This window comes from Virgibacillus salarius (assembly GCF_039521925.1).
GTDB lineage: Bacteria > Bacillota > Bacilli > Bacillales > Amphibacillaceae > Virgibacillus > Virgibacillus salarius.
Map to the genome: position 1 here is coordinate 1 of NZ_BAAACY010000022.1, position 57671 is coordinate 57671.

58 protein-coding genes (1 of these 58 running past the window's edge) are annotated in these 57671 nt (G+C 37.1%); 21 read left to right on the plus strand and 37 right to left on the minus strand.

Annotation, left to right across the window (positions count from 1 at the left end):
• Positions 1-371 precede the first annotated feature (371 nt).
• Genes ABDZ84_RS03905 through ABDZ84_RS03915 form a run of 3 tightly spaced genes read right to left on the minus strand, consistent with a single transcriptional unit; the run spans position 372 to position 2059 of the window.
• The gene (locus ABDZ84_RS03905) at positions 372-926 is read right to left on the minus strand and encodes a cysteine hydrolase family protein (RefSeq protein WP_211911297.1); all 555 of its coding nucleotides are present in this window, start codon (positions 924-926) and stop codon (positions 372-374) included.
• A gap of 8 nt (positions 927-934) precedes the next feature.
• Positions 935-1420 carry a DUF456 domain-containing protein gene (locus tag ABDZ84_RS03910; RefSeq protein WP_026683121.1) on the minus strand — a complete coding sequence of 162 codons (486 nt, stop codon included), beginning with the start codon at positions 1418-1420 and terminating at the stop codon, positions 935-937.
• Positions 1421-1441: 21 nt separating this feature from the next.
• On the minus strand, positions 1442-2059 hold the full coding sequence (locus ABDZ84_RS03915) for a glycerol-3-phosphate acyltransferase (protein WP_026683120.1): 618 nt from the start codon (positions 2057-2059) through the stop codon (positions 1442-1444).
• Between the two features lie 141 nt (positions 2060-2200).
• Between ABDZ84_RS03915 and ABDZ84_RS03920 the strand changes: the two genes are divergently transcribed.
• Positions 2201-2755, plus strand: coding sequence for a M15 family metallopeptidase (locus ABDZ84_RS03920; RefSeq protein WP_166530850.1), 555 nt, complete (start codon positions 2201-2203; stop codon positions 2753-2755).
• A gap of 297 nt (positions 2756-3052) precedes the next feature.
• Here the strand turns inward: ABDZ84_RS03920 and ABDZ84_RS03925 are convergent, their stop codons facing one another.
• The 3 genes from ABDZ84_RS03925 to ABDZ84_RS03935 are packed head-to-tail and all read right to left on the minus strand — an operon-like array spanning position 3053 to position 5139.
• Complete coding sequence (locus ABDZ84_RS03925; protein ID WP_026683118.1) at positions 3053-4030, minus strand: Gfo/Idh/MocA family protein; 978 nt, start codon at positions 4028-4030, stop codon at positions 3053-3055.
• Between the two features lie 7 nt (positions 4031-4037).
• On the minus strand, positions 4038-4205 hold the full coding sequence (gene ytzI, locus ABDZ84_RS03930; protein ID WP_121604502.1) for a YtzI protein: 168 nt from the start codon (positions 4203-4205) through the stop codon (positions 4038-4040).
• Between the two features lie 16 nt (positions 4206-4221).
• Positions 4222-5139 carry a ketopantoate reductase family protein gene (locus tag ABDZ84_RS03935; RefSeq protein WP_026683117.1) on the minus strand — a complete coding sequence of 306 codons (918 nt, stop codon included), beginning with the start codon at positions 5137-5139 and terminating at the stop codon, positions 4222-4224.
• Positions 5140-5751: 612 nt separating this feature from the next.
• On the opposite strand from ABDZ84_RS03935, the gene ehuB reads away from it, so the two are divergent.
• From ehuB to ehuA, 4 genes are all read left to right on the plus strand, one after another.
• Positions 5752-6660, plus strand: coding sequence for an ectoine/hydroxyectoine ABC transporter substrate-binding protein EhuB (ehuB, locus tag ABDZ84_RS03940; protein WP_343780209.1), 909 nt, complete (start codon positions 5752-5754; stop codon positions 6658-6660).
• A 161-nt stretch (positions 6661-6821) separates the two neighbouring features.
• Complete coding sequence (locus ABDZ84_RS03945; RefSeq protein WP_026683115.1) at positions 6822-7457, plus strand: amino acid ABC transporter permease; 636 nt, start codon at positions 6822-6824, stop codon at positions 7455-7457.
• On the plus strand, positions 7454-8164 hold the full coding sequence (gene ehuD, locus ABDZ84_RS03950) for an ectoine/hydroxyectoine ABC transporter permease subunit EhuD (protein ID WP_343780212.1): 711 nt from the start codon (positions 7454-7456) through the stop codon (positions 8162-8164). Before ABDZ84_RS03945 ends, ehuD begins: the two co-directional genes overlap by 4 nt.
• Complete coding sequence (gene ehuA, locus ABDZ84_RS03955; RefSeq protein ID WP_026683113.1) at positions 8164-8934, plus strand: ectoine/hydroxyectoine ABC transporter ATP-binding protein EhuA; 771 nt, start codon at positions 8164-8166, stop codon at positions 8932-8934. The genes ehuD and ehuA overlap by 1 nt, the downstream gene beginning before the upstream one ends.
• 362 nt (positions 8935-9296) lie before the next feature.
• Here the strand turns inward: ehuA and murB are convergent, their stop codons facing one another.
• The 3 genes from murB to ABDZ84_RS03970 all read right to left on the minus strand — a co-directional run bounded on the left by murB (position 9297) and on the right by ABDZ84_RS03970 (position 12039).
• Positions 9297-10220, minus strand: coding sequence for a UDP-N-acetylmuramate dehydrogenase (murB, locus tag ABDZ84_RS03960; protein ID WP_026683112.1), 924 nt, complete (start codon positions 10218-10220; stop codon positions 9297-9299).
• Positions 10221-10280: 60 nt separating this feature from the next.
• Positions 10281-11093, minus strand: a complete 813-nt coding sequence (locus ABDZ84_RS03965; RefSeq protein ID WP_121604499.1) for an alpha/beta fold hydrolase — start codon at positions 11091-11093, stop codon at positions 10281-10283.
• Positions 11094-11250: 157 nt separating this feature from the next.
• Positions 11251-12039: a histidinol-phosphatase HisJ family protein gene (locus tag ABDZ84_RS03970; RefSeq protein ID WP_026683110.1), complete on the minus strand. Its 789-nt coding sequence runs from the start codon at positions 12037-12039 to the stop codon at positions 11251-11253.
• Between the two features lie 110 nt (positions 12040-12149).
• On the opposite strand from ABDZ84_RS03970, the gene hisZ reads away from it, so the two are divergent.
• The 9 genes from hisZ to hisC all read left to right on the plus strand — a co-directional run bounded on the left by hisZ (position 12150) and on the right by hisC (position 19753).
• Positions 12150-13388 carry an ATP phosphoribosyltransferase regulatory subunit gene (gene hisZ, locus ABDZ84_RS03975; protein WP_051388472.1) on the plus strand — a complete coding sequence of 413 codons (1239 nt, stop codon included), beginning with the start codon at positions 12150-12152 and terminating at the stop codon, positions 13386-13388.
• The gene (hisG, locus tag ABDZ84_RS03980) at positions 13389-14018 is read left to right on the plus strand and encodes an ATP phosphoribosyltransferase (protein WP_026683108.1); all 630 of its coding nucleotides are present in this window, start codon (positions 13389-13391) and stop codon (positions 14016-14018) included.
• Positions 14019-14021: 3 nt separating this feature from the next.
• Entirely contained in the window at positions 14022-15320 is a 1299-nt protein-coding gene (gene hisD / locus ABDZ84_RS03985; RefSeq protein WP_343780220.1) for a histidinol dehydrogenase, read from the plus strand.
• The gene (gene hisB, locus ABDZ84_RS03990) at positions 15301-15885 is read left to right on the plus strand and encodes an imidazoleglycerol-phosphate dehydratase HisB (RefSeq protein ID WP_121604497.1); all 585 of its coding nucleotides are present in this window, start codon (positions 15301-15303) and stop codon (positions 15883-15885) included. The genes hisD and hisB overlap by 20 nt, the downstream gene beginning before the upstream one ends.
• 61 nt (positions 15886-15946) lie before the next feature.
• Complete coding sequence (gene hisH / locus ABDZ84_RS03995) at positions 15947-16552, plus strand: imidazole glycerol phosphate synthase subunit HisH (protein ID WP_026683105.1); 606 nt, start codon at positions 15947-15949, stop codon at positions 16550-16552.
• A complete protein-coding gene (gene hisA, locus ABDZ84_RS04000; RefSeq protein WP_026683104.1) occupies positions 16549-17271 on the plus strand; it encodes a 1-(5-phosphoribosyl)-5-[(5-phosphoribosylamino)methylideneamino]imidazole-4-carboxamide isomerase in 723 nt (240 codons plus the stop codon). The genes hisH and hisA overlap by 4 nt, the downstream gene beginning before the upstream one ends.
• Positions 17261-18028 (plus strand): imidazole glycerol phosphate synthase subunit HisF, encoded by a 768-nt coding sequence (hisF, locus tag ABDZ84_RS04005; RefSeq protein WP_026683103.1) that lies wholly within the window; start codon positions 17261-17263, stop codon positions 18026-18028. Before hisA ends, hisF begins: the two co-directional genes overlap by 11 nt.
• Positions 18025-18666, plus strand: a complete 642-nt coding sequence (hisIE, locus tag ABDZ84_RS04010) for a bifunctional phosphoribosyl-AMP cyclohydrolase/phosphoribosyl-ATP diphosphatase HisIE (RefSeq protein ID WP_026683102.1) — start codon at positions 18025-18027, stop codon at positions 18664-18666. The genes hisF and hisIE overlap by 4 nt, the downstream gene beginning before the upstream one ends.
• On the plus strand, positions 18659-19753 hold the full coding sequence (gene hisC / locus ABDZ84_RS04015) for a histidinol-phosphate transaminase (RefSeq protein ID WP_026683101.1): 1095 nt from the start codon (positions 18659-18661) through the stop codon (positions 19751-19753). The genes hisIE and hisC overlap by 8 nt, the downstream gene beginning before the upstream one ends.
• Before the next feature lie 268 nt (positions 19754-20021).
• Here hisC and ABDZ84_RS04020 read toward each other — a convergent pair whose 3' ends face one another.
• From ABDZ84_RS04020 to fni, 10 genes are all read right to left on the minus strand, one after another.
• The gene (locus tag ABDZ84_RS04020) at positions 20022-20747 is read right to left on the minus strand and encodes a SurA N-terminal domain-containing protein (RefSeq protein WP_026683100.1); all 726 of its coding nucleotides are present in this window, start codon (positions 20745-20747) and stop codon (positions 20022-20024) included.
• Positions 20748-21408: 661 nt separating this feature from the next.
• Complete coding sequence (locus ABDZ84_RS04025; RefSeq protein WP_343780229.1) at positions 21409-21852, minus strand: helix-turn-helix domain-containing protein; 444 nt, start codon at positions 21850-21852, stop codon at positions 21409-21411.
• 129 nt (positions 21853-21981) lie between these two features.
• Entirely contained in the window at positions 21982-22950 is a 969-nt protein-coding gene (locus tag ABDZ84_RS04030) for a siderophore ABC transporter substrate-binding protein (protein ID WP_121604489.1), read from the minus strand.
• Between the two features lie 291 nt (positions 22951-23241).
• The gene (locus ABDZ84_RS04035; protein ID WP_026683098.1) at positions 23242-23997 is read right to left on the minus strand and encodes an iron ABC transporter ATP-binding protein; all 756 of its coding nucleotides are present in this window, start codon (positions 23995-23997) and stop codon (positions 23242-23244) included.
• Positions 23991-24941: an iron chelate uptake ABC transporter family permease subunit gene (locus tag ABDZ84_RS04040; RefSeq protein ID WP_121604488.1), complete on the minus strand. Its 951-nt coding sequence runs from the start codon at positions 24939-24941 to the stop codon at positions 23991-23993. The genes ABDZ84_RS04035 and ABDZ84_RS04040 overlap by 7 nt, the downstream gene beginning before the upstream one ends.
• Positions 24931-25884, minus strand: coding sequence for an ABC transporter permease (locus ABDZ84_RS04045; RefSeq protein ID WP_026683096.1), 954 nt, complete (start codon positions 25882-25884; stop codon positions 24931-24933). The genes ABDZ84_RS04040 and ABDZ84_RS04045 overlap by 11 nt, the downstream gene beginning before the upstream one ends.
• Before the next feature lie 303 nt (positions 25885-26187).
• Entirely contained in the window at positions 26188-26904 is a 717-nt protein-coding gene (locus ABDZ84_RS04050; protein ID WP_026683095.1) for a DsbA family oxidoreductase, read from the minus strand.
• Between the two features lie 83 nt (positions 26905-26987).
• Positions 26988-27857, minus strand: coding sequence for an MBL fold metallo-hydrolase (locus tag ABDZ84_RS04055; RefSeq protein ID WP_343780235.1), 870 nt, complete (start codon positions 27855-27857; stop codon positions 26988-26990).
• Positions 27858-28033: 176 nt separating this feature from the next.
• Positions 28034-28231 carry a hypothetical protein gene (locus ABDZ84_RS04060; RefSeq protein WP_121604744.1) on the minus strand — a complete coding sequence of 66 codons (198 nt, stop codon included), beginning with the start codon at positions 28229-28231 and terminating at the stop codon, positions 28034-28036.
• Positions 28232-28735: 504 nt separating this feature from the next.
• Entirely contained in the window at positions 28736-29791 is a 1056-nt protein-coding gene (gene fni, locus ABDZ84_RS04065; RefSeq protein WP_026680701.1) for a type 2 isopentenyl-diphosphate Delta-isomerase, read from the minus strand.
• A gap of 652 nt (positions 29792-30443) precedes the next feature.
• Between fni and glpT the strand changes: the two genes are divergently transcribed.
• Entirely contained in the window at positions 30444-31805 is a 1362-nt protein-coding gene (glpT, locus tag ABDZ84_RS04070) for a glycerol-3-phosphate transporter (protein WP_026680700.1), read from the plus strand.
• Between the two features lie 202 nt (positions 31806-32007).
• Here the strand turns inward: glpT and ABDZ84_RS04075 are convergent, their stop codons facing one another.
• Positions 32008-32550, minus strand: a complete 543-nt coding sequence (locus ABDZ84_RS04075; RefSeq protein WP_026680699.1) for a hypothetical protein — start codon at positions 32548-32550, stop codon at positions 32008-32010.
• 84 nt (positions 32551-32634) lie between these two features.
• Between ABDZ84_RS04075 and ABDZ84_RS04080 the strand changes: the two genes are divergently transcribed.
• Entirely contained in the window at positions 32635-33243 is a 609-nt protein-coding gene (locus ABDZ84_RS04080) for a TetR/AcrR family transcriptional regulator (RefSeq protein WP_321134377.1), read from the plus strand.
• On the plus strand, positions 33240-33785 hold the full coding sequence (locus ABDZ84_RS04085; protein WP_026680697.1) for an HD domain-containing protein: 546 nt from the start codon (positions 33240-33242) through the stop codon (positions 33783-33785). Before ABDZ84_RS04080 ends, ABDZ84_RS04085 begins: the two co-directional genes overlap by 4 nt.
• Before the next feature lie 240 nt (positions 33786-34025).
• On the opposite strand, the gene rsgA is transcribed toward ABDZ84_RS04085, so the two are convergent.
• The 5 genes from rsgA to ABDZ84_RS04110 all read right to left on the minus strand — a co-directional run bounded on the left by rsgA (position 34026) and on the right by ABDZ84_RS04110 (position 40399).
• Complete coding sequence (gene rsgA, locus ABDZ84_RS04090; RefSeq protein WP_121604483.1) at positions 34026-35093, minus strand: ribosome small subunit-dependent GTPase A; 1068 nt, start codon at positions 35091-35093, stop codon at positions 34026-34028.
• Between the two features lie 241 nt (positions 35094-35334).
• The gene (locus ABDZ84_RS04095; RefSeq protein ID WP_026680695.1) at positions 35335-36159 is read right to left on the minus strand and encodes an aldo/keto reductase; all 825 of its coding nucleotides are present in this window, start codon (positions 36157-36159) and stop codon (positions 35335-35337) included.
• Between the two features lie 90 nt (positions 36160-36249).
• The gene (abc-f, locus tag ABDZ84_RS04100; RefSeq protein WP_205389531.1) at positions 36250-37875 is read right to left on the minus strand and encodes a ribosomal protection-like ABC-F family protein; all 1626 of its coding nucleotides are present in this window, start codon (positions 37873-37875) and stop codon (positions 36250-36252) included.
• A 426-nt stretch (positions 37876-38301) separates the two neighbouring features.
• The gene (locus ABDZ84_RS04105; protein WP_343780250.1) at positions 38302-39720 is read right to left on the minus strand and encodes a glycoside hydrolase family 18 protein; all 1419 of its coding nucleotides are present in this window, start codon (positions 39718-39720) and stop codon (positions 38302-38304) included.
• Between the two features lie 166 nt (positions 39721-39886).
• Positions 39887-40399 carry a GNAT family N-acetyltransferase gene (locus ABDZ84_RS04110; RefSeq protein WP_121604480.1) on the minus strand — a complete coding sequence of 171 codons (513 nt, stop codon included), beginning with the start codon at positions 40397-40399 and terminating at the stop codon, positions 39887-39889.
• 170 nt (positions 40400-40569) lie between these two features.
• Between ABDZ84_RS04110 and ABDZ84_RS04115 the strand changes: the two genes are divergently transcribed.
• On the plus strand, positions 40570-42351 hold the full coding sequence (locus ABDZ84_RS04115; protein WP_121604479.1) for a methyl-accepting chemotaxis protein: 1782 nt from the start codon (positions 40570-40572) through the stop codon (positions 42349-42351).
• Between the two features lie 573 nt (positions 42352-42924).
• Here ABDZ84_RS04115 and ABDZ84_RS04120 read toward each other — a convergent pair.
• Both ABDZ84_RS04120 and ABDZ84_RS04125 read right to left on the minus strand, forming a co-directional pair.
• Complete coding sequence (locus tag ABDZ84_RS04120) at positions 42925-43488, minus strand: DNA-3-methyladenine glycosylase I (RefSeq protein ID WP_026682410.1); 564 nt, start codon at positions 43486-43488, stop codon at positions 42925-42927.
• Positions 43485-44330, minus strand: coding sequence for a sulfurtransferase (locus ABDZ84_RS04125; RefSeq protein ID WP_026682409.1), 846 nt, complete (start codon positions 44328-44330; stop codon positions 43485-43487). The genes ABDZ84_RS04120 and ABDZ84_RS04125 overlap by 4 nt, the downstream gene beginning before the upstream one ends.
• Positions 44331-44830: 500 nt before the next feature.
• Between ABDZ84_RS04125 and pepT the strand changes: the two genes are divergently transcribed.
• Positions 44831-46060: a peptidase T gene (pepT, locus tag ABDZ84_RS04130; protein ID WP_343780255.1), complete on the plus strand. Its 1230-nt coding sequence runs from the start codon at positions 44831-44833 to the stop codon at positions 46058-46060.
• Positions 46061-46185: 125 nt separating this feature from the next.
• On the opposite strand, the gene ABDZ84_RS04135 is transcribed toward pepT, so the two are convergent.
• Positions 46186-47376 carry an MFS transporter gene (locus ABDZ84_RS04135; RefSeq protein ID WP_205389529.1) on the minus strand — a complete coding sequence of 397 codons (1191 nt, stop codon included), beginning with the start codon at positions 47374-47376 and terminating at the stop codon, positions 46186-46188.
• 304 nt (positions 47377-47680) lie between these two features.
• On the opposite strand from ABDZ84_RS04135, the gene ABDZ84_RS04140 reads away from it, so the two are divergent.
• Complete coding sequence (locus tag ABDZ84_RS04140) at positions 47681-48703, plus strand: D-alanyl-D-alanine carboxypeptidase family protein (protein ID WP_121604474.1); 1023 nt, start codon at positions 47681-47683, stop codon at positions 48701-48703.
• 74 nt (positions 48704-48777) lie between these two features.
• Here ABDZ84_RS04140 and ABDZ84_RS04145 read toward each other — a convergent pair whose 3' ends face one another.
• The 5 genes from ABDZ84_RS04145 to ABDZ84_RS04165 all read right to left on the minus strand — a co-directional run bounded on the left by ABDZ84_RS04145 (position 48778) and on the right by ABDZ84_RS04165 (position 53024).
• On the minus strand, positions 48778-49314 hold the full coding sequence (locus ABDZ84_RS04145; protein ID WP_026682405.1) for an HD domain-containing protein: 537 nt from the start codon (positions 49312-49314) through the stop codon (positions 48778-48780).
• 436 nt (positions 49315-49750) lie between these two features.
• Complete coding sequence (locus ABDZ84_RS04150; RefSeq protein WP_321134405.1) at positions 49751-50131, minus strand: DUF2269 family protein; 381 nt, start codon at positions 50129-50131, stop codon at positions 49751-49753.
• 71 nt (positions 50132-50202) lie between these two features.
• Positions 50203-50418 (minus strand): hypothetical protein, encoded by a 216-nt coding sequence (locus tag ABDZ84_RS04155; RefSeq protein ID WP_343780264.1) that lies wholly within the window; start codon positions 50416-50418, stop codon positions 50203-50205.
• Positions 50419-50792: 374 nt separating this feature from the next.
• A complete protein-coding gene (locus ABDZ84_RS04160) occupies positions 50793-51656 on the minus strand; it encodes a fructosamine kinase family protein (protein WP_321134490.1) in 864 nt (287 codons plus the stop codon).
• A 330-nt stretch (positions 51657-51986) separates the two neighbouring features.
• Positions 51987-53024, minus strand: coding sequence for a PTS sugar transporter subunit IIC (locus ABDZ84_RS04165; protein ID WP_026682403.1), 1038 nt, complete (start codon positions 53022-53024; stop codon positions 51987-51989).
• Between the two features lie 445 nt (positions 53025-53469).
• Between ABDZ84_RS04165 and ABDZ84_RS04170 the strand changes: the two genes are divergently transcribed.
• The gene (locus ABDZ84_RS04170; protein WP_343780269.1) at positions 53470-54024 is read left to right on the plus strand and encodes a nitroreductase family protein; all 555 of its coding nucleotides are present in this window, start codon (positions 53470-53472) and stop codon (positions 54022-54024) included.
• Between the two features lie 180 nt (positions 54025-54204).
• On the opposite strand, the gene ddlA is transcribed toward ABDZ84_RS04170, so the two are convergent.
• From ddlA to ABDZ84_RS04190, 4 genes are all read right to left on the minus strand, one after another.
• Positions 54205-55305 carry a D-alanine--D-alanine ligase gene (gene ddlA / locus ABDZ84_RS04175; RefSeq protein WP_343780271.1) on the minus strand — a complete coding sequence of 367 codons (1101 nt, stop codon included), beginning with the start codon at positions 55303-55305 and terminating at the stop codon, positions 54205-54207.
• A 798-nt stretch (positions 55306-56103) separates the two neighbouring features.
• Positions 56104-56415: a hypothetical protein gene (locus tag ABDZ84_RS04180; protein WP_152525446.1), complete on the minus strand. Its 312-nt coding sequence runs from the start codon at positions 56413-56415 to the stop codon at positions 56104-56106.
• The gene (locus tag ABDZ84_RS04185; protein WP_051388411.1) at positions 56408-56977 is read right to left on the minus strand and encodes a hypothetical protein; all 570 of its coding nucleotides are present in this window, start codon (positions 56975-56977) and stop codon (positions 56408-56410) included. Before ABDZ84_RS04185 ends, ABDZ84_RS04180 begins: the two co-directional genes overlap by 8 nt.
• A gap of 71 nt (positions 56978-57048) precedes the next feature.
• Positions 57049-57671, minus strand: partial view of a BMQ_0737 family morphogenetic spore coat protein gene (locus tag ABDZ84_RS04190; RefSeq protein ID WP_026682398.1) — the 3' portion only. It continues 46 nt past the right edge of the window; the window shows 623 of its 669 coding nt (coding positions 47-669); its start codon lies off the right edge, out of view — the gene reads right to left on this strand; the stop codon is at positions 57049-57051.

Sequence of the window (57671 nt, forward strand, 5' to 3'; positions counted from 1 at the left end):
CATCAAACATTTCAAAATAACTACTTGGCTTAACGCAGTCATTGCACTGATTTTATACTTTCTTAACTTTCAAGCAAAAAATCATTCTTCTTTTTAAGGAGTCTATGGATATTTTCAAAGCTAGAGTAGTTTATTGTTTGGAATGTTAATTGGCATCAGCTATACCCAGCAAGTTTTTGTTCATAACCTGCTAAGCTAGAAACAGATATTATCTTTAATCAATATTCCCCCCCTAAACACTGGTTCTATAGCTACTAAACTACATGTGTTAATAGGAGGACCTCTTGCTCGTATATTTTGCTTTTATATATGGGGCTCTGGGATCTCACAACTCTCTCTTTCCCCCTCTGTCTATTAAGTTATTTCCGTTCTTATATGACCGTACTTCCCAACGTGTGTTCAAAATGCCCTAAAGCCCACTCATGGCCTGTTGAATTAAAGCTAGCTACTGCATCCTGATGAATAACCATCTTAAATCCTTTATTATAAGCATCAACAGCTGTATGTAATACGCATATATCTGTACATACCCCAATAATATGGAGTTCATCAATAGCTCGTTCACGTAACTTTATCTCTAGATCTGTGCCAGCAAAGGCACTATACCTTGTCTTATCAATAAAATAAACATTGTGCTTTTCCTTATTTTTTTGATATACCTCTGCCAACCTACCATAAAGCTCTCTTCCAGAGGTCCCTATGATATTATGGGTAGGAAATAAGGAAAATTCCGGGTGATTACTGTCTGCAGCTTCATGCGCATCGATAGCGAATACAACATAATCCCCTGCTTCAATAAATTCATTGGTAAGTGATACGACTTTTGATTCTATCGCTTGACCTGGCTCACCACACGTTAGTTTTCCATCATTGGCAACAAAATCATTCGTGTAATCAATGTTAATTAATGCTTTCTTCACATACATCTACCTCTCTAAAATAAAATAACAACGAAGAACCAAATAATCATTACAAATTGTATAACTACTTTAGCAAAAGCCCCGCCAAGGAATCCCATAAGTGAACCAAACGAAGCACGGAAGGCTTCTTGCGTAGTCCTTTGTTGAAGCGATTCAATAATAAACACGGTTAGAAATGGAACGATTAAAACACCAAATGGCGGAATAATAAATGAACCAACAATAACTGCTATGGCTGCCCCACGCTCTCCCCATTTACTTCCTCCATATTTTTTTACAAAGTAACTATTTGCAATGATGTCTGCAGCGATCAGTACAATGGTGATCAAGGCCATTCCTATCCAAAAGGACATGGTTAATTCATTTGGGTCTATGACAAACTGGTATAAAAGAAACCCACCCCATAGTACAAGTACAGAAGGAATGATAGGAAATATCACTCCTACAAAACTTAGAAAAAATAATGCACTAATTAAAATCCAAATAATTATATCTAGCATCCCATCATCCTCCAACGTCATTTACTTTTTTGAAAACATACTTGATAGTCTTGTTTCTTCCTTATTAATTATACGTCGGTAATTATCCAAATGTTTCGCTATACTTAAAACAGATAAAAAAACGACGATAGATGTTGGTTCTGGACCAAAAAATACATATGTTGTAATTAAAAAGGAAACATACATACATAATACACCAACCACTAAATAATCTGTTGCAATTGTAAATATGAGCAAAATTCCAATGCCTATAATAGCTATTTTCCAATCAATGGCGAGTAGGATTCCAACTAACGATGCCGTTCCCTTACCACCACTAAATTTCATTGTTAGTGGGTAATTATGACCTAGAATAATAAATAAAGCCGATATATATATGAGCAACGTCTGTTCTTTACCAGTAATGCCATTTTCATTTAAAATGTATAATACAAGCACTATGGCAAATGTAGCTTTAAAAATATCAATAAGTGCAACTAAAACACCATACTTCCAGCCAAGTAAAATGGTTGTGTTAGAGGCTCCAGCATTTTTCACACCGGCATTCTTTATATCTACCTTTTTATACATGCTTACAAGCTGCGAACCATGTAGACAGCCTGCTAGATAGCCAATAATAGAAACAAGAGCGGTAATCATGAAATCCACCTTTCTGGTTTTTACTCATTATAACGTAAAAAATGGATAAAAAAATATTCATAATCTAAAATTAAAATCTGGTGTCCTTCGTTCATAGCGATTAAGATTTGTGTGCATTAAAACATGAGGAGTACAGTCAGCATGAAAAAATTACAACAAATATTACTTCCTTGGATAATTATCATTCTATGCCTAGTTATATTATTTCACGTCTATCATCATAACAATGGAAAATATTCTGAATCAGATAAAGGTGATCCTTTACCATCTAACTTACATCCAACAGTAGAAGCGAATAAAAACAGGCTGATTGAAAGAGCTGCGAAAAAAAATATTGATGTCGTCATTACGGAGGAAGTACGCTCCTTTAAGGAACAGAATCGACTATATGAACAGGGGCGAACACGCAAAGGGAATATTGTTACCTATGCAAAGGGTGGTGAATCCTATCACAATTATGGACTAGCCATTGATTTTGCTCTTGAAAATGATACAGGAAAAATAATATGGAATATTCAATACGATGGGAATGGTAACAATCAATCGGATTGGTATGAAGTAGCAGCAATCGCTAAAGAATTGGGATTTGAATGGGGTGGTGACTGGAATAATTTCAAAGACTATCCACACTTGCAAATGACTTTTGGTTTAAGTATAAATCAGCTTCAACAAGGAGTTCGACCAAAGGTTGATTAGGAACAAGAACAAATCGTTGCCACAAACGAAATAAATGGAATAGTTACAGCCAACTCAAATAAGTAGTCAACTGCTTTTTTTACTTTCAAAAATAAGAGACAAAAGAACAGCATGGGCTACAATCAGTGGGAGTTTTTGTTATCTCTCACTGATTGTTAGCAATGGGTATGACCTAATAGTCTTTGAACCAATTAAACATTTACTGGCAGTTGATCACCCACTTATTCATATTGATTTCGCTTTATTGCTTGAAATGTGGGGGGCTTACTGCCAGTTATATACGGGACACAATGTGTTTTATTCACCAGGAAAGTGAATGCCGGAATCTCTCCTTAGTTTTTCTGTTATTTCGGCAATATAGCGACTTCTTTCTAAACACTTCTCATATAATGCCGTGTTATTATCACTAACCATCTTAATAAATGCTTGGATTTCATATATCATGTCAGCAGTCATTTGCTCTACAGCAAGCTCGTTTGTTTCTGAATTCGTTCTATTGTAAAACTGTAGTTTTTCAATAGGTGCAATTTGATTCATTGTTAATGTTCCCTCTTCCCCATGAATTTCAGAGGGGATAGTGGCATCTGCAATCTTAGAGCATAAAATGGTTACATTAAAATCTTCATATGTTAGCACGATCGTACCACTTCCATCGATTCCATTAGCTAATAAAACTGGAAAATAAGCGGCATCATTCGGCTGCCCAAATAAATCAACAGCCATACTTAAAGGATATACACCTAAATCCATCAAAGCCCCACCTGCAAACTCTTTTGCAAACACATTAGGAATCGTACCTTCTTTAAAAACATCATAACGTGATGAATACTTAACATATTGCAGCATTGCACTGCGTATTTTACCTACGTGTGAGAGTTTATTCTTTAAAATATCATAGTTGGGGGAAAATAAGTGGCGAAATCCTTCAAATATAAACACATCATGTTCCTTAGCTAATCGTTGCAGTTCTTCTAACTGCTTAACCGTATATACCATTGGTTTTTCACAAAATACATGCTTCCTCTTTTTTATACACAGCTTTATATGTTCTGGATGCATACGATTTGGGGATGCAACATAAACAAAGTCTGCATCTGAATTTAACATTTCCTCCATAGATGAATAGCTACATTCAATCCCATGCTTATGAGCAAACGCTTTGGCTGCTGAAGCAGTCCTCGAATAAACAGAAGCTAGCTGAGCAGATTTCGATTGATCAGCTGCTTCAATAAACGCGTCTGTAATCCAACTTGTGCCGATGGTTGCATACTTCATTTTATTATTACTCTCCCTTTTGCTTCTCTAATTCTTGCTTGCTCTCTCTCTCATTTGGTAACGGATCAACCTTATGCTTATACGCATACCCTTTTGAAATGGTTACCAATGATAGAACTAAAACAATCGCGACTACGATAACGCAAGCGATGATTACAATAGTCAATGTAGACAATTTGATTCCTCCACTTTTATGTTAGATTTTCAAATGGTTGTAGCATACCATAAACAGCCCTTGTATAGGGAAGGTCAATGCCTTTAGCTCCTGCCAACCGAAGTGCTCCACCATGGAGGTGATCCAATTCTAGTGTCAGTCCTTTTCTACGATCCTGATGCATCGAAGATGTAGCCTGATCATGTAAGTTATTTAATTTATCCCAAGCTTCTTTAACATCTTGTTCAGTAATTGGAACGTCATAGATATTAGCTAAGGTCTTCATTTCACTTAACAAGTGTAGCATAATATGAAAGGTCTCATTATGTTGCCTAATCATACCAATAGGTAAATCTACTGCAGCTGTAACACCTGAAAAAGCATTTATAAACATATATTTCTTCCATAGCTCAAGCAATATGTTATTACTGTTCTTCCCAGTCATGTTAGCAGAATTACTAAGCTTATCCAATTTAGAACAAATTGCCTCTTGTTCAGGCTCAAGTGCTCCATATATGAGCTCGTGGAAATCGCTTGAATGCTCCACATGCCCCTTGTCATTTAATGTTGCAATGATAAATGAAAGTCCCCCAAGTATGGATGCTTTTCCAAGTTCATTTTGTAATTTAGCCAGATGCTCTATTCCATTTAATACTGGAAGAATATACGCTCCTTTATTTACTAGGACACGTAATTGCTTCATAGCACCTTGTAAGTGATAGCCCTTCACACTTATCAAAACTACTTCTGGATCTTCTATCTGCTGTGGATCTGTAACAATCGTTGCATCATGGGTTTCATAATCCCCATGTATACTATGAATCACTGCACCTTGTTCTTTCAGTTGTATCGCCCTCTGTTCTCGCACAAGAAAAGTTACCTTAGCTCCTGCCTCTTGAAAACGTAATCCAAAATAACCTCCTAACGCACCAGCACCTAAAACAACGATATGCATATTTTCGCCTCCCCTTTGAATAATATCCTTAATAAAGTGAAACTTCAATCAGTGGGAGTTTTTGTTTAGACCCCACGGATGGTTAGTACCACAAGGGGATGACCTAAAGGCCTGCGTGCGAACCAATCGGACATTTACTGGCAGTTACCCCAACTTATCCACATTGGTTTCACTTTATTGCTTGAAGTGGAGATCTTACTGCCAGTTATATGTGGGATAAAGTAGATCATCCAATGATTAAATACTATTCGCTAATCCTATGGTACTTTTTTAATAGAATGATGTCTATTCGGTTTATCATTAGCTGGGATTTATTTGCAAATTTAGATAATACGGAAGCTTAGCAGATGATAAGATAGTATATTTATGTATACATGCTTTATTCTTCATTCATTCAGTTAAATCATAATAAATTCCAAATTATCTAAATTTACTGCGTTTGAGTCACTTAACTAGAACCTGTAACATTTTAATATAAGTGCTTCAACTTGAGTTCCTCTAATTCTTTTAATCTATTTTTCAAGATTATTCCAGTGATTTTCACCTATGAATAAAGTCATCTGGCTACTTACTTATTCACTTTTACAAATAAAAAGGGAGGAAATTATTTACATGAAGAAATTTTTACTTATGTTTGTTTTAGGTTTCTTGCTAATTGCACTTGCAGCGTGTGGTTCATCTGACAATAATGAGAGCAAGGAAGGCGGAAACGGAGATTCTGAAGGTAGCGGTGGTAAACTAGAAGAATTAAAAGAAGCTGGCACTGTCACAATAGGCTTTGCTAATGAAGAGCCGTACGCTTACCAAGATGATAATGGGGAGTTAAAAGGTGCTGCTGTGGATATTGCTGCTGCTGTCTTTAAAGAACTTGGAGTAAATGAAATGGATGCCAAGCTTGCTGATTTTGGACAGCTAATCCCAGGCTTAAAGGCTGGTCAGTTCGATGTTATCACTGCCGGCATGGCAATTAACTCTGATCGCTGTAAGAATGCAGCTTTTGGTGAGCCGGAAATGAAATATGGGGAAGGATTAATTGTTCAAAAAGGAAACCCGTTAAATTTAAAGAGCTATACAGACATTGCAGATAATCCAGATGTAAAAGTTTCCGTGATGGCAGGAGCAACCGAAAATGAATTCCTTAAAACAGAAGGTGTAAGCGAAGACCAAATTCAATCTGCAGATGATATCCCGGCAACCTTTTCTGCAGTAGAGTCAGGAAGAGCTGATGCAACTACTGGTACAGAAATGACTATTAAAATGGCACTAGAGTCCTCTAACTCTGATAAGCTGGAATTTGTTGAAGGATTTGAACAACCAGATGTGGAAGGTGTTCCAAGCTATGGAGCAGCAGCATTCCATTTGGATAATACAGATCTACGCGATGCCTATAATGAAAAGCTAGCTGAGTTAAAAGAAGATGGTACAGTAGCTGAACTTCTTGAAAAGAATGGATTTAGCGAAGCAAATAACATGGTAGAGCCCGGAATTACTACAGAAAAAATCTGTAACGGTGAACTATAAGAATTAAAATAACACGTACACTATAGTAAACCAATGACTCCATAGGGTCCGACTTCCCTTACCTTAGGGGGAGTCAGACCCTATAATTTTTTTGAGAAACCATACATCTAACTGAAAAATAAGGAGTGATCACTATTAAAGCAATTATAGATATTTTTCCCATGTTAGCGCAGGGGCTAACCATTACCATCTCTGTACTAATTGCCTCTGCATTTTTTGGTTATTTATTTGCGTTTATTGCAGGGCTTTGTCGCCTTTCCAAAAATGTTATCCTTCGAAAATTCACCGGATTCTATGTAGAAATATTCCGTGGAACCTCTCTAATTGTTCAATTATTCTGGTTATACTATGCAGTTCCTATGCTTTTTGGAATTGAACTTGGAAGTAATTGGTGGGTTGGCGTCATCGCAATCGCTTTAAACTATGGGGCTTATATGTCAGAAATTGTACGAGGATCTATACTCGCTGTAGCAAAAGGACAGACTGAGGCTGCCACTGCGTTAAATATGTCACGTTTCCAACGTATGCGCCTGGTTATTTTCCCGCAAGCGGTACGAATGATGCTTCCCGAATTTGGGAATTATTTAATTCAAATGCTCAAGGCTACATCACTTGTATCCTTAATTGGTATGCATGATATTTTATACTACGGAGATATATTACGAAGCTCCAATCTTTCACAAGCACCGACAGTCTATTTATTAGTATTAGTCTTCTACTTTATTCTTGCACTTCCATTAATTTTCTTGACTCGTAAAATGGAAGACATCTCGAAGAAAGGGGTGGCTAGTCAATGAATATTTGGAGCTGGGATGTATTTGCTGACGCGTTTTTAGTTATTGTACAGGGGCTTGGAATAACATTAGGTCTTACAATAGCCTGTTATTTATTTGCTTTGATATTTGGATTTTTCTGGACCTTCCTTAGAAGAATTCCTTTCAAGCCGCTTCATTGGGTCATAACTTGGATTATGGAATTTATTCGTTCTACACCACCTCTCGTTCAGCTATTCTTTATCTTTTATGCATGGCCGATGGTACCTGTGGTAGGAATGACATTAGACCCATTCACAAGTGCAATCCTTGGACTCGGCATCCACTTTAGCACGTATATTGGCGAAGTATACCGATCGGGCATTGATGGTGTGGATAAAGGACAATGGGAGGCTGCAAGGGCGTTAAACTTTTCCACTAGACAAAAATGGACTAAAATTATATTACCACAGGCTATTCCTCCGACCATTCCAATGTTAGGTAACTATTTAATTATTATGTTTAAAGAAGTTCCACTAGCATCCACCATTGGTGTGGCGGGTATTCTCCACATGGCAAATAGCTATGGTGCTCAATACTGGACTTATCTTGAGCCATTAACCATTGTAGCTATCCTATTCTTATTAATGAGTTACCCTTCCGCTTTACTCATTAATAAGCTGGAAAAGAGAATGAATCGCCGCTTTGATAAGAAAGAAGCATTAAATAGTAGTAAAGGAGCGACAGCATAATGATAGAGCCGATTGTTACCTTTAATGATGTTCATAAATCATTTGGAGATGTCAAAGTATTAAAAGGGATTGATCTAGATATTAAGCCTGCAGAAAAAGTTGCAATCATAGGCCCAAGTGGTTCTGGTAAAACAACCATTATACGAATGCTAATGACATTAGAGCAACCAACTTCAGGAGATATTATTGTTGATGGTAAAAACCTTTGGAAGATGGAGAAAAAGGGGAGTATGGTTGACGCAAATGAAAAACATTTGCGTAATGTCCGGGGAGATATAGGTATGGTATTCCAACATTTTAATTTATTCCCACATATGACCATTTTGGAAAACTGTATGACGGCACCGATCCACGTCAAAAATGAAGATAAATCTACAGCCAAGCAGCGCTCTATTGAGATGCTTGAAAAAGTTGGACTTGGTGACAAATTGGACAATTATCCTAGCCAACTTTCTGGAGGACAAAAACAGCGTGTTGCTATGGCAAGAGCGCTCGTGATGCGACCAAAAGTTATGCTATTTGATGAAGTAACATCTGCACTTGACCCAGAATTAGTTGGTGAAGTACTAGAAGTTATTCGTGACATTGCCAAAGAGGGGGAAATGGCAATGATTCTCGTTACGCATGAAATGGACTTTGCTCTTGACGTAGCTGACAAAGTATTATTCCTTGATGAAGGTGTCATTGCTGAGCAGGGAACAGCTAGCGAGGTTATTGAGCATTCTACAAACGAACGATTGCAAAGCTTCCTGCATCGTTTTAGAAGCTAATGAAAAACATAATATCTTCCTCAACGGAGATGAATTAGCAGTAGCATTGAAATCTCTAACCATTTTCTTTACTCAAAATACGAATAATCATGTTATCAATAGGAGTATCATCGCCGCACCGTGGAACTATACTCGCTTTCTGCGGGCACGGCCTCAGCTAACTTGGTAAAGAAAAAACGTTACCAAGTGGATCTTCGGACGCGTGTTGTTCTCGCCGGAGTCTCGCTTATTTCAGGTGCTAAATGAATAATCCTAACCAAAAAACGAACGATAATTAATTTTTGACTAATTATCGTTCGTTTTTTATTGTTTCTTCATTCTTTTGTCTCAGCCTCTTTTGTCAGATATACAATTGCCATAACCTAGCGAACTGGATCTTCACCAATTATCTTAACTTCTCTCTCTAATCGCACTCCAAACTTTTCATTTACTGTATCTTGAACATAGCGAATGAGATTAATATATTCTGTAGCTGTTGCATGATCCTTATTAACAATAAAGCCAGCATGCTTTAAAGAAACCTGTGCTCCGCCAATTTGCTTTCCTTGCAATTCACTGTCTTGAATCAATTTTCCAGCAAAATAACCTGGTGGTCGTTTAAATACACTTCCACATGAAGGATACTCTAATGGTTGCTTCGATTCTCTTTTATACGTCAAATCATCCATTATAGCTTTTATTTCTGCATATTTACCTTTTTCCAACGAAAAAGTTGCTTCAAGAACAATATATCCCTTTTCTGGAATGTTACTTGTACGGTATGCTAGATCCAGATCAGATGCTGTTAATACTTGGAGATTTCCATCCTTATCTACTACCTTGGTGCTTACTAACACATCTTTTATTTCGCCACCGTAGGCTCCAGCGTTCATATACAATGCACCACCTACTGACCCTGGTATACCACAGGCAAATTCCAACCCGGATAACGTTTTAGTTAGTGCTTCTCGGGAAACATCAATAATTCGCGCACCACTTTGAGCAACAATTGTAGAGCCGTTAGTGGAAATATCCGTTAATCGATGAAGATTCATAACAATTCCGCGTATTCCCCCATCTTTTACGATCAAATTAGAACCATTCCCCAGTAATGTAAATGCAATCTTTTCTTCGTTCGCCAACCTTACAATTTCCTGTACTTCATGATATGTTTCAGGTGTTACTAAAAAATCAGCCTTCCCGCCAAGACGGGTATACGTATGATTCTTTAATTCTTCGTCCACCATCACATTACTCTCGGATGTAATTTCTATTAATTTATTGTATATATGATGACTCAATCCCACACGTATCATTCCTTTAATAGTTATTCCAAAATACTTGATGATACTCTTCTACATTGTAAGCTATTCAATCTGATCTTGCCACAAAAACTCATAAATGTATTGGTCCACTAGCTTACTCTCGTGTAACCCACTGTGACTTAAATGCAGATCGTCAATAATAACCTCTTCTAATTGATCCTTTGGTATAATCGTTCGTAACGACTTAATACTTTCTGGCACAGCAATTGCATCCCCCGTACTTCCAATACTTAATACTTGTGTATATTCTGGAAATGATCGCTCTCTCAAAAATTGTAAAGCAGGAGAATCGGGATGCAAATCAGTAGCAGCAGGATCACGATTTAGTTGGAAATATTCTTCACTATAGATCCCATCAAACGGGCTACCGATCGCTATAAATTTACGAACAGTAGGAAACTTCACCCCTTGGTATTGCTTCATATACTCCAAGGAGACGATTCCTCCCATCGAATGTCCAACAAGATTGACATTTTCAATAGAATAAACAGCTTTCATATCTGCTAAGACAGCAGCTAGCCAACCTGCTGTCTCTTCAAAACTTGCTCGGTTATTTTCAAAAATAACCTGAACAAATACAGGCTCTTTTTTACCTTTACTAAGGTTATATTTTTCAATTGCTCCGTTATTTTTCACAAAATAGACAAGTGCTTTGTTACCCCAGTTATAATCACTCTCAAATCGTTTTAGCATATGGCCAAATGAATTCACAGTTCCCTTATAACCATGTACAAACAACGTTGGTCGTATTTTGTCAAAATCTGACTTTGTTTTATTGGGCATATATACAAGGGCTATCAATCCTAGGATCACTATACATATGGACGCAATACTCATTAGATGTTTTTTCTTCAAAAATACTCCCTCATTTATCTGGCAGTGATCTAAACCATTACCATATCACCGGTTGATCTGGATTGGTAATGATACAGAAGGTTTCCCCTATTGCCCTTCATTATAGCATGTCTCATCGGTATTTTCCTTTTAGAAATAGTGACATTTGTTGAAGCAATTATATATGATGGAAAACTGGCTGTTTTCCCTTAAAAGTTGTAATATACGAAAAACCTAGTGATCGCAATAATTCTATCGCCTCTGCTAGTCCATAACCTACAGTAGACGCTTGATGGGAATCAGAACCAATTGTAATGATTTCCCCACCACACTCCTTGTATAACTTAAGGATATCTTTACTAGGCATGGCACTATTAAGACCATAACGGAACCCAGAGGTATTTATTTCTATTCCCTTCCCTGCTGGTATGATTTCTTGAAATATCTCCTCAATCAGATTCAGAAAGCTATGTTCATTTTTTCTTGTCTGTGTATATCTTTTTATCAAATCAATATGTCCTAAAACTTGAAAGTCTTTAAAATGAGTAATGCAATCTAGTAATTCTTGATAATACGCTTGATATGCCTCATCCACTGTTTTACCTTGAAAGAAAGCTCCAGAATGTAAATCCATTCCAGAAGTGGTATGCATAGAACAGATGATAAAATCAAATGTTTCCTCCTGTATCATTTGCTTGCAATTGTCTAACAAATGGGGCTGTACCCCTATTTCTAAACCCTTTTTTATGTTGATACGCTCCTTATATAAACACTGCATTTCTTTGATTTTTTTTTCATAGGCAGGTAAATCTAACTCAAAATGAATCGTAGGATCTGGATAATCCTCATCAATATGCTCAGTGAAGCAAACTTCCTTTAGTCCCTTCTTCAAGGCGGCTTCTATTGTCTCCTCCATTGGCGTATCACAATCTGCTGAAAAATTACTATGTATATGATAATCGAACATAAAAATATCCCTCCCTTTGGTTGACAATTCCTTTTATAATTATTAGAATACTATATAACTTTAATTAAATAAAGCGATAAAGTAATAAAGTGAAAAGGAGTAAACTTACAATGCAGCCTTTTTTAATAAATAGCTCCTATAGCAACGTTATAGACGATTTTCAGCAGCAAGAAGTATTAATAAACAAATTAAAACACCGTTTTAAAACCTATGGGTATCGTCAAATTAAGATTCCAGCATTTGAGTATTATGATATGTATGCTTCCATTAATGGAATTGTAAATACAGATGACATGGTTAAAGTTATGGTTCCTAAAGGAAAGGTACTTGTATTACGACCAGACGTCACTATTCCTATTACACAGGTTATGGTCAATCATCCCACCACTCAAAATGATCGTTACTTTTATATCATGGACATATTTCGTTACCATGATCAAGCAAATCAAGTAAACGAACGAACACAAGCAGGAATTGAACACTTTGGAAAAAAATCAGCTACTACTGATGCAGAAGTAATTGCATTGGCAATTCATACACTGCAAGATATGGGTTTTATTGATTTTAAAATGGAAATAGGTCATGCAGGATTGTTCAAAGCATTAATATCGCTCGCTGGGTTGTCTAAGCAAGAATTAATCCATCTACAAAACTTTATTCAATCTAAAAATATAGCTGAATTAGAGCCCTACCTAAATTCGCTTGAGATTGATGATCCGCTGAAAGAATTGATTAGGAACATTCCTTTTCTTTATGGTCTGCCAGGTGATGTAATCAATGCTATTCAGAAATACGGATTACAGGAAAATATGCAAGCGGAATTACAGCACCTCATAGATGTTTATGACATTCTAAAAGCCTATCAGCTTACTGATTATATAATATTTAACCTTGGTTTAATTAACGATATGGATTATTACTCAGATATCATCTTTCAAGGGTTTATTGAGTTTATCGGGGAACCGGTAGTCATGGGTGGTAGATATGATCAATTAGGAAAACAATTTGGAGCATCTATACCAGCAATAGGGTTTGCATATGACTTGCAGTTATTAGAAAGGGCTTTACAACGGCATGAGTTATTAGCAACACCAACAACCATATCAGACATCATTGTTTATTATCATCCCTCTATGCAAAAGAAAGCACTAACTGATACGTTACATTTACGGAAATGCGGCTATGTCGTACTTAGCTTTCCTGATCAAGAAAACAGCCTGACTACTTCAGCATGCACCATCCACTATCAGAAGGATTCTTGTACGCTCATAAATAAAGGGAATTCATATCAATTCCATGACATAACTGAAGTACAGGAGTTATTAGTTATGCAAGAGGGGGAGGTTTAGTTGGAAGCTTTCACATTAGCGGTAGCCAAGGGTAGAACAGCTAACCAGACAATACATCTGATGAAAAAGATTGGAATTATTTTCAATAACTTTACATCATCAAGTCGAAAATTAGTTTTTTACAATTCAGATAAAACCATCAGGTTACTATTTGTAAAAGCTGTAGATGTCCCGACTTATGTGGAAAGAGGCGCAGCAGATGTCGGTATAGTAGGAAAGGACAATGTACTTGAATCCGAGGCAGATGTATATGACATACTCGATTTACGAATTGGGCAATGTACTTTTGCCATAGCTGGTAAACCCGGAGAGAATTTAAATAAAGAGAAACCAATTACCATTGCAACGAAGTATCCAACCATTACTCACAATTACTTTTCTAAAAAAGGCAAAGCCATTCATATTGTAAAGTTGAATGGCTCCGTTGAGCTAGCTCCCCTTATCGGATTAGCAGATGCAATCGTTGATATCGTGGAGACCGGTAACACATTAAAAGAAAATGGTCTAGTAGTTTTAGAGGAAGTAGAACCAATTAGTACGCGGCTCATTATTAATAAAGCAAGCTTTGCTATTAAAAGCACAAGTATACAACCATTTATTGAAAAATTACGATTGGGCTTGGAGGAGTAACACGTGAAACAAATAACAGGTGCGCAATATTGGACGGAGAAGAACCAAATCGCAAAAAGGAGAACATTAGATAACAATACTGATCAAACGGTTTTAGATATTATTAATCAGATTAAACAATCTGGAGATGCAGCAATTAGACAGTTAACAAAAGAATTGGATGATGTACTATTACCTAAATTTCAGGTTACTAAAGAGGAGTTTAAAGACGCATATAAACAGGTTAGTCCAGCTTTCTTTCGTGCACTTACAAAAGCAAAAAACAACATCCAACAATTTCATGCAAAACAAATGCAACAATCGTGGTTTACAAATAGTCATTCCGGTATTTTATTAGGGCAAAAGATTACACCACTTGAAAAGGTTGGAATCTATGTGCCTGGTGGAAAGGCAGCATATCCTTCAACTGTATTAATGAATGTTATTCCTGCCAAGATTGCTGGAGTAGAGTCGATACATATAGCTACCCCTCCACAGGCCAATGGAAAGGTTAACCCACATATTCTTGTTGCTGCAAAAGAAGCAGGCGTAGATAGCATCTATAAGATTGGTGGAGCACAAGCGATAGCTGCTTTCGCTTATGGAACAGAAACGGTACCAAAAGTCCAAAAAATTACTGGCCCTGGTAATGCATTTGTTGCTAGTGCAAAAAAATGCGTCTATGGGGATGTAGCCATAGATATGATAGCTGGTCCCAGCGAAATTTGTATTGTTGCCGACGAATCAGCACCAGCACCTTACATTGCTGCTGATCTATTATCACAGGCAGAGCATGATGAGGCGGCAAAGCCGATATGCATCACGGCGGATCGTACACTTGCAGCTGCCATCCAACTAGAAGTCGAAAAACAAACAGAATTATTATCTAGAAAGCACATTATCAAGCAAGCCCTAAAACAAAATGGACGCATTATTCTTGTTAAGCACTTGAATGAAGCATTTACAATTGTGAATGATCTAGCACCCGAACATGTACAGCTTATGATAAAGGAACCGATGGAAAATCTGAGATACGTTAATAATGCCGGTGCCATCTTTATAGGCAATTATTCACCAGAGGCATTAGGAGACTATCTAGCAGGACCGAATCATACGTTACCTACAAATGGTACTGCTGCTTTCTCTTCACCTTTAGGTGTTTATGATTTCGTAAAAAAATCAAGCATTATCCATTATGATAAAACAGCCTTGCTAGAAACAGCTGATGAAATAATTGAGTTAGCAATGACAGAAAAGTTAACAGCGCATGCAGAATCAATTAACCTACGAAAGGATGGCCGCAATGCGAAATCATACAATTAACCGAACAACTTCAGAAACAGATATTTCTCTTACCTTGAATATAGATGGAGCTGGTTATAGTTCGATTCAAACAGGAGTTGGATTTTTTGATCATATGCTCACCTTATTGTCTAGACATGGACTACTTGATTTAAATGTAAGCTGTAAGGGTGATTTAGAAGTTGATCAGCATCATTCTATTGAAGATATTGGTATTGCTTTTGGCAAGGCCTTTTACCAAGCACTCGGAGACAAACAAGGAATTACGCGCTACAGTAGTATAACTACACCGATGGACGAAGCGCTGTCTACTGTATCTCTAGATATTAGTGGACGTTCGTATCTTGTATATAAGGTAGAGGGGCTAAAAGATAAAGTTGGAGATTTCGATACAGAGCTAGTAGAAGAATTCTTTCAGGCTTTTACCAGCAATGCCAAAGTCACCTTACACATTCATAACGTTTATGGTACAAATTCACATCACATGATTGAATCCATATTTAAAGGCTTTGGCCGAGCACTCGATCAAGCAAGCCAAAAAAGCGAACGTATCATAGGTATCCCCTCTACAAAAGGAAGTCTTTAAAAGAGGAATGATACCATCCAATTGTATACAAAAAATCGGTACTATTGAAAGGACGTATAAGATGATTGCTATCATTGATTATGGTGCTGGGAATATGAAAAGCCTTCAGTTTGCATTAAACAGAAAAGGCCTGGAATGTTGTGTCACCACTGAAAAAAAACAGATTCTCAACAGCACTGCCATGATACTTCCAGGGGTGGGCGCTTTCCAAGATGCCATGACTACCTTAAAGCAAAAAGACTTAATCAATACCATAAAAGATGAAACTACAAAAGGGAAACCCTTATTAGGTATTTGTTTAGGTATGCAATTATTCTATGAAACAAGTGAAGAAGATGGAGAATGGGAAGGTTTCGGATTATTGAAAGGAAAAGTTAGTAGAATTAATTACACGGTTAAAGTTCCTCACATTGGTTGGAATACACTGCATATGCAGCGAAGTAGTTCCATATGCCAAAACATTCCAAATAATGCTTTTGTATATTATGTCCACTCCTATGCAGTAAAAGAATATGCATATAATTCTCTGGTTGCCAGCACTGCTTATGGTGGTACCATCCCAGCAATCGTCCAGCAGGATCATATTATTGGCATGCAGTTTCATCCAGAAAAAAGCGGTAACGTTGGACTTCAGCTTCTAGCAAATTTTGGGGAGATGATTTCATGATTTTATTTCCGGCAATTGATATTAAAGACAGTAGATGTGTCCGCCTTACACAAGGCAATTATAATAATGAAATAGTATACAGTAATAACCCTGTACATATGGCTTCACAGTGGGAAACGCAAGGAGCTGAATACTTACATCTCGTCGATCTTAACGGAGCTAAAACAGGTCAGTCAAAAAATATTGATATTGTCAAAAAAATAGCCGATACCATTTCCATTCCCGTACAGATTGGTGGTGGAATTCGTAGCCTAGCGACAATGGAGAACTACCTTAATGCAGGAATGAAAAAAGTGATACTTGGAACAGCAGCTATTGAGGACAAATCGTTTTTAGCTGCGGCTATTTCTAAATACCCTACCCAAACCATTGTATCGATAGATGCTAGAAATGGACTTGTAGCAACAAATGGCTGGACGGAAATAAGCAAGGTTAAAGCTAGAGATTTAGCAAAAGAGTTGGAGCAACTAGGTTTACAAACGCTAATCTACACAGACATTCTTAAAGATGGCATGCTAAGCGGACCAAATTTTACAGAACTCCAAATTATGCAAGCTTCCACATCAATGAATATTATTGCCTCTGGGGGAGTAACGACAATGAAGGATGTGACCACATTAAGCAAAATGAAACTACATGGTGCAATTATCGGCAAAGCACTATACGACGGATCCTTAACATTAAAACAAGGGTTGGAGGCAATAACAAATGTTAGCTAAACGGATTATTCCTTGCCTTGATGTAGCTGGAGGGCGCGTGGTAAAAGGGAAAAAATTTAAAAACATCCAGGACGTAGCTGACCCAGTAAAATTAGCTAAACGATACAATCAAGCTGGTGCTGACGAACTTGTATTTTATGACATCACAGCGTCTAATGAAGGAAGAGACATATTTCTTGATGTTGTTGAGTCTGTGGCTGCGGAAATTGCTATTCCCTTTACCGTTGGAGGAGGAATTAGAACTCTCGAGGATATACATCGTGTCTTACGAGCAGGTGCTGACAAAGTTTCTCTAAATAGCGCAGCCATCACAAATCCAAGTTTAATTAAGGAGTCTGCATTAAAGTTTGGATCACAATGTATCGTATTATCGATTGATGCAAAACAGACGGAACAGTATAAATGGGATGTCTATCTGAACGGAGGACGAAAACATGCAAAGCTAGATGCAGTAGAATGGGCAAAACAAGGAGAAGCATTAGGTGCAGGAGAGATCGTGATCAATGCTATTCATACAGATGGTGAACAATTAGGCTATGACCTTAACCTGATACATTTAATCGCTTCTTCTGTCAGTATTCCAATTGTAGCAAGTGGAGGTGCAGGGAGTATTAACGATTTTTTGGAAGTTTTAAAACCTGGTCTTGCAGATGCAGCATTAGCAGCATCCGTTTTCCATTATAATGATATACCGATCCCACAATTAAAGAAGCATTTATACAACAAGGGTATAGAAATTAGGAGTGAGCGTATATGAACATAGAAATGGACGCTATAACATTTGGTACCGATGGATTACTGCCAGTAATCGTTCAGGATGCAACGAATGGAAAAATATTAACATTAGCTTATATGAATAAGGAGGCATTTTCCAAAACAGTCGAAACAAAGGAAGCTTGGTTTTTTAGTAGAAAGCGGCAGACACTATGGAACAAGGGGGAAACTTCTGGAAATAAACAAGCTGTCCATGCGATTTTCTTAGATTGTGATCAAGATGCGCTATTATTACAGGTAAGACCGCTTGGTCCAGCCTGCCACAAAGGCAAGCATACTTGCTTTCATCATGAGCTGTATCAGGAGTCTATTCCCCCTTATCAAGTTCTTGAACAGCTTAAGAAGCAAATAACCAAACGTAAACATTCTCCTGTTGTAGGTTCCTATACTGCCTATCTGTTTCGAGAAGGGCTTGATAAGGTATTAAAAAAAATTGGAGAGGAAGCTAGTGAGGTCATTATTGGAGCTAAAAATAAGAATAAACAGGAGGTAACCTGGGAAATAGCTGATTTAACTTACCATACGCTCGTATTGATGGAGCTACTTGATGTCTCCTTCCATGATATAACGAATGAGCTACAACAAAGACATAATCAGGAAAAGGACGTACGAAATGAATAGATTTTGGAGTGACGCAGTTAAACGGAGCACGCCCTATGTTCCCGGTGAACAGCTAAATGACCCTACCATTATAAAATTAAATACAAATGAGAATCCATATCCTCCCTCACCAAAAGTAAAGGAAGCTATTTACAGAGCATTAGAGAACAAGTTAAATCATTATCCTACACCAACAGCAGAGAATTTAAGAGAGAAAATTGCCAACTTCTATCATCTAAATAAAGAGAATGTTTTCATAGGAAATGGGTCTGATGAAGTGCTTGCTTTTTCGTTCATGGCATTTTTTCTGCCCGAAAAAAAAATCCGTTTCCCAGCAATTTCATATAGTTTTTACCCTGTTTATTGCAATCTTTTTCACATACCGTATCAAGAAGTATCCTTAAACAAGAACTTCACACTAAATCAAGTTGATTTTTTTGATTCGGATGGTGGTGTTATTTTACCAAACCCTAATGCACCTACGAGTATTCTAGCAGAACTTGACGTTATAAAAGCTATTGTAGAAAATAATCCTAATCGGGTTGTCATTATAGATGAAGCATACATTGACTTTGCTGCGGCTTCAGCAGTTTCACTCATTGACCAATATGAAAATCTCCTCGTCATACAAACGATGTCAAAATCTCGTTCGCTTGCTGGCTTAAGAGTAGGCTTTGCTATTGGCAATCCAGAACTAATTGAAGCACTCCAGCGAATCAAGAATTCGTTTAACTCCTACACCATTGATCGATTAGCACTTGCAGGAGCTGAGGCTGCTATTGAAGATACTACCTATTTTAAAGAAACAACAAATTCTATTATTCACACACGCAACTGGATGACGGCAGAGTTAAAAAAACGTGGATTTAAGGTATTGCCATCAGCAACAAACTTTTTGTTTGCTACACATCCTAGCTATGCAGCACGATCCCTTTATCAACAGCTAAAAATAGAAGGTATTCTTGTTAGACATTTTAATAAAGACGAAATTACACAATATTTAAGGATTTCAATAGGTACGGATCAAATGATGGAGCAATTCTTAGAAAAATTGGATACCCTTATTGCAGAAAAACGTCCTCTGCTAAGCAGACATACGAGCTTGTAAACATAGGAAATAGTATCGACATAAAGTGAAACTTCCTTCCGTGGGGAGTTTGTTTATCCCACGGATGGTTAGTACCACAAGGGTATGACCTAAAGGCCTCTGAACCAATCGGACATTTACTGATAGTTTATACCCATTTACCAATACCTTGATGTGAAGTCTTACTGCCAGTTATATGCGGGATAAAGTGAAATCGACGTCAAAAGAAAAAAGCATCCGATATTTAGACAGCTTCTAAATGATCGGGTGCTTTCATACTAAGCGTTGCTTAGATTAATGTTTCAACCTTTGCATCCTTTTTTAATTTATCAACTTTTTTCTGAAGTTGTTCATTCGTTTTTTGTTGTTTAATTTGATTTTTGATTTGGTCTTTCAAATCCTTTAATTTACCAATCTCTTCATTTTGCTCTTTCAACTGATTGTAGTATTCTTCAACCTCTTTATCCGTTACTTTGATCTCCAACTGTGAATCAATATACTTGGTAGTAATTAAATCATCTTCTAACTGCCGTTTAAATTGATCTTCCGTAAGATTAAATTGTTCAAGAACTGCAGTTAACTGGTCACCATTCTCTTCTTTTAACGAATCAAATTCGGATTGAACCTCTTTATCTGAAACCTTAATACCCTTGCTTGCAGCATCCTGTCTAATTAAGTGCTGCTCAACCAAAACGTTTATGGTTTGTTCCTTTAGTTTATCTAGATCGCTCACATCCTGTCCATATTGCGCCATTTGGGTTTTTAATTGTGTATAGATCGGGTTGTAGCGTTCACCTTTTATTTCATCACCGTTGACAGAAGCTACAGCTGTTCCTTCTTCTACCTTCTCTTTATCGGTCACTTTTACTTGCTGCTCCTGACCCTCTTTTGATGTATTACCTTCTTCCTGCGTTTGCTCATCTTTCTTTTTATCACCTTCAGCATTGTCATCTCCACATGCTGCCAATACGATTGCTAAGGTTAGTGCTAATCCTAGCATGATAATTTTTTTCATTCGTTAGACCCCTCATTTCTTAATGAATGTCCTTTCATTCAAACATATTTAGGACAACCTTTTCAAGTGCCAAATGTGCCGTTTACTGCAAAAACATGAGAATAGCAAGGGATGAAAGCCCTATTTACAATTGTATAACAATAAACAGCACTTTCCCTAAATTATGCCACATTCGACACGATTTATGTGTGAGTGATTGATTGAGATTCCCAAGACTAAAGTCGCAAGCCCTACACCTGCCATTGTGACCGATGGAATTCATGAATGATTAGCGATCTCAGTCCACACCTCCTAGTACTCGCTGCCTTTCAGCTAACTCACTCTGGATAGGCGAAGGCAACGTCTTCATGTTTAGGCAGGCTACCATCTTCAAACGAGTCCATTTTCGTTACAAAATATTCAACACAACTATAGCAAATTAATGAAGTAAATAGTTAATATAAAAGAAATTAAATAGAGGCTGGTACAAAACACAACTTCTTTACTCAAAATACGAATAATCAAGTTATCAATAGGAGTATCGCCGCACCGTAAAAATATACGCTCTTTCCGCAGGCACGGCCTCAGCTAACTTGGTAAAGAAAAACACGTTACCACGTGGATCTTCGGACGCATGGTTCCCGCCGGAGTCTCACTTATTTCAGGTGCTAAATGAAAGATTCTAACCAAAAGACGAACGATAGTTATTTTCTCGTGTTCTCTTTTTTGCTTCCTGCTTCTTCTGTTTAATGGGTTTTTTAGACATAGAAGGACGCCCCTTTTGTTTTAATTCCAGGCCTTCCTTACCTTGTTTGCGAAATTTTTTCATCCAGAGTTTAACAATGGACGAAGTGCTCAACTTAAATTGAACAGCAGTTTCTGTATAAGAAGCACCTGTCTCTAGCATAAATTGTATCGCATCTAATTTAAATTGAACAGAATACTCCTTCTTTGTATTTCTTCGTTTTAGTCCCGCCATACCGTGACGCTCATAGTTTTTCACCCATTCATATATTGGTGTAGAGCTACTCATATGATATTTTTTGGCTAAGGAACGATATGAAAGATTTCCATCTATATACTCGGTGACAACCTTCCCTTTAAATTCTTCACTATATTTAGCCACAAAAACACCCCCTGAAATTAGATTTTTTACTCTAACTTCAGGGGGTCGGTACCTTATCGTTCGTCTTTTATTGTTTCTTCATTCTTTTGTCTCTGTCTCTACCAATTTACTAAGACATGCTTTTTGTAATTATTTTTCTAAGCTTGCTTGAATTTCATCAACCATACCCTGAACAGATACAAGTCCGCCACCAGATAAGTACCAGAATTCAGGATCAAGGTACACGATATTATCATTTTCATAAGCTTTCGTGCCTTGAACTAGTTCGTTCTCCACAATTTGCTTTGCAGAAGATTCTTCTCCAATTGCTGCACTACGATCAATAACATAAAGTAAATCAGGATTCTTTTCAACTACATATTCAAATGAAACATTTTGACCATGAGTAGATGCTTCGATATCTTTATCTACTGCAGGCACATTAAACACATCGTGAATAATACCAAAACGTGAACTAGGACCATATGCGCTAATCTTATCATCATTTGCTAGAATGATTAATGCATTCTCATCAGCTTGTTTTGCTTTTTCTTGTATTCCTGCAATCGATTCATCGATTGTTGCTAGTTCTTCTTCTACTTCAGACTGTTTATCAAAAATCTTACCAAGTGTACTCATGTTTTCTTTAAATGATTCCATGTAACGAGTAGTATCAACACCTAAGTAAACAGTAGGAGCTAATTCTGATAGCTGATCATATACAGATGACTGACGCCCTGAGATAAAGATGACATCCGGATCAATTTCAGCAATTTTCTCAAAATCTGGTTCCTTTAAGCTTCCGATATTTTCATATTCTTCCCCTTCATATTTTTCTAAATACGATGGGATATTACCTTTGGCAACACCCGCTACTTCTACTCCTAATTTATCTAATGAATCAAGTACACCATAATCAAAAACAACTACTTTTTCAGGATTCTGCGGTACTTCTGTATCGCCAAGTTCTTGCGTTATCTTTATATTTTCTGTTTCAGCAGTTTCCTTTTCCTTACTTCCGCTATTCCCTTCATCACTACTTTTTTCTTCATCTGAACCACAAGCAGCCAATGCGAAGACCATTATGCTCATGAATAGTAACAATAGTAATTTCTTCATCATAAACTCCCCAATCTTTTTAATTTAATATTTTTTATATTAACCATACCGCTTCTTACCATTCAAAGTAGATTTCCAGTGTCATTTTTGCCCAATCTCTTTTGTACCGGGCTCGTTATATGAAAGCATTCCAAGAGCTTTTTTTCTTAAACCTATTTACCTGTGCCAAAACATACGATAAAATTAAAATTGTCAGCATTCCTTCATCATGACCTTAGTTTTCGCTAACATCATGATGGGGGGATTTTTTATATTGGAATCACTTCAAATGGTATTAAGCCATGTAGATGATTAAAAATAAACACATATACGTTTATCATCAATGTCTTGAATATCAATGTCCATATCATAAATATCTTTTAGGACACATTTATCAATGACATCACAAGCCTTACCTTGTTTTACTACCTTTCCATCCTTCAAAGCCACAATATTATCTGAGTAGCATGACGCAAAATTAATATCATGAATAACAATTAATATTGTTTTCCCAAGCTCATCTACTAAATTTCTTAGTGTCTTCATGATTTGAACGGAATGGCGCATATCCAGATTATTTAATGGCTCATCCAAAAGAATGTACTCTGTATCCTGTGCAATTACCATGGCAATATGTGCACGTTGACGTTGACCACCACTTAGTTCATCTAAAAACTTATCCTGCATCTCACGAAGCTCCATATAATCAATGGCTTCATCCACTTTTTCCCAATCATAGCTATTGAGCTTACCTTGAGAGTAAGGAAATCGTCCAAATGATACGAGCTCCCGAACTGTTAGTTTTAAGTTGATCGAATTAGATTGTTTTAGTATCGATATCTTCTTAGCCAGCTCATTGTTTTTAGTTTCCATAATGTCTTTGCCATCAATGGATATATTTCCATTATCTTTTGCGATAAGACGACTAACCATAGAGATCAACGTACTTTTCCCAGCACCATTCGGTCCGATGAAAGAAGTAATGGTCCCTTTTTCAATGTTTAAAGAAACATCTTCAATCACTTTCTTCTGGTTATACGACTTAAATACATTTTTTATGTCTACCATGATTTATTCTCCTTTAACAAAAGATATATAAAGTAAATACCACCAATAAAGTTAATGATGACACTAATAGTTGTTTGGAAAGTAAATACTTTCTCCACAATAAATTGACCACCTAGTAATGCGATAATGCTAATTAGCATCGAACCAATAAGAATGTAAAAATGACGGAACGTTTTTAAAAACTCATAAGCTAAGTTTACGACGAGCAACCCAAGAAACGTCATGGGTCCAACTAGTGCTGTTGCCATGGAAATAAATATGGCAACAATGATTAGTAAATGTTTAACAACACGATTATAGGGCACACCTAAATTAATTGCATTATCCTTCCCTAACCCCAATACATCTAAATATTTATAATACCGCATTAAATAAATAATAAGCAGTACAAATATCACAATGGAGATATAAACAAGATTGGTATTTACGTTGTTAATACTTGCAAACATACGATCCTGTGCTACCATAAATTCATTTGGATCGATCAGAACTTGCATAAAGGAAGTGATACTGCTAAAGAACGTTCCCAATATCATACCAACGAGCAAGAGAAAATAGATATTGTTGCTTTCTCCTTTAAAAAGTACTTGGTAGAGTAATAAAGAGAAAACAACCATTCCTCCAATTGACACGAGGTAGTTAACATTACTATTCATCATTATTAATGAATTGGAACCTATGGTAAAAATAATTAACGTTTGGATAAGTAAGTACAGTGAATCCAGTCCTAATACACTTGGTGTCAAGATGCGATTATTTGTTATGGTCATAAAGATGGTTGTTGCAAAAGCAATTGCACCACCTGTAAGTAATATAGCAACTACTTTCATAATTCGCCTTGGTAGGATATAGCCAATATTTCCACTTAGATCATAAAAGATATAGAGCATTGTTAATAAAACAGCAATTATGGCTAGTACGAGTGTTTTCTTTTTATATCCCATATTTTTTTCTCCTAAACAGCAGATAGATAAATAACCCACTACCTATCACGCCAACGGTTAAGCTAATTGGTATTTCATATGGATATATAATTACTCTGCCAATAATATCACATATAAGAACGAATAAAGCCCCTAATAATGCTGTATGTACCAAGCTCTTCTTTAAATGATCACCTTGATAGATGGTTACGATATTCGGAATAATCAAACCAAGGAATGGAATCACACCTACCGCCAAGACTACGGATGCAGTAACTAAGGCTACTATAATTAGACCTAAATTAACTACTTGTCGATAATTTAAACCCAAGTTTTTGGAGAAGTCCTCACCCATTCCAGCAATGGTAAATTTATTGGCATAAAAAAAAGCCAATAGCAGGATCGGAATGCTAACATACATTAACTCGTAGTTTCCACTCATAATCATAGAAAAATCGCCCTGCATCCATGACGATATATTTTGAATTAAATCATACTTGTATGCGATGAAAGTGGACATGGAGCTAATGATATTTCCAAACATCAGTCCAATAAGCGGAATGAATATGGCATCTTTAAATTTTATCTTTTCCAGTATCTTCATAAATGCAAATGTACCTAAAAGCGCAAATGCGAATGATACAAGCATTTTTTGAAATGGATTGGCAGCTGTAAATACAACCATGGAAACGAGGATACCAAGCCTTGCTGCATCTAATGTACCAGCAGTTGTAGGTGAAACAAATTTGTTTCTACTTAACTGTTGCATAATTAGTCCGCATATGCTCATGCTCATTCCAGCTATTAATATACTAATAAGTCTTGGAACTCTTGATACCATTAATACTTTTGCCTGATCCTCTGATAATCCAAATATATCTAATGGAGATATATCAGAAACACCAATAAATAAAGATACAAAGGAAAGTAGTATAAGTGCTAGTACTAAGTAACGTATTTTCATAGACTGACCTTCTCTTCCAACTTTCCTATATTAATAATTATTCTTACTTTTGAATTGTTCTAATTAATAATGATATTCATTATCAATTAGATTCTTCTATAAGTATAACAGATTTCCCCTTCACGTCAATAAAAAAAGGCTTTCGTTTATATTTTATTCACAAATAAGCCAAAAGAATGAAGCGCTTTCTTATATATGTGGGAAAGTACATTTTTTATTTAAAAATCTTCGCGTGCTATAGTATGGAGAATGTGATAAAAGGATTATTAAGAAGGAACTTCTCAATAATCCTTTGAGAACGGCTTATTCTGTCTCGCAGCCTTCGTCTGTGCAATAGGTCGTTTTTGAGGATTTAGGGTTTAGTGATTTTAATTTGCTTTCTTGTTGCTCTTCTTCCCATACTTGTTCAAGTACTTCCGCAAATACTTCCTGTGGCTGTGCTCCTGAAAGGGCGTACTTTTCATTAAACACAAAAAAGGGTACACCCTGCACACCAATTTGTCGGGCTTGTTCCTCATCTGCGCGCACATGAATCGCGTAATCATCTACTTTAAGCAACGTTGTAACCGCATTTTCATCCAAGCCCACGTCAATCGCAAGCGCAATTAATGTTTCATAATCACTAATTAACTTTGACTCTGTAAAGTAAGCATGCATCAAGCGTTCTGCCATTTCTATACCTTTTCCTTGTTGTTCCGCATATTTTGCAATACGATGAGCGTCAAAAGTATTGGTATGTTGCATCGTATCAAAATGATAGGTTAAACCAACCTCAGCCGCTTGCTTTCCAACACTCTCATTCATTTGCTTCGCTTGTTCTATCGACATTCCTTTTTTTTCTGATAGATATTCATGAATTGATTTATTAGGAGTTGCTTCGGTATTTGGATCCAGTTCATAGCTTTTAAACTCAAGTATTATTTGATTTTCATGTGGAAAAGTTTTCATTGCATTTTCTAGTCTTCTTTTTCCAATATAACAAAAAGGGCATACAAAATCCGACCAAACTTCGATTTTCATAACTACACCTCATTTCTCCTTACATTGTAGCATAGCTATTCTAAAGGAATGAAGAATTGTGCTTGTTTCGTAGCAGCTATGTCTTAATGTTTAGGTGAAGAGTGATCTGTATCTACATATCTTCCCTGATTTGGAACAGCGATGTCTTCAAAATAATCAACAAGCTTTTGTAATCCTTTTGTTAGTTTTTCACCTTCCATAGCGACACCATGTCCAGGTATAACAACTTGTGGATCAAGCGCTGCTAGTTTCTCAACAGATGCTTGTGCAGCTTTCCAATCCGTCGTAAAGTACTTAGGTGGACCACTCACCTCTGCTGTTTGCATAAATACACGAGAGAAAGATTCCTGACGAACTGTAATGAATGCATCACCAGAAAATAAAAGGGAATCACTTTCACGAAAATAGGATACATGCCCAGGCGAATGTCCTGGCGTGTGAATCCATCTCCAACCATCTAAATAGGGAACTTGATGATTATCAGGTAAGGGCTGAACTACATCTCCTAAGTCAATTGGCTCATTTGGATATAACGAAGATATCTTGGCTAATATTCCACTATCAACCGTTGTGTCTGGTTCCGGATAACTTTTTTCGCCACGTAAAAAAGGTAATTCGTTTGCATGTGTATAAATAGGTACCTCCCACTCTTCTGCTAAATCTGCTAGCCCTCCTACATGATCAAAATGCCCATGTGTTAAAAGGATTGCTTTTGGTTTACTTCCCTTACCAAAGCGATCAACTACAACGGATTTTATCTCAGGAGCTGCATTGGGTAATCCTGCATCTATAAGCACCCATTCTCCCTTATCGGGATATCCGATAAAACCAATATTAACTATTTGATCTGTATAGTAATAAACATCACTTTTTACTTGAATACCACCACCACTTGTAATAGATGTCATCGGAATGAATTTATGATGTTCCTTTTGATGAAAATCTTGATCCATCTAAACACGACTCCTTTGCTAATTAATAAGAATAGTATTTAACATATCTAGAAACTTCATGCAGGAGTTACATGTTTTTTGACTAAGCAATAAGAAAAACGGAGCAAAATTCGCTCAGTCCTTATCACTAAATGCTCAGATTTACGCTTCCTCTAGTAGCTATTATGGAATAATAGCTACTGCTTGACCACCACTCCGGCTGCCCACTTCCCTTTCCGTGGGGTTTGTCCTTCAGCTAACTTTTTTAGCAAAACCCGCTCAAAAAAGTGGATCTTCAGGTCAAACATTTCCCACAGGAGTTGAAGTGGCCGGCCTTCGCTATTATCAGGCTCTACAACGCTAGCATGAAGTAACACAGCTACTTTTATACTCACGGATAGCGATTTTTACTTTACCCATTGTAAAAAAGTCAACCTATTACTTATGACAAGAATTGGTGCACATTCTCATAGCGGAGACGAATTACGTAGACTCCTGCGGGAATAGCGCGAGCCGAAAATCCACTTTGCAACGTGTTCTTCTTTGCAAAGTTAGTTGAGGCCGTGTCCGCGGAAAGCGAAGTAATTCGTCGGAGCATTGCCAATATACATCAAACATTTCAAAATAACTACTTGGCTTAACGCAGTCATTGCACTGATTTTATACTTTCTTATCTTTGAACAAAAGCGCAAGCGCCCGATTAGGACTGGAGCGATTCAACGGAGATAAAAGAATCATGGTATGCTTGCGAGCCGATAATGACTTATCGTAAGATGATTCGTGAAATCGACCAGTTTGTGGGCGCTGGGGCTGGACGCGGCTCAACTCGCCCATTTTTATCCACATGGGCTAATTTTATAATTCCTAGACTAAAATAAAAACAGCTAAAACCTAATGGCTTAGCTGCTTTCATCAAGCAAGGATTTCCCCATAATCGTTAGACGTTTTGTATTTTTTAACTCGTTTAAAGAAGTAACACCAATTCCAAACATCACCATTTTCAATTCCAATTCGATTTGTTCCATTGTTTGCATTACAGATTCCACTGATTCTGTTGCAGTTTGCAATAATTGCCTAGCAAATCCAATCACATCGGCTCCAATCGTAATTGCTTTTGCTGCGTCTACGCCTGTTTTCATACCACCACTTGCTACGAGTGGTATGTTCGGTAGCTTACTTTTTACGGACACAATACAATCCTTTGTAGGTATTCCCCAGTTATTAAATGCTTCTGCTGCAGCCTTCTTAAGTGAATCTTGAGATCTTAGCTTTTCGACTTGACTCCATGATGTGCCACCAGCTCCAGCTACATCAATGTACGAAATCCCTGCATCGTATAGTCGCTTAGCTACCGTACCATCTATCCCAAATCCTACTTCTTTCGCTCCAACTGGAACGTCTAGACGCTCACATATCTTCTCGATTTTCGGCAATAGTTCATTGAAATTCAGATCCCCTTCATCTTGTACTGCTTCCTGTAAGCTATTTAAATGCAGAACGAGAGAATCCGCCTCCGTCAAATCTACAATTCGTTGTGCTTCTTCGACACCATACCCATAATTTAATTGAACAGCACCTAAATTAGCAATTAATGGAACAGTTGGTGCTTGCTTACGTATTAAAAAAGAATCCTTATGCGAGTCACTTTCCAATAGTGCCCTTGTAGATCCAAGTGCCACCGCCCATCTTTTTTCTTCCGCTGCTAATGCTAAGTTTTGATTAATTTGTGCTGCTAGCTCAGACCCTCCAGTCATTGAACTTACTAAGAATGGGGCCTGCAGTGATTTATGTAAAAACGTAGTAGTTGTCTCGATAGAATCAAAATTAATTTCTGGAAGTGCATTATGTATAAATGAAATTCCCTCTAACCCTGTTGATTTATTGATGCCTTCTACATTTTCGGTTAAACAAAGTCGAATATGCTCTGTCTTTCTACGGTTAATTCCTTCTTCCATTTTATAGACCTCCAATTTTAGACCTCCATCCATATCATAACATACCTTGACCAATTGTTCGTATTGTAATGATCTTTCTTTAATAATTTTGCAGACTCAGCTAATCGCTTATTCTGAGTGGTTAATTCCAAATACGAGGCTCATGAAGAAATGCTTTCTTCCAAAAATATATTGACAGCGATTGCATTACAGTTTACATTAAATTAATAAGTTAATATATGGGTCGGAGATAATGGAGAGACAGCTTTATTCCTCTTTTCTTTTATAGAAGAGGCGTTTAAGCATGTCTTTTTTTTTCGTAATTTACACCCATGCCTATTGGAATCAATTTCATAAGTGCTTATCCGAACAATCTATAAAAAGGGAAGCTTCAACCAGGGGAGGAATATTAGCGATTTTATTCGGGTAAATTTAAAATAACTCGTGATTGAAAGATGCTGATTTCATCGATTGTAACATATGGTGGTGACTCTACAGGAAGAGTGCTCAGATGAGACTTAATTGGCATGAATCGATGAGATGACTCACGGTAAGCGTGTGCCTGTAGATGAAATTTACTGTATTCACTATTCACATTCAAGATCACTCGGATTAGGCTACCATTATAAACTTGACTCATTTAACTTAAATATAGGGAAAGAAGGGAGAACAAATGTTCAAATTTTTAAAGCCTGCACCTCATAAAGAAAGGATGCCAGAAGAAAAAATCGACTCTTCCTATAAAAAGCTTCGGTTGCAAGTATTTTTAGGAATATTTATTGGCTATGCAGGATATTATTTAATTCGTAAAAACTTTTCGCTTGCGATACCTTATTTAACAGAGGAAGGCTTTACCAAAGGGGAATTAGGGATTGCTTTAGCAGCAATTTCCATTGCTTATGGTGTAAGTAAGTTTGTGATGGGGACTGTATCAGATCGCAGTAATGCTAGATATTTCCTCACCATTGGACTCATATTATCAGCTATTATCAACTTACTAATTGGCTTCGTGCCATTCTTTACTTCAACAGTGACTATCATGTTTATAATGCTATTTTTAAATGGATGGGCACAAGGTATGGGGTGGCCACCTTCCGGAAGAATATTAGTACACTGGTTTAGCGTTAGTGAAAGAGGCACGAAAACCTCGATTTGGAATGTAGCACACAACGTTGGTGGCGGGTTAATGGCACCACTAGCGATAGCAGGTGTATCCATTTGCACTACTTATTTTGGTGCTGTGTTTGTCGGCTACGAAGGAATATTTATTCTACCAGCTCTTGTTGCAATCGTGGTTGCTATCATTGCGTTCTTGTTAATGAGAGATACGCCACAATCCGTCGGTTTACCACCGATCGAGGAGTACCGTAATGATTATCAAAGCAAGGATAAAAAAACATATGAAACAGAACTAACTACAAAAGAAATATTGTTTAAATATGTTTTAAATAATAAATGGGTATGGACAATTGCATTAGCAAATGTGTTTGTATACTTTGTGCGCTATGGTGTACTTGACTGGGCACCGACGTATTTAAGTGAAGAAAAATCCTTTAATATGGAAGAATCTAGTTTAGCCTATTTCTTATACGAGTGGGCTGGAATACCTGGGACATTATTATGTGGATATATTTCCGATAAGGTATTTAAAGGGCGTCGTGGTCCTGCAGGTGTCATCTTCATGGTAGGAGTTCTACTCTCTGTTGTTGTTTATTGGCTTAATCCAGCAGGAAACCCTTTAATTGACAACTTAGCACTTATAGCAATAGGTTTCCTTATATATGGACCGGTTATGCTTATCGGCTTACAAGCATTAGACTTTGTACCAAAGAAAGCTGCCGGAACCGCTGCTGGCCTAACAGGTTTGTTTGGCTATCTTGGTGGTGCTGTAATGGCAAATGCACTTATGGGATTTATTGTACAACATGCAGGCTGGAATGCAGGTTTCCTTTTATTAACTGGTTCTTGCATATTAGCCATTCTATTATTTACGTTAACTTGGAATGTTCGCGGACAAGAAGTAGTTAAGCATTAATAATAAATTATAGGGAGTTCCAAAAGCTATGGAAAATGGCTAAAGGGCTCCCCTTTTTATATATCTAAAGTTCAAATGAAACAATCCTTTGTCAAACGCTAGAACAGGACACCTATAGCTGATTTATTTTACCTAATGTGACCATCCTTGTATCGTGTAAATATAGTGGAACAACAGGAACCTAAAAAAATATAATATCGTGCTAAACGTGAGAACTAGACTTCTTTGGAAATAATGTATAACTAAAGCTAATAACAAAATCAATCAGCAATATTAGTGACCAGAGACGAAAGGTTTCAAATAACGCATTTGTCTGTTCCGGATTATTTATATATAAAATGATACCTCCTAAAAATACACTCCCTATGCACCAAGCTAACAAATGACGATACCAACCAACTCGTTCGCTTTTAGCGAATTCCTTTCCATACTTTTTCTTTTTAGACGGCTTCTCACCATCAGCAAACCGATAGGCAAATTGTTGATCCGCCCATTTGATCATACTATGACCATAGCCTATGCTTACACCAATATAAATAGCAGCAATACCGTGAACTGTTGTGGCAATTGCCCCGTTTTTCAAATCAATTACTGTTGCCATTAACAAGATAAAGTCAACAACTGGAGTAAGGATAAGTAATATAGCCCCAAGCCGTCTCTTTTTAAATACATATCTTGCGATTAAACCAGCTAAAACAAATATCCAAAAACCGATCTCACAAGCAATAATTAACCAACCAATCAAAGAATCCACCTCTTTTTAGTACAATCGTATTAATTAAATTATACGTTACTTATTTAAATAATACAACTGTGTTATAATAATGACATGCCAAAAAAAGTAGATCATGAAAAAAGAAAAATTATAATAGCAGAAGCAACATGGAAAATAATTGTAGAAGAAGGAATAGAGCAAGCAACCGTTCGTAATATCGCTCATGCTGCTGATTTATCAGTAGGCGCTTTAAGGCACTATTTCACAACCCAATCGGAGTTGTTGCTTTATTCCATGCAACTAGTCTCCGATAGAGCTCGAGAAAGAATGGCCAGTCAACAGTACGATGGTCCACCACTACAAGTCATGGAGGAAGTTCTTTTTGAATTTATACCTTTAGATAAAGACAGAAAAATAGAGATGGAGGTATGGTTAAGTTTTTCAGCAAGAAGTCTTGTTGACCCAGATTTAATGCAGTTGAATCAAAAGGTATATCATGACTTACGACGTGTTATTATTGCTGTTATTGATCATCTTATCTCCCTGCAATTCGTACCTGATCAGTTTGCTGCTGAGATTGAAACTGAACGGTTATATGCACTCATTGATGGACTTGCTATTCATCATTTGCTACAACCAGATAGCCTGTCTAAAGAAATGATGACCTCTGTGATCCAACATCATCTAAAGAGTTTATGTAAACAGGAGGTTTTGGATAAATGAGACAAAAAGCTAAAGCGTTCGCAACAAAGGCACATGATGGACAACGAAGAAAGAGTTCCAATGATCCTTATATCACTCATCCCATCCGTGTAGCAGCAAGGTTAGCAGCAGCTGGTTTTCGTGATGAATTAATTAGTGCTGGATATTTACACGATGTGGCGGAAGACACTTCTTATACTATTAAGGATATTAAGGAACAATTTGGTGATTCAATAGCTCACTTGGTTGCAGCCAATACAGAAAATAAATCTCTAAGTTGGCAGGAAAGAAAACAGCATACAATTGACAACTTGAAATCTGCGGAAAAGGAGATAAAATATTTAATTATTGCTGATAAACTAGATAATTTACTAAGCTTAGAACAGGACTTGAGAGGTCAAGGTGCAATTGTTTGGGACCATTTTAACGCTCCTTTCGAAAAGCAAAAATGGTACAATCAGTCATTAGTTGAAGTAATGTACTATGGTTTACGTTCTGAAGAAATCCCCAATTACTTTAGATTATATGAAGAAACTGTTGCTAGAGTGTTTGAAGGAAAATAATAAAGTAGTATTCCTTTGTGTTTTTTCCACAGAATTCTTGAGGAAAACATTGCTTTAGTAAGGCTCTTTCTGTCTGTTACATCTGGGATATACTATAATCTTCCGGAAAGAGTGGCAATCAACTATATGCCTTGACTCGCATACAGTACTGTTCTTGATGATTACTCGACTTCCACTTCATTTTTTATAGACAATAAAGCAGCCTCCGATTTCCAATGAGGAATGGAGGCTGTCTTTCTTTTATTTATATCTACGATTTTTATATCTTGTCTTCATATTTTTGGTAAGCTGCTTCCACTTATTTTTTTCTTCGAGTTGTGCTTTTTGATCCTGCTTTCTCTTTTCATAAGCTAACTCACGCTGTAATTTTAGATAGCTCTGGAAACGTGCTTCAGACAATTCACCTGAATTAAGGGCATCCTTCACTCTACAGCCAGGCTCCGTATCATGCTTGCAGTCGGTAAAATAACATGCGGTAACGAAGGCTTCAATATCCTCAAATGCCGTATCAATAGCATGTTCACCTTCCCAAAGCTGCAGCTCACGCATACCAGGTGTATCAATAAGTAATCCACCATTTTTCAATAAAAACATTTCACGATGTGTTGTTGTATGACGACCTTTACTATCATTCTCCCGTATAGCATTTGTAAGTTGAACCTGTTCTTCCAGTAGCACATTTACCAATGTTGATTTTCCTACGCCAGATGAACCTAAAAGCGCTGCAGTTTTACGTGGAGGCAAATAAGACATAAATTCCGTTATACCTTCTCCCGTTATACTGCTCAATGTAACAATCGGAATCCCAATTGCAACCTCTTCAAGCTCAGACATGATCGTAGCTATTTCATCAGCTTTACACATATCTTTTTTCGTAAGCACTATAACTGGTGAAGCTCCACTCTCATAGGCTGAGATAATATATCTTTCCATCCTTCGTACATTAAGATCATCATTTAACGAACCTACGATAAAAATAGTATCCAAATTTGCAGCAACTAACTGCGCTTCTGTCTTATCACCAGCCGCTTGGCGAACAAATTGAGTTTTACGTGGTAATAGTTCCTTTATTACTGCTTTTTTCTCATCAATTAGTTTCTCCACAACCACCCAATCACCAACAGCAGGAAAATCCATTGATGAATTAACCTCATTAAAGAATTTCCCACTAACATGCGCTATATACTCATATCGACCATCAGATATGCGATAGCTATTCCGTTGCACCGTAATAACACGTGCAATTGTATTCAAATTGACAGATGGTGAAGATGATTCCTCCCATCCTAACTTTACCAAATCGTTCACTATGAAAATTCCTCCTATAATGGAGAAAGCACCCTCATTATACCGACCGTTCCTCCATTTTGTTTGATGTGTACGTACATAAATTTCGTTTTACAGTTGCACTCATAAAACATCACTCCTTTCAAAATGGACCTATCGGTGTTAACCTACAATAGTTATACCCTATATTACTTACTTAGTAAAGTTCTTCTGTACAATTCAGCAAAAAGCCAGACGTAAAAAACACGTCTGGCTTCTCTGCCTATCTAATATTCATTTCGCTCGGCTCCGGGCCTTTACGCTCATTTCGATCCAATCCTTCGATCCTTTTCATATCATCAGTCGTTAGTTCAAAATCAAACACGTTAAAATTCTCTTCCATTCTAGATGGTGTAACTGATTTAGGTATTACAATATTATTATATTGCAGATGCCAGCGAAGAATTACCTGAGCAGGTGTTTTACTATAACTACCAGCAATACTAGTAATTACATCATTTTTTAATACTTCGCCACCTTGCATTAATGGACTCCAAGCTTCAAGATATATATTGTGTTTTTCACAGAATTCCTTTACTTCTTTTTGCTGCAAGTATGGGTGACACTCTACTTGATTAACCGCAGGAACAACATCACATTCATCTATTAATCGTTGCAAGTGCTCCACATTAAAGTTACAAACACCAATCGCTTTCACACGACCATCCTTATATAGCTTTTCCAAAGCTTTATATGTTTCCACATAGTCATCATACTCAGGCGTCGGCCAGTGAATAAGGTAAAGATCAACATAATCTAAGCCTAATCGTTCTAAGCTTTTGTCAAATGCCTGTAGCGTATTCTCATAGCCTTGATCCGAATTCCAAACTTTAGTAGTGATAAAAAGGTCTTCACGTGCAACATTACTGTTTGCTAGTGCCTTACCAACACCATTTTCGTTTTCATAAACTTTTGCAGTATCAATAGAGCGGTAACCAATTTCTAGTGCCTTTTCCACTGCAGGGGTCGCTTCTTCATCCGGTACTTGCCAAACACCAAATCCTAATTGTGGCATTTTCAAACCGTTGTTAAGTGTTATATACTGCATCTTTTAACTCCCTTTCATTTTGGAATATTATTCTTATATTATCACAGCTGCTTATTGGATTTAATCAATATGCATTCGTAATGACCATCCTTAATCTCTCCATTTTCTCCGAGCGAACGTGTAATTTCCTTCATATCTCGATAAGCGTTCCTGATCAATTAAATAGGTTACAGGAAAGAGTCTATCTAAAAAGTATCGATCATGTGATACTGCAATAATTGTTCCATCAAATTGTTCTAATGCTTCTTCTAGAACCTCTTTGGATTCAATATCAAGATGATTCGTTGGCTCATCTAAAATAAGCAAATTATGATTCTGGTACACAAGTTCCGCCAAACGTAGACGCATTTTTTCTCCACCACTTAATTGCTTAACCTTACGGAAAACACTCGGACCAAAGAAAAGAAACCTTGCTAAAATCCCCCTCGCTTCTCCCTCTGTAACAGGTACTTGATCACGAAATTCTTCCAGAACAGATCGAGATCCATCCATTTCTAACATATGCTGTGATAAGAAACCAATAGATAAATTGCTTCCTAGTTGGATCGCACCCTGATCTGGTTCATCTTTCCCTAATAACATTCTTAACAGAGTTGATTTCCCAGTTCCGTTTTCACCTATAATAGCAACACGATCTTGAAAGCGAATATGCATATTGGCTGCCGAAAATAATGGTTTACTCGGAAAACGCTTATACACATTATCCAGCAGAATAACATCCTTCCCACTACGTTTTTCCATTTGAAAATCCAAATTAATACGCTTTTTCTCCAAAATCGGACGTTTCAAGACAGTCATTTTCTCTAAAGCTTTTTCCATACTTTTGGCTCGACGATGCAAGCCATCATTTGGTGGATTTGCTTGATTTGCCCACTCTTTTAAACGTTTAATCGTTTCCTTCATCTTCTTTATTTTTTTCTGTTGATCCTGGTATTGCTGGAATTCTTGCAGTAAACGCGTTTCTCTTTCTTTTACATAATCCGTATAATTCGTATGATATTTCAACAGTTCTCCTTGGTCCATCTCTAATATAGTAGTTACTGTTTCATCTAGAAAATAACGGTCATGAGAAACAATGACAACTGTTCCATGGTATTGATTTATAAAATTTGTTAGCCATTCAATCGCAAGGAAATCCAAATGATTCGTCGGCTCATCCAACAGCAGAAGATCTGGCGCTGTTAATAATAGCTGCGCTAAACCAACCTTTGTTCTTTCTCCACCACTTAGGTTCTTCCACTTCTTATTGGCTAAATGCTCCATTTGTAAGCCATTCATTACACGCCTTACTTGAGCATCCATTTCGTAACCACCTTGATCCTGGAATTGCTCTTGAAGCTTTCCGTACTTTTCAATAAGAAGCATTAATTGATCAGCTTCCGTTTCCGAAGACATACTAGCTTCCAATTCAAGCATTTGTGATTTTAGTCGATTAAGCTTTGTAAAAACTTGAAATAACAGTGATTCAACCTCAGCTTCAGCTTCTAAAGATGGGGCTTGCTGTAATAAACCAACGGATAAATTCTTTTTCCATGTAATCGTACCTTCTGCTGGCTCCGACTTCTTTGCCAATAAATCTAGTAAGGTTGTCTTTCCTTCTCCATTCCTTCCAATTAACCCAATTCGTTCTCCTTCTTTAATTTCAACTGTAATATCCTTAAATATAATATTTGCACCTAATATTTGCGTCACTTGCTGTAAACTGCTAATAATCATCTTCTCTTCCTCCGTTTGCCGAAGAGACACTTACTACACATAGAAAGAAGTATTTTTATTAGATTGCTATTCAATTTTTACATCATAAAGAACAATCTTTTAAAAACACCAAAAAAAGACGCAAAGAGTTCTCCCCTTACACGCCTTTTTCACTAGATATATGGAAGCGTTAGTCTATTCCACTTCAGAGGAAGCCAACGATTTTCCATACGAATCCGCTTGTAGGTAGATGTCTCTTACTGGTATTTTTCCTAATGTTGTAGTAAAAAAGGGCATACTTATCCCTCAAGCAACATTTCCGGAAAAAATCGCATAACGAAACCAAAGATATTCTTTAATCTTCGTTACACTACCAGTATGATTCATCTAACCCACCTCCTTTTTAATTATGTCTAGTATACTTAAAAATTCAGAAAGGTGTCAATGCTAAACGTCACCTTTTTTTACGATAAAGTTATTTTGCAAAACAGCCCAATTTTGGGGAAATGGAATACCTAATACCCAGTAACTAGCCCCTCTTATATCATAATCTCTTAGTGTATCGTATTTTGCTTGGATACTTCTTGCATCCTCAAACCATACTTCATGCTGCTGACCATCTCCAGCCGTATAACGGAAGTATGGTGATTGATAGGTATCATTATATTGGATCTCCGCTCCATAAGTTGCAGCTAGTTGGATGGCTTCTTGTGAACTAACTGTTCGAGCTACAGTACCTTCTTGCCACGGAATTTTCCAGTCTCTTCCATACAACGGTATTCCCATCATAATTTTATCACGAGGTATGACTGTAATTGCATAATCTAGTACCTTACGTACCTCATTAATTGGCGCTATCGCTAATGGTCTTCCTCCTGCCCATCCCCATTCATAAGTCATGAGCACAATAAAATCAACAATTTCTCCCTGTGTTTTATAATCATGAGCCTCATAGAGCAATCCTTCTTGATCACTTCTAATTTTGGGAGCAAGAGCCGTAGTAACCAGATATCCATTAGGATGAAGGCGAGCTACAACACGCCGTAAAAAGTTGTTATAGTTCTCTCGATCCTCAGGATAAACATATTCAAAATCAAAATTTACTCCTTGATATCCTTTTTCTTGCATTTCTTCTAATAGAATCGTTATTAACTTCTCTTGTAACTCAGGGCTCCGTAATAATGTTGCTGCTAAATCAGAGTCAAAGTCCCCTTCAACGAAATTTGTTAATACTAAAAGTGGCAGCACATTTGTTGCCTCTGCCGCTTCAAGAATAGGTAAATCGTTTAGCTCGGTAATCGTACCATCTGATCGAATACTATACGTAAATGGTGTTACGTACGTTAGTAGCCTTCCATAGGCCAATATTTCCTGAGCACCTTGTGCTCCCGTTTTTGTAGCATATGCATTTATTTCTTTAACCGGCCTGGATGGTTGAGGAATTTTTAATACTTGACCTGGATAAATAAGCGATGGATTGGTAATTGCATTCATCCTCATTAATTCATTAACTGTAACACCAGTCTGTTGGGCTATTTCCCATAACGAATCTCCAAGCTGTACGATATATGGATAATAAGGTATTTCTAACATCTGTCCTACAAATAACAAATTAGGGTCTGTTATTTGATTGACTGCCGCAATCTCCTGTACAGGTATTTGATATCGTTGGGCTATCATCCACAATGTATCTCCAGACTGCACAACATATTCTCTACGTGGATCTGGAATGACAAGTGCTTGCCCAATCACTAATATATTTGGATTATTCAATTGATTTAATACAGCTATTTGTCGATAATCAGAACCATAACGCTCCGCAATGTTCCATAATGTATCATTTCGTTTAATCACATGAATTTGCATTTGTATATACGCTCCCAATTCAAGTAACTACTATTCATAGAAATTAGCAAGACCCCATGAATATAGTCTCATTGTTTCTATTGACTATCTTATTCATTAGGTGTTTGTCCTGTTATTACAAACTGTGTTTATTTCAAAAAAACTGCTCCGTTTTTACGGAACAGCATCAATTATTAATCCAAAGTATTTCACCATATTGTTCTTGATAATCTATTTTCACATCAAAATAATGTTTACTATAAAAATGCTTCAGCCGATTTACATGATCAAAATCCCGCTGAACAATGTCACCAGTGATGTACTGCTTATTCTCATCTCTAGCTATTTCCTTTAAATGCCTCATTAATACAGAGCCAAATCCCTTGTTCTGTTCCCCTTTTATATCTGAAATATGAAGGGTACTTGTATTTTTATATTCTGCTTGAATAGCTGAATCCCAATTACCTCGAAAAGGCTTGGTACATTCATGGAGCATAATTTGGAAAGAATTTGATTGTTTATCTGCATAAATGATAACCCAATTGTCATCTTGTGTTTGGTCAATACTAATAACGTCAGACTTTTTAGCTATTTCTTTTATACTATTTTGCATGCGAAATAATTGGACTTCTAATGAGTCTAGCTCTTGCTTTAATTCATTTTTATCCTTCTCCACGGTTAAAAAAGCTGAATAGTTCATATATATCACCTGTATTTATAGTTATTTCAATTCAAACCACAATTTCACATTTTACATGATACGCATTAAATGAAGCAAATGTTAAAAAATTTTAAATAGTACTTCATACTCAGTTCTTTTATGTCGATAATGAAAGAAAATGCTTTTCTTAATATAACTGGGGGATATATATGAAGAAAAATAAGGTCAAAAAAATAAAACCTAAAGTAAAACAAAAGAAAGAAAAGACAATTAAACAAAAGAACAAAAGCCCTATTAATTGGAAAAATGTAAAAATAGGTCAAAAGTATGTAGCTATTTTTCTTATAACAGCGGCTCTGTTTATCGCTGCAACCACGATCGTTTATGTACAATTAACGAAAGGACAAAAGAATATGGATCAAATCAGCGAGCAAAGTATACGTGTGAACGAGATGACTCAGCTATCTTCTCTGATCCAAGGAAAAGATGTACAAATTGCGGACTATTTACTTTCCGAGGATTATAAATATGTAAACATGTTCAAAGAATACCAAGCGGAATTTGATGCACTTGTTAAGAAAATTAAACCCACGATGAAAACAAACAAGCAAAAAGAAATATTTAAAAAGATTGTAGAAAATGATGCTAGTATAAATGATACGTTTTTTAATGAGATGGTTGCTTCCGTACAAAGTGGAGAAGATACGATGGCAAATTCATTACGCTCTTATTCAACAAGACTACGAACAGAAACAATCCAGCTCGTTAATGATTTAAGCAAGATCGTTCGCCAAGAACAAGAAACATCTGTGAATCAAGCTTCAGAAACAATGAATTATAGTACAATAGTATTAATGATAGCCAATTTAACAGCTATTATCGTTGGAATTTTACTTATGATTCTAATTAGTAAGAAGACATCCCTCCATTTGAGCAACGTTGTAAAAATTACTTCAGAAGTAGCAAATGGAAACCTCCAAGCCACATCGATGAATTATCAAGGAAAAGACGAGATCGGGCAACTTGCACAGTCAGTTAATCAAATGAAGGACAATATTAAAGGGATCCTTTTCAAAGTTCAAAACGCTTCCAATTCTGTCTCATCTCGCAGTGAGGAATTGACTCAATCAGCTAACGAGGTAAGAGAAGGAAGTAATCAAATTGCATCCACAATGGAAGAACTGTCCTCAGGTGCGGAGACACAGGCAACAAGTGCAGGCGATTTATCGGAAAATATGAATGATTTTGTACGAAAAGTTCAATCATCAGAAGCAAATGGTCAAGAAGTGATGCAAAGCTCTCAGAAAGTTCAACAGTTAACTTCTGAAGGTACAGAACTGATGAAACAATCCGTATCACAAATGAAGCAAATAGACTCGATTGTTGCGGAAGCAGTAGAAAAAGTCCAAGGGCTCGATCATCAGTCAAACGAGATTTCCAAGCTAGTTCTTGTTATTAAAGATATTGCAGATCAAACGAACTTGCTATCCTTAAACGCTGCCATAGAAGCAGCTAGAGCTGGTGAACACGGAAAAGGATTCGCAGTTGTAGCTGATGAGGTACGTAGGCTATCCGAGCAAGTTGCATCATCAGTTGGAGAAATAACTACGATTGTTCAAAATATCCAATCAGAAACCACCCAAGTGGTTGGGTCATTAAATAGTGGCTATCATGAAGTAAAAGAAGGAACTACACAAATTGAAACTACTGGTAAGAACTTTACTACCATCAATCATGCAGTGAGAGATATGACAAATAAGATAAATACAATTTCTGAAAATTTAAAGGAAATTGCAGCAAATAGCGTAGATATGAATCAGCTAATTGAAGAGATTGCCTCTGTCTCCGAAGAATCTGCTGCTGGCGTGGAACAGGCTGCCGCATCCGCCCAACAAACATCTAGTTCTATGGAAGAAGTATCTTCTAATGCAAATGAGCTAGCAGAACTAGCTGAAAAATTAAATGAAGAAATAAATACGTTTAAACTATAAAGTTTGACTAGCAATCAGTGGGATTTTACTGCCAATTATATGCGGGATAGACAAGGATAAGCTAAGAAAAACGGAGCAAAATTCGCTCAGTCCTTATCACTAAATGCTCAGATTTACGCTTCCTATAGTAGCTATTATGGAATAATAGCTACTGCTTGACCACCACTCCGGCTGCCCACTTCCCTTTCCGTGGGGTTTGTCCTTCAGCTAACTTTGCAACGTGTTCTTCTTTGCAAAGTTAGTTGAGGCCGTGCCCGCGGAAAGCGAAGTAATTAGTCGGAGCATTGCCAATATACATCAAACATTTCAAAATAACTACTTGGCTTAACGCAGTCATTGCACTGATTTTATACTTTCTTAACTTAGAACAAAGCGCAAGCGCCCGATTAGAAACGTAGCGACTAGAGCGAGAGAAAGGAATCACGGTGAGCTTGCGAGCCGATGATGACTTAGCTTAGGGCGATTCGTGAAGTCGCCTAGTTTCTGGGTGCTGGAACTGGACACGGCTCAACACGCTAAAACTATAAAAAATCGCTTCAGTAAAGGTTGAAGCGATTTTTTGTTGCATTTTATTTACTTCCCTTGATAAAGAAAGCAATCCTTCGTATGATCATTTACCATCCCAGTTGCTTGCATGAAGGCATAACAAATAGTTGGACCTACAAAGCTGAAGCCACGACGTTTTAAGTCTTTACTCATTTGTTCCGATTCCCTCGTAGTAGCAGGAACATCTTTATGTTCTTTCCAGTTATTTATTAAAGGCTCACCTTGAACAAATGACCAAATATAGTTACTAAAACTTCCAAACTCTTTTTGCACTTCAAGAAAAGCTTGGGCATTTGTTACAACCGAATTAACTTTTCGCTTATTCCTAATAATGCCTTCATTCTCTATTAAATCATTTATTTTCGATTCATTATACGCACTTACTTTGACAGGATCAAACTCATCGAATGCTGCCAAGTAATTTTCACGCCTTTTTAATATAGTTATCCAACTTAAGCCAGCCTGTGCCCCCTCTAAACTAAGCATCTCAAATAATTTTTTATCATCATATACTGGCTTGCCCCATTCATTATCATGATAGTGGATATATATATCATCATCGGTTACCCATTCACAACGACATTTGTTCATGATTCTTCTCCTATCGCAACTTCATTTTTTTCATATGATATCCAATCACTGAAGCTTCCTGGATACAATTTTACATTTTTATAACCAAGCGATTTCAAGGCAAGTATGTTTGGACAAGCGGATACTCCCGACCCACAAGAAACTATTACTTCTTCGTCCTTTGCTATATTGGCAAATTGCTTTTCTAAGCTTTCTTTATTTTTCCATTTTCCATCTGCCGAAAGCACATCCTTCCAAAAATAGTTCTCTGCTCCAGGAATATGCCCTGCTCTTGCATAGAGAGGTTCACTATCACCTAAATAACGATCTTTAGAACGTGAGTCGATAAGCACGGCTGATTTACTCATCACTTTTTCTTTCACCGTTTCCATATCAACTGTTTGGTCAGATCGAATGTTAGGGATAAACTGTTTTTCCGTTAACTGAGGGATAACATCTGTCGTCTCATTTCCTTCTTCCTTCCATCGCTCATAACCACCATCTAACACATACACTTTTTCATGTCCCAAATAATGAAATAACCACCATGCTCTAGCAGCAAACATATCATTTTTCTGATCATAAATAATAACTGTCGTCGTATGATCGATACCAATTTTCCCAATTTTAGCTGACAACATCTCAACATCTGGCAGCGGATGATTTCCACCATGCTTTTGTTTTTTTCCAGATAGATCCTTCTCCAAATCCATATACACTGCTTCAGGAATATGATCAGTTAAGTAAGCTTTTCTACCTGCATCCGAATTCATTAGATCAAAACGTGTGTCAATAATTACGGTATTATCCTGACTATTATTCAAACGATGTTTCAAACGCTGGATACTGATTACATAAGACAACTCTAGACCCTCCATTCTGAAATAAGATGTATTTTAATTGTAAGCATAGAATAAAGTGAAACTTCCATCCGTTTTTACTAAAACAAATGCGTACAAAGGCTTCATTCGCCACGTCCTGTGGCAACGCCTTTGTGACCTACTTCCATGTAGGCCCGAACCAATCGGACATTTACTGGCAGTTGAGCCCCACTTATCCTATATTAGCTTCACCTTATTACTTAAAGTGGGAGCTTACTGCCAGTTATATGCGGGATAAATTACCACGTATTATTTTTATTTTAAACGATCTTACTTTGTATTCCTACCCATTATTTCCGTAAAGCAACTATCGTCCATATCCCTTTCTAACGGTGATATACTCTCCTTTAGCACATAATCAAAAAAGTTTTTATTTAGAAAAAATTAATGAATAAGCTATAATAATAAGAACACTAATTAGAAACAACCATATTTCGACATTAGCTTTGGTTATCTTGTTAAATAGGAGATGAAAATTCGAGATGAAGGAAGAGTTAATACAACGTTTTACAACCTATGTAAAAATGGATACACAATCTAAAGCGGGGACGGGTCAAACACCTTCTACTCAAGGACAGTTGGTACTTGCAAAACAATTAGTCGAAGAGCTTAGACAGATCGGAATGGTTGACGTAATGGTTGATGATTTCGGATATGTAATGGCTACATTACCAGCAAACACTGATAAAGATATTCCTACGATTGGCTTCCTAGCACATATAGATACTGCTACTGACTTCACTGGAAAAAATGTGAACCCACAAGTAATTGAATCCTTTGATGGTAAAGACATTTTATTAAATCCAGAACTAGATATTGTATTATCTGCAAAAGATTTCCCTGAGCTTCCTAACTACAAGGGACATACTATCATTACGACAGACGGTACTACGTTATTAGGTGCTGATAATAAAGCAGGAATTGCAGAAATTATGACTGCGATGGATTATCTGATTCAACATCCTGAAATCAAACACGGTAGAATCCGTGTAGGGTTTACTCCTGATGAAGAGATTGGCAAGGGACCAGAAAAATTCGATGTTGAACGATTTGACGCAACCTATGCCTATACGATAGATGGTGGTCCTTTAGGCGAATTACAATATGAAAGCTTTCATGCTGCTGAAGCACGAATTACCTTCAAAGGCAATAGTGTTCATCCAGGAACAGCTAAAGATAAAATGAAAAACGCCGGAAAAATGGCCGCTGAATTTATAAGTAAGTTCCCAGAGGCAGAGGCACCTGAACACACCGAAAACTATGAAGGCTTCTTTCATCTCATTGCAGTCAATGGTGATGTTGAAGCAGCAGAAGTAACTTATATTATACGAGATTTTGATAAAGAAAAATTTCAACAAAGAAAAGATATGGTCAGAACGTTCACGAAGGAAATGAAGAAAAAATATGGTCAAGCATGCATTACTATAGAGATGGAAGACCAATATTATAATATGCGAGAAAAAATTGAACCTGTCAAAGAGATTGTTGATATTGCCTACCAGGCAATGGAAAACCTTAACATTAAACCAATTGTGGAACCAATCCGTGGAGGTACCGATGGATCTCAGCTATCCTACATGGGTTTACCTACACCAAATATCTTTACTGGAGGAGAGAATTTCCATGGGAAATTTGAATATGTTTCAGTGGATAATATGGTTCAATCAACAAAAACGATTATTGAAATCTGTAAACTTTTCGAACAACGTTAAACGATAGCGATAATTAGCCAGGTCCATTACATGGTAACTGGCTTTTTTTATAGTCTAGGAAATTATAAAATTAGCCCATGCTTCCTTTATCTCCGTTGACAGTCGCTACGTTTCTAATCGGGTGCTTACGCTTTTGGTCTTGATATTTTCAATAGAAATCCCGCACCTAATGCAATAAGTAAGCAGCACGACAGTATAAGGAATGTAAGTATATATCCGCCTATCTCTAATAACTTTAGTGAAATGATGGGACCTAGCGAAGCACCTACAAATAGGATAAAAGCATACATCGAAGAAGCAGCTGCACGTTCCTTCCCACCAAGGTTCCCGATAATCATCATAATTATAGGGAAGGTAAAAGATATTCCAGCAACATACCAGATACTTGTTAATATAGTTACTATCAAATGGTTACTAAGAGACAACAACAGTAATCCCGAGCTGGCCATTGCTAAGCTACAGCGTAACATAGCTAGTTCCCCAATAATTTTTACAGCCTTAACAGCAAATGGAGAGCATAGCATACCAATCACACCAAGTACCCGCACATAAAATACCTCCTGAGTAGTGAGATGATAAGGAGAGGACCGTAAATAGTCTCCTAATACGGTATACATACCCAGAAATGTTAGTAGCAGCATAATTGTTATCAAGTAACAATATAATAATTGCTTCCGCCTAAAAATACGTGATAGCTGCTTGATATATTTCTTCATCATACCGTCTTTTTTGGATGGAGACGTTGCAGGCAGTAACCAAGCTACCAGTATTGCACTTAGACCATAAATACAAGCAAAAAAATAGAATACAGCATGCCAATCAAGCGTTTGATTAATAACATCAGATAACGATTGTCCAATAATTCCAGCTAGTACATATCCAAAACTAATATAACCAATAACCATTATCCGTTTGCTTGGTGGAAAAACTTCAAAGACATAAGAAAGTGCTGTTGGCGCAAACGTAGCTGCAAAGAATCCCTGTAAAGCTCTAAGAACTAAGAGTGTTTGAAAATTATCGCTATAACCAATCGATACTGTACATATTGTAAGCATAACTAAACCAAAGACAATCATTTGTTTTTCACCAATTCGATTCGTAAAAGGTGTAAAAAACAAGAAGCCGATTGCATAAAACATAGAAAAACTACTACTTATCCACGCTGCCTCACTTAATAAAATATGAAAATACATGGAAAATGTATGCGATAGTGGGGTACTGACATACACACTAGAAACGACGATCAGTGCACACCAAAATAAGATCATGGTATATAAATAATATCTTGTTGCTGCTGAAACAAGTAGATCTTTCATGATAGTACACTCGCTTTCCTCTTCACCTCATGTATTTATATGAAAGTCTGTTGTAAATTGTGCCTATCTGCATTCTATGAATATATTATCATTTGTATTGGCGAATTCTTATCATTTATGAGAAAATATAGGTTAGTTAAATTGCAAAGTTGTACAATATGAAAATGGAATAATTCCTTTCGTACCATCGGTATAAAAAGCGTTATTGTAATTAATCTATAGACCATCCTTATGAGACAACCTCAAGGCTATTGCCTTGTTTTAGAACAAGCAGTAAACTATCATGCAGGGAGAGAAAAGCATCATGAAACGAAAGACATTTATAATTATTAGTGCACTGCTAATTATATCGTTAGTAATTACAGCATGTACTAATGATGACAAAGAGAAATCAAATGAAGAAGATACAGCGACACAGGCTAAGGAGCAACCGAAGAAATCCGATAGTGGAACTTTACAGGTTCCAAAAACTGAAATGCAAAAGAAAGACAGCGGTGAGTCTGTTAAAGCTTTACAAAAAGTCTTAAGTGCCATCGGCTATGATATTAAAAATACTGGAAAATTTGATGAATCTACGATATGGGCAATTACAGATATCCAATTACAGCATGAATCATTACCTATAACTGGTATTTATTCAGAGGATACAGCTGAAGTTGTTCATTCGCTTCTGCAAGATTCGAAGGAATATGTTCCGGGAGAAGGGTTGCCATTTAAAGCAGAGCCTGCAGCAACAAAGCATGGTTCAGAAATATTAGCTAATCCTTATGAACAACTGGCATTAGTAAATAAAGAACATGCCCTCCCCGAAGATTATATACCTGAAGATCTCGTGATTCCGGATGTTCGATTCCCATTTACAGAAGACCTACCCAAGAAGCAGATGCGTGAAATTGCTGCATCTTCTTTAGAGAAGCTATTCCACGCCGCTGATAAAGCAGGACTTGATTTATTTGCCCAATCAGGATATCGTTCCTATGATAGACAAGTGTCGATTTTTACAGCAAATGTGAATGAACATGGTGAAGAAGCTGCTAATAATTTCAGTGCTCGTCCTGGTGAAAGTGAACATCAAACTGGTTTAACAATGGATGTAACAAGTCCTGATGTAAACTATCAATTGATCATCGAATTCGGAGAAACAGATGAAGGCAAGTGGCTAAAAGAACATGCTGCTCACTTTGGGTTTATTATTCGTTATCCAGAAGGTAAAGAAGCAATAACCCACTACCAATACGAGCCATGGCACATTCGTTATGTAGGCAAAAAAGCAGCCGAAGACATAATGAATAATGACTTAACTTTAGAGGAATATTTATCGAATTAATCAAGGTTGCAGGGGAAGGAAGGACTCCCAAGGAAGGGTTGCACGAAGATTGTAATGAGGAATTAAAGAGAAAATCAGACAATTTCTTTTGTCTGGTTTTTATTTACATATTCATCTATTTGCATATCTAAAACACGGATACGTTCTAATGCAACGTGGTCCTCTATCACCTTATAGTGATGATTACCACCAATTTCTTCATCTGCTTCATCAGCCATGTTCACTACTTGCTGTAGTGGTTTTAATTGCAACTCCCCTTTAGGAAGATACGAATCCGTATGAAGTAATATAGCTACAGCAATCTCTTTTGCTGCTTGGCGATCTTCTCCAATTCGAATTAAAAGCTTATGCGCACGACTTGCACCTTTGATAGCATGAATATCATTTTCTTTATAAAGCTCATAATCCCATTTCCCCTCACGATACCACGTGTAATGACCAATATCATGTAGTAAAGCCGCTTTTGTTGCGTGATCAGGATTCACATCATGTTTTTTAGCAAGCATAAATGCATATTCCGCTACGGAAATAGCATGAGCGATACCTGATCGTTTTAAATATCTTTGTGTTACGGGGTGTGTAAATACATCTTCTAATGTGACATTTCTCATTAGATCATTCTCCTTTCTAAATTTATTTGAATCTATCCCCACCTTTTATAAATAAGCATGCAGGATAAATTTTATTGAATATAGCATAAATTACCTACACTTTGCAATAGATATTTCCCTTTTTTTCAATTCTTAAACATATCTTAACACCTGCTTCACCCGGTCTTTACGATTTTCAGCCTTTTTCATTATTTGCCTATCAAAGCTTGTTAAGCCACCTATACATTGAAACTTCAATCAGTGGGGGTCTTGCTTCCTGTTATATGTGGGATAAAATGAACTGTCGACTTAAACCAGTTACAGCAACAGCGTTAGCTCGCACAACGAGCAGGTTTTACTCCTGAGGAAGCTGAAATGTTTCCATAGAAAGCAAATATCCTTTTCTTCTAGAAGAAAGATTCGTTTCTCTCTCCGAGCTGATGTTGCCATGTTCGATTTAGAATGGTTTTACAATCATCAGGACAATGATTAGTAGAAAAAAGATATTTTCGATTCTTTCAAAGAAAAATAACTTTCTCGATAGCTCTTGATACACAGGAGGTATAGCTACACCCACATATGTATCCAGCAATGCTTTAATTGGTTTAGAGCAAGGAGATAATACAAGCGGTCCAAATGCTAATCCAACTATAAAAAGAACAAGGCTCAACACATACCAGCTTTGCGAAAATAAATATGGCCTAATTACTCCCATTATGAGGCCTGTTGTTAACAAAAGCGTACCGCCTATCATCACGAACCGATGCAACATACTTCTAATTTCATAGGCATGGCGTAGCTCTTCCATGGTCTTTGCCCTTGAAACAACCGATATCATTAGAAAAACGGAGTAAAATTCGCTCAGTCCTTATCACTAAATGCTCAGATTTACGCTTCCTCTAGTAGCTATTATGGAATAATAGCTACTGCTTGCTTGACCACCACTCCGGCTGCCCACTTCCCTTTCCGTGGGGTTTGTCCTTCAGCTAACTTTTTTAGCAAAACCCGCTCAAAAAAGTGGATCTTCAGGTCAAACATTTCCCACAGGAGTTGAAATGGCCGGCCTTCGCTATTATCAGGCTGTACAACGCTAGCATGAAGTAACACAGCTGCTTTTATACTCACGGATAACGATTTTCACTTTACCCATTGTAAAAAAAGTCAACCTATTACTTATGACAAGAATTGTTGCACCTTCTCATAGCGGAGACGAATTACGTAGACTCCTGCGGGATTAGCGCGAGTCGAAAATCCACTTTGCAACGTGTTCTTCTTTGCAAAGTTAGTTGAAGCCGTGCCCGCGGAAAGCGAAGTAATTAGTCGGAGCATTGCCAATATACATCAAACATTTCAAAATAACTACTTGGCTTAACGCAGTCATTGCACTGATTTTATACTTTCTTAACTTTTAAAAAAACTAGGACCTAAACCTAAAATAGCAGAAAAAACATGAATAAATACAAGAACATCATAAAATGTCATGATGCAGCTCCTCCAAATCAACCAACGAATTTGTTTAAGATCGTATCTACATGAGGACCATACATTTCTCCAAAAATATTTAAATGAACAAGTAAATAATAAAGTTGATAAATGGCTTTACAATCCTCATAATAACTACTCACTGGGAATCTTTCCTCGTAAGCTTGGTAAAATGAATTCGAAAACCCGCCGAATAGCTCAGTAAATGCTAATTCAAAATGCCTGTCCCCAAATAAGAACGAAGGGTCAATTAAGAATGGAGCTCCATTACTTCCTACAATCCAATTCCCTCCCCATAAATCACCGTGTAAATAAGATGGAGTAACATGATCGGGAACAAACAAATCTAATTTATCTATTAATTTATTCAACTGTCTTCTTCGTTTACCGGTAATTTGATTTCGCAGTATCCCCAGTTCTAGTTGGCTATATAAACGGCATTCTCGATAATACGCTTGCCAACTTGTATAAAGGCCATTTACTTGCGAGAGTGTTCCCACATAAGTATTACTAGAGAACCCATGCTTGTCTCCTTTATGACAATGCATGCTTGCTAATCGTTCACCCAATAGTCTTTCCGTATCCTTATGTTCTTGCCCACTAACCCACTCCAATACTAAGTATGCTCTCTCTTGTTGATCGGAATAAGCAATTACTTTTGGTACATCAATGGTATTTGTATCCTTTATCAATTGAAGACCCTTGGCTTCCAGCTCAAAAAAACGGTTTGGGGCATTTGGATGATATTTAATAAAATAGTTGTTTCGATCTGTTTTTACAAAATAGCTCTCATTGATAGACCCACCTGCTACGCGCTTAATCTTATAGATAGAACTTTCATCTCCTGCTTGTTTCACTGCCTCTTTCAATAATGGATTCATTGTAATCCCCCTTTGCAAAAACGTTGTGTAAAACTAAACATGTGATTTATCAAATCTCATGTACAGTGAAGCTTCCATCCGGTTTTTACTGAAACAAATACGTACAAAGGCTTCATTCGCCACGTCCTGTGGCAACGCCTTTGTGACCTACTTCCATGTAGGCCCGAACCAATCGGACATTTACTGGCAGTTGTTCCACACTTCCCATTTCGGTTTCTCTTTATTGCTTGACCGGGGGCTTACTGCCAGTCATATGTGGCGATAAATTTAATAGCCAAAACAAGCTTGAATTACAATAACTAGCCTCTAAAACCTATTTATTCTTTGAATCTATTCATACGTAATCTTCATATCACCAGGTTTAATCAAACCCTTCTTTCTTAGGTATTCAGCACTCAGTAGACTGATAAAAGCTGGGGCTATAATATGTAAAACAATGACACTCCAAACCACATGCATGGAGAAGCCCATGGATTCAAAAGTCATCATCTGACCTACAAAGCCGCTTGTACCCATCCCTGCTCCAGAAGGATTATTCGTTAATTCTAACCATACCGTAGCAAATGGTGCGAGTATTGCCCCAGCAATTGTTGGTGGCAACAGGATAATTGGTTTTTTTAAAATATTAGCAACTTGCAGCATCGATGTTCCAATTCCTTGAGCTATAACTCCGCCAAAACCGTTATCCCGATAACTAGCAATTGCAAAACCGACCATCTGGGCAGAGCAACCAATCGTTGCCGCTCCAGCCGCTACACCATCCAAAGATAGCATAATTGCAATCGCCGCTGATGATATGGGCGCCGTTAAGGCAAGTCCCATTAGCACAGCTACTAAGATTCCCATAATGAACGGCTGCTGTTCTGTGGACCAGTTTATCATCTCGCCAAATCCTACCATAAATTTATTGATAGCAGGACCAATAAATGTACCAACTGCAAAGCCAGATATAATTGTTACCAAAGGTGTTATTATAATATCTACACGCGTTTCTTGATATACCATTTTACCAAACTCTGTAGCTATTAGCGCAGTAACATAACTCCCAGCTGGTCCTCCTAATTCGGCACCAAAGGCACCTGCGAATAATGCTGAGAACAAAACAAGCGGTGGCGCTTTCAATCCATAGGCGATCGCTACCCCTATAGCACCTCCCATTACTTTCGTATCCATTGCAAAATTACCCATCTCAATTAGTGCATTTGCCAAATCAGGAGAAGCCAAAATAATAATCTTTTCTCCTGCTGTTTTTATAATGAGCCCAATAATTAGAGACGAAAACAAACCTAATGCCATATAACTTAACGCTGTTATAAAATACGTTTTTCCAGATAGCGAAACCCCTTTACGCGTCAGAAAATTTTTCATGCTGACCTCCCATTTTTGTGAATTAATTCACATATTTTCCAATGAACGACAGCTTTGCTGTTTAATTCACTATCTATTATTGCGTTAAACGTTTCTCGTATCAAGTAGAAATATTCTAGCAACGAAACAACAGATTAGAAAACAAAGCTAATAGGACTGAGCAAAAATATTTATTCAAAGAAAAACCAATAGAAATGATAATGATTGTTCATGCCTTATTTCGCATTGAAGTATAAAAGATGGCTTCATAAAGTGGAACTTCATTGGTTTCACTTTTGCTTGGAGTGGAGGTCTCCAGTTATATGCGGGATAAACTGATTACTGAACAAAATACTGCAATTTTTGAGCTAATTTGCTTTTCTTCTTTTAATCGGCTACAATTTAACTGAAAATAATTATTAATTAACTGAGAATAATGCAACACAACTATAAGGAGATGTAAACCATGGAATTAACTGCAACTAAATCGCAGCTTGCCAAAGTTATTCGGGAGCGTCGCGCAGTTAAAAAAGGCTATAACCATGAAGAAGTAAAAGAAGAAACGGTATTTGCTTTGCTCCAAGATGCTATCTGGGCTCCAAACCACGGCATGCGGCAGCCATGGCGCTTTATCTTTGTTGGACAAGATAGGCGGCCTGACTTCGCAAAAAAAGTTGCTTCCACTTATCCTGAAGAAAAACAACAAAATCGGGAAGATTATTTGAATGAACCAAATGCAATTTTGGTGGTTGTCATGGAAGAAGCAGAAATACAGAAGCAATGGGAAGAGAATTATGGTGCCGTTGCTTGTATGATCCAGAACTTTTGGTTATTAGCTTGGGAAAAACAGCTCGGCGTCGTTTGGAAAACCAACCCACATATCTATGATCCAGCTGTTAAGGATATATTAAAACTGAAAGAAAATGAAAAGATCATCGGATTCCTTCATTTAGGTTATTTTGATGAAAAACCAGCTATCAAAGAACGAACACCGATAGCAGAAAAATTCACCACATACTAACATAAAAAGGGCAGTCGCAAAAGACAGCCCTTTTTTCTATACAGCTTGTTTCACCGACAATGGTTCAGCCTCCCCTTGTCGTGAGCAATATCCTGCTATTCCAGTGTCTTCATACATTGCTCTCCACAAGAAGTGCCTATATTAAGATATCTTTTTTTGATATCCCCATCTACCATCCTATTAATCCCATTTCGTACTCTTTAATTGGTTATCCTGCTCATGCCGTTCAATGGCAAGCTCAATTAATGTATGAATTAACTCCTTATATGGAAGCCCACTTACTTCCCAAAGCTTTGGATACATACTTATTTTCGTGAAACCTGGTAATGTATTCACCTCATTCACATAAATTTCTTCATCCTCGGTTATGAAGAAATCAACTCTAGCCAACCCTTCACAAGCCAGTGCCTCAAATGCCCTTATCGCCACTTCCTGCACACGTTCTGTCGTTTCCTTAGGTACATCAGCAGGAATGGCTAATTCTGCCCCTTTTTCATCGATATATTTTGATTCATAGGAATAGAATTCGGATTGCGGTAAGATTTCTCCTAGCAATGAAGCCTTTGGTTCTGCATTTCCTAAGACAGAGCATTCAATTTCCCTGCCAATAATATTTTCTTCCAAGATCACTTTATGATCATACTGGAAGGCTTCTTCGATCCCTTTATAAAACTCTTCCTCTGTTGTTACTTTACTTACCCCAACAGACGAACCTTGATTAGCCGGTTTGATGAAAATTGGCGTACTCAATTGTTCTACTGCATATGAATAAGAGATTTGCTGTTTCTTAGCTTTGGAATAAACAAGCCCTTTAGCTACATTTATTCCTACAGCCTTTAAAAGGCGCTTTGCTATATCCTTGTCCATACAAACGGAAGAACCTAATACACTGGAACCAACAAAAGGAATATTAGCTAATCTCAGCATTCCTTGTAGACTACCATCTTCACCTAAAGTACCGTGAACGATTGGAAAAACTGCATCGAGTTGATCAATTTGGATTGCATTTGATGCGTGAATCAATTGGTTATCTCGTTCACCAGGAACTATAGCCACGGTATCGTTCGATTTATTTAATTGAATAAGCTTTGGATTTTCTTCGTGAAGTAAATAGGATGACTGATCATTTAAATGCCATTTCCCTTCTTTATCAATCCCAATTAGCACTACGTCATATTTACCTTTATCAATTGCCTCAACAATATTTTTAGCTGATTGAAGGGATACTTCATGCTCAGCAGACTTTCCGCCAAATATGATACCTACCTTTTTCTTTACCATTCTCCTCCGTCCTTTCCTGCATACAAAACTTTAAATAAAGTGAAACTTCAATCAGTGGGGTTTTGTTTATTCCCCACTGATTGTTCGTACCACAAGGGTATGACCTAAAGGCCCTAGAACCAATCAGACATTTACTGGCAGTCGACCCTACATCTACTCATATTGGTTTCACTTTTTGCTTGGAGTGTGTTGTCTTACTGCCAGTTATATGCGGGATAAAAACTTCACCACATCGGTGGCAACGCCTTTATAACCTAAATCCATATAGACTTGAATAAACTAAATTAATTACTGACAGCTATCCCTTCAATTTCAAAATGTTGCTTTGGAGGCAAGGGATATGGTCAATAATTCTATCATATACTAGGATTATAGCGATATAATAAAAATAGCACAAATTAACTTGGATAAGAAGTTTTACTACTAAAATTGTATTAAATCACAATACGGATTTATTGTTTATGCCTTTACTAATCGTATTCATTAAACAAGTACGTTTCCTTAAGTGTTGCTGAATTGGATTGCTTAAAATTCATCTTTAGCTGTAGGTTTTCACCATTGCTATTACTTTTCTATAGATCTGGATTCCATAGCATTTTGTATTTCAATTGAAAATAGTATTGGCTTTGCTTTATTTGAAGTATGTAGTTACCTACACGGGGTAGAATGGAAGATGAATAAAGTGAAACTTTAATCTGTGGGGTTTTACCGCTAGTTATATAATAAATGAATGATCGTTTACGGAGAAAAGTTAGATATTCATCGTAAAATCTACCATTACACAAAACTCTCTCATTCTTATGAGCTCCCTTCCCTTAAAACGCGAATAACTTCTTCAAACCCCTCTCTACTTTCCGCCAATCCTACATCAAGCTCGGAAATGATCTCATCGATCTTGGCTGATTCAGCTTTCTCATTCCTATCGCCCCTATACAGGCCACTATCTAGTTTCATGAACATATACGTTATGATCAATTGAAGTGTACGATCTTCTAAAAAAATAAAGCTATTATTCTGATCCTCCCTGTTTACACTTAACTCTTCCATGTTCTCTTTTATATATTGTTGAAGAAATCGTTTAAAATGTGTATGCATTTCTTGATTATTCACTTTCATCATCCCCTTCTACCTTACCACTAATATTTATATGGTTAAGAGCCTCCATCCCACCTTCGATTTCATCACCATAAGTGAATCCCATCATACTTCCTGTGTAGGAGGATTGCGGATTCCACTTCACTTGAAAATTTGCGAATGACAGTGTCTCTGTTGGATTTAATGCTTGTGATTGAATCGGCTTAAGCCAAAATTCTTGTTTATCGGTAGGGTCATTTATTCGCTCCCATGCATTGGCTAATTTCATTTTCTGCTTTGAGTCCTTATATACATATTTTCCTGAAAAGTCAAATACATTATTAGGAGATACCTTTAGACAAATATAGAGATTAGTTAACGGTTTCTCTCCCACATTTTGAATATGATAAGACCCAAGTGCAAAATTATCGAATCCCATTTCATGTTGAACATTTAAGGAATAGGTAAAATAACTAATAACGCGTAAGTCTACATTTTTCTTTGCCTCGGAAGCCAACCATTTTATTTCCTTCATGTATGAATGATTCATTTCTTTCCATTTCGTAATCAGCTGCTTTACTTCTTCTATACTCCCCACTCCGATCACCTCCAAAAAAGTTAAAGAGAGGAGCTGCTCCTCTCTTTATAACTATGCTGGAAACTTAATCGTTATTCGCCATCATCATTGTTTGGAAACACTACTGGACACTGCGGCGGAATTGTTGGTGCAGGGCATGGAGGAATTGGAAGCATATCTCTCGGTTCACAGAATTCAGCAACAATTTCAAGTGTCACATCAAATGTTGATTGAATGCTTTGACATAAACGAACAGTAAGCGTGACATCAAGCTCATTAGGATCCATTGTATCGTCACAACAAGCTGTACATACAAAGCAATCTAAATCTGTGTAACTTACATCAATATCTGTTCCTTCTGGTGCACAAAGAATCACTTGTTCACAACGAGTGAATTCTGCCTCCGTTACCTCTACTGTCCCTCCTCCAAGTTCTGGTATTAGATCAACAAAAACAGTTACTTCAAAGTTTTTACGAATGTTTACCAGTTGTAAGGTTACCTCCGTGCCATCAATGACTAACTCCTGATCTACTCGATCCAAAATGACAATTGGCTCCATAGCAGCAGGCGTAACTGTACATGTTACCGTATCGATATCGATATCCTCACATGTTAATTGCTCCCCAGTATTTGGATTAAGCGGCAATTCCAAATCCATTAGATTTAAATCAAATGTTGCTTCATTAAGAATCCAGTCATATACCTTCTCTGTAT

Excerpts from the sequence above, each read along its gene's own strand:
- ABDZ84_RS03905 (WP_211911297.1), bottom strand. The coding sequence starts at position 926 with ATGTATGTGAAGAAAGCATTAATTAACATTGATTACACGAATGATTTT.
- ABDZ84_RS03910 (WP_026683121.1), bottom strand. The coding sequence starts at position 1,420 with ATGCTAGATATAATTATTTGGATTTTAATTAGTGCATTATTTTTTCTA.
- ABDZ84_RS03915 (WP_026683120.1), bottom strand. The coding sequence starts at position 2,059 with ATGATTACCGCTCTTGTTTCTATTATTGGCTATCTAGCAGGCTGTCTA.
- ABDZ84_RS03920 (WP_166530850.1), top strand. The coding sequence starts at position 2,201 with ATGAAAAAATTACAACAAATATTACTTCCTTGGATAATTATCATTCTA.
- ABDZ84_RS03925 (WP_026683118.1), bottom strand. The coding sequence starts at position 4,030 with ATGAAGTATGCAACCATCGGCACAAGTTGGATTACAGACGCGTTTATT.
- ABDZ84_RS03935 (WP_026683117.1), bottom strand. The coding sequence starts at position 5,139 with ATGCATATCGTTGTTTTAGGTGCTGGTGCGTTAGGAGGTTATTTTGGA.
- ehuB (WP_343780209.1), top strand. The coding sequence starts at position 5,752 with ATGAAGAAATTTTTACTTATGTTTGTTTTAGGTTTCTTGCTAATTGCA.
- ABDZ84_RS03945 (WP_026683115.1), top strand. The coding sequence starts at position 6,822 with ATGTTAGCGCAGGGGCTAACCATTACCATCTCTGTACTAATTGCCTCT.
- ehuD (WP_343780212.1), top strand. The coding sequence starts at position 7,454 with ATGAATATTTGGAGCTGGGATGTATTTGCTGACGCGTTTTTAGTTATT.
- ehuA (WP_026683113.1), top strand. The coding sequence starts at position 8,164 with ATGATAGAGCCGATTGTTACCTTTAATGATGTTCATAAATCATTTGGA.
- ABDZ84_RS03970 (WP_026683110.1), bottom strand. The coding sequence starts at position 12,039 with ATGTTCGATTATCATATACATAGTAATTTTTCAGCAGATTGTGATACG.
- hisZ (WP_051388472.1), top strand. The coding sequence starts at position 12,150 with ATGCAGCCTTTTTTAATAAATAGCTCCTATAGCAACGTTATAGACGAT.
- hisB (WP_121604497.1), top strand. The coding sequence starts at position 15,301 with ATGCGAAATCATACAATTAACCGAACAACTTCAGAAACAGATATTTCT.
- hisH (WP_026683105.1), top strand. The coding sequence starts at position 15,947 with ATGATTGCTATCATTGATTATGGTGCTGGGAATATGAAAAGCCTTCAG.
- hisA (WP_026683104.1), top strand. The coding sequence starts at position 16,549 with ATGATTTTATTTCCGGCAATTGATATTAAAGACAGTAGATGTGTCCGC.
- hisF (WP_026683103.1), top strand. The coding sequence starts at position 17,261 with ATGTTAGCTAAACGGATTATTCCTTGCCTTGATGTAGCTGGAGGGCGC.
- hisIE (WP_026683102.1), top strand. The coding sequence starts at position 18,025 with ATGAACATAGAAATGGACGCTATAACATTTGGTACCGATGGATTACTG.
- hisC (WP_026683101.1), top strand. The coding sequence starts at position 18,659 with ATGAATAGATTTTGGAGTGACGCAGTTAAACGGAGCACGCCCTATGTT.
- ABDZ84_RS04020 (WP_026683100.1), bottom strand. The coding sequence starts at position 20,747 with ATGAAAAAAATTATCATGCTAGGATTAGCACTAACCTTAGCAATCGTA.
- ABDZ84_RS04030 (WP_121604489.1), bottom strand. The coding sequence starts at position 22,950 with ATGAAGAAATTACTATTGTTACTATTCATGAGCATAATGGTCTTCGCA.
- ABDZ84_RS04035 (WP_026683098.1), bottom strand. The coding sequence starts at position 23,997 with ATGGTAGACATAAAAAATGTATTTAAGTCGTATAACCAGAAGAAAGTG.
- ABDZ84_RS04040 (WP_121604488.1), bottom strand. The coding sequence starts at position 24,941 with ATGGGATATAAAAAGAAAACACTCGTACTAGCCATAATTGCTGTTTTA.
- ABDZ84_RS04045 (WP_026683096.1), bottom strand. The coding sequence starts at position 25,884 with ATGAAAATACGTTACTTAGTACTAGCACTTATACTACTTTCCTTTGTA.
- ABDZ84_RS04050 (WP_026683095.1), bottom strand. The coding sequence starts at position 26,904 with ATGAAAATCGAAGTTTGGTCGGATTTTGTATGCCCTTTTTGTTATATT.
- ABDZ84_RS04055 (WP_343780235.1), bottom strand. The coding sequence starts at position 27,857 with ATGGATCAAGATTTTCATCAAAAGGAACATCATAAATTCATTCCGATG.
- fni (WP_026680701.1), bottom strand. The coding sequence starts at position 29,791 with ATGGAAGAAGGAATTAACCGTAGAAAGACAGAGCATATTCGACTTTGT.
- glpT (WP_026680700.1), top strand. The coding sequence starts at position 30,444 with ATGTTCAAATTTTTAAAGCCTGCACCTCATAAAGAAAGGATGCCAGAA.
- ABDZ84_RS04080 (WP_321134377.1), top strand. The coding sequence starts at position 32,635 with ATGCCAAAAAAAGTAGATCATGAAAAAAGAAAAATTATAATAGCAGAA.
- ABDZ84_RS04085 (WP_026680697.1), top strand. The coding sequence starts at position 33,240 with ATGAGACAAAAAGCTAAAGCGTTCGCAACAAAGGCACATGATGGACAA.
- ABDZ84_RS04095 (WP_026680695.1), bottom strand. The coding sequence starts at position 36,159 with ATGCAGTATATAACACTTAACAACGGTTTGAAAATGCCACAATTAGGA.
- abc-f (WP_205389531.1), bottom strand. The coding sequence starts at position 37,875 with ATGATTATTAGCAGTTTACAGCAAGTGACGCAAATATTAGGTGCAAAT.
- ABDZ84_RS04105 (WP_343780250.1), bottom strand. The coding sequence starts at position 39,720 with ATGCAAATTCATGTGATTAAACGAAATGATACATTATGGAACATTGCG.
- ABDZ84_RS04110 (WP_121604480.1), bottom strand. The coding sequence starts at position 40,399 with ATGAACTATTCAGCTTTTTTAACCGTGGAGAAGGATAAAAATGAATTA.
- ABDZ84_RS04115 (WP_121604479.1), top strand. The coding sequence starts at position 40,570 with ATGAAGAAAAATAAGGTCAAAAAAATAAAACCTAAAGTAAAACAAAAG.
- ABDZ84_RS04120 (WP_026682410.1), bottom strand. The coding sequence starts at position 43,488 with ATGAACAAATGTCGTTGTGAATGGGTAACCGATGATGATATATATATC.
- pepT (WP_343780255.1), top strand. The coding sequence starts at position 44,831 with ATGAAGGAAGAGTTAATACAACGTTTTACAACCTATGTAAAAATGGAT.
- ABDZ84_RS04135 (WP_205389529.1), bottom strand. The coding sequence starts at position 47,376 with ATGAAAGATCTACTTGTTTCAGCAGCAACAAGATATTATTTATATACC.
- ABDZ84_RS04140 (WP_121604474.1), top strand. The coding sequence starts at position 47,681 with ATGAAACGAAAGACATTTATAATTATTAGTGCACTGCTAATTATATCG.
- ABDZ84_RS04145 (WP_026682405.1), bottom strand. The coding sequence starts at position 49,314 with ATGAGAAATGTCACATTAGAAGATGTATTTACACACCCCGTAACACAA.
- ABDZ84_RS04150 (WP_321134405.1), bottom strand. The coding sequence starts at position 50,131 with ATGATATCGGTTGTTTCAAGGGCAAAGACCATGGAAGAGCTACGCCAT.
- ABDZ84_RS04160 (WP_321134490.1), bottom strand. The coding sequence starts at position 51,656 with ATGAATCCATTATTGAAAGAGGCAGTGAAACAAGCAGGAGATGAAAGT.
- ABDZ84_RS04165 (WP_026682403.1), bottom strand. The coding sequence starts at position 53,024 with ATGAAAAATTTTCTGACGCGTAAAGGGGTTTCGCTATCTGGAAAAACG.
- ABDZ84_RS04170 (WP_343780269.1), top strand. The coding sequence starts at position 53,470 with ATGGAATTAACTGCAACTAAATCGCAGCTTGCCAAAGTTATTCGGGAG.
- ddlA (WP_343780271.1), bottom strand. The coding sequence starts at position 55,305 with ATGGTAAAGAAAAAGGTAGGTATCATATTTGGCGGAAAGTCTGCTGAG.